Source organism: Acinetobacter sp. CIP 102529 (genome assembly GCF_000368325.1).
Lineage (GTDB): Bacteria > Pseudomonadota > Gammaproteobacteria > Pseudomonadales > Moraxellaceae > Acinetobacter > Acinetobacter parvus.
On the sequence record NZ_KB849355.1, the window covers coordinates 148,504 to 205,676 of the forward strand.

At 41.2% G+C, this 57,173-nt stretch carries 57 protein-coding genes, 7 pseudogenes and 1 riboswitch (2 of these 65 only partly in view); of the genes and pseudogenes, 30 read left to right on the top strand and 34 right to left on the bottom strand.

Translation table 11 applies throughout. The features are described 5' to 3' along the window. A protein-coding gene (locus F972_RS05760; protein ID WP_004769238.1) for an alpha/beta hydrolase family protein crosses the window boundary here: on the bottom strand, positions 1–277 show its 5' end (the start). Its footprint begins 587 nt before the window's first position; 277 of the gene's 864 nt are visible here — the first part of the coding sequence; it begins with the start codon at positions 275–277; its stop codon lies beyond the left edge, outside the window. A gap of 134 nt (positions 278–411) precedes the next feature. Here F972_RS05760 and F972_RS05765 point away from each other — a divergent pair, with 134 nt between their 5' ends. Continuing rightward, on the top strand, positions 412–867 hold the full coding sequence (locus F972_RS05765; RefSeq protein WP_004769239.1) for a hypothetical protein: 456 nt from the start codon (positions 412–414) through the stop codon (positions 865–867). Positions 868–883: 16 nt separating this feature from the next. Here the strand turns inward: F972_RS05765 and F972_RS05770 are convergent, their stop codons facing one another. After that, a complete protein-coding gene (locus tag F972_RS05770; RefSeq protein ID WP_004769240.1) occupies positions 884–1,144 on the bottom strand; it encodes a hypothetical protein in 261 nt (86 codons plus the stop codon). Positions 1,145–1,528: 384 nt separating this feature from the next. Next, positions 1,529–2,830 (bottom strand): branched-chain amino acid transport system II carrier protein, encoded by a 1,302-nt coding sequence (gene brnQ, locus F972_RS05775; protein ID WP_004758218.1) that lies wholly within the window; start codon positions 2,828–2,830, stop codon positions 1,529–1,531. Between the two features lie 352 nt (positions 2,831–3,182). On the opposite strand from brnQ, the gene map reads away from it, so the two are divergent. Further along, positions 3,183–3,980: a type I methionyl aminopeptidase gene (map, locus tag F972_RS05780; protein WP_004680922.1), complete on the top strand. Its 798-nt coding sequence runs from the start codon at positions 3,183–3,185 to the stop codon at positions 3,978–3,980. Between the two features lie 19 nt (positions 3,981–3,999). Here map and F972_RS05785 read toward each other — a convergent pair whose 3' ends face one another. Further along, the gene (locus F972_RS05785) at positions 4,000–4,923 is read right to left on the bottom strand and encodes a LysR family transcriptional regulator (protein ID WP_004680921.1); all 924 of its coding nucleotides are present in this window, start codon (positions 4,921–4,923) and stop codon (positions 4,000–4,002) included. 54 nt (positions 4,924–4,977) lie between these two features. Further along, positions 4,978–5,403 carry a bifunctional (p)ppGpp synthetase/guanosine-3',5'-bis(diphosphate) 3'-pyrophosphohydrolase gene (locus F972_RS05790; RefSeq protein WP_004680920.1) on the bottom strand — a complete coding sequence of 142 codons (426 nt, stop codon included), beginning with the start codon at positions 5,401–5,403 and terminating at the stop codon, positions 4,978–4,980. A gap of 79 nt (positions 5,404–5,482) precedes the next feature. Here F972_RS05790 and F972_RS05795 point away from each other — a divergent pair, with 79 nt between their 5' ends. Beyond that, positions 5,483–5,806, top strand: a complete 324-nt coding sequence (locus F972_RS05795; protein WP_004680919.1) for a hypothetical protein — start codon at positions 5,483–5,485, stop codon at positions 5,804–5,806. Positions 5,807–5,856: 50 nt separating this feature from the next. On the opposite strand, the gene grxD is transcribed toward F972_RS05795, so the two are convergent. Beyond that, positions 5,857–6,198 (bottom strand): Grx4 family monothiol glutaredoxin, encoded by a 342-nt coding sequence (gene grxD, locus F972_RS05800; protein ID WP_004639270.1) that lies wholly within the window; start codon positions 6,196–6,198, stop codon positions 5,857–5,859. A 164-nt stretch (positions 6,199–6,362) separates the two neighbouring features. On the opposite strand from grxD, the gene F972_RS05805 reads away from it, so the two are divergent. Beyond that, entirely contained in the window at positions 6,363–7,577 is a 1,215-nt protein-coding gene (locus tag F972_RS05805; protein ID WP_004680918.1) for an aspartate aminotransferase family protein, read from the top strand. 63 nt (positions 7,578–7,640) lie between these two features. On the opposite strand, the gene F972_RS05810 is transcribed toward F972_RS05805, so the two are convergent. The 3 genes from F972_RS05810 to F972_RS05820 all read right to left on the bottom strand — a co-directional run bounded on the left by F972_RS05810 (position 7,641) and on the right by F972_RS05820 (position 9,119). After that, positions 7,641–8,072, bottom strand: coding sequence for a CBS domain-containing protein (locus F972_RS05810; protein ID WP_004758215.1), 432 nt, complete (start codon positions 8,070–8,072; stop codon positions 7,641–7,643). A gap of 137 nt (positions 8,073–8,209) precedes the next feature. Continuing rightward, positions 8,210–8,587 (bottom strand): DUF2750 domain-containing protein, encoded by a 378-nt coding sequence (locus F972_RS05815; RefSeq protein WP_004677770.1) that lies wholly within the window; start codon positions 8,585–8,587, stop codon positions 8,210–8,212. A gap of 298 nt (positions 8,588–8,885) precedes the next feature. Continuing rightward, entirely contained in the window at positions 8,886–9,119 is a 234-nt protein-coding gene (locus F972_RS05820; RefSeq protein WP_004680917.1) for an SEL1-like repeat protein, read from the bottom strand. A gap of 227 nt (positions 9,120–9,346) precedes the next feature. On the opposite strand from F972_RS05820, the gene F972_RS05825 reads away from it, so the two are divergent. The 3 genes from F972_RS05825 (at position 9,347) to ftsY (ending at position 11,388) form a co-directional block, all read left to right on the top strand. Further along, a complete protein-coding gene (locus tag F972_RS05825; protein WP_004758213.1) occupies positions 9,347–9,709 on the top strand; it encodes a hypothetical protein in 363 nt (120 codons plus the stop codon). A 107-nt stretch (positions 9,710–9,816) separates the two neighbouring features. Then, positions 9,817–10,146, top strand: a complete 330-nt coding sequence (locus tag F972_RS05830) for a hypothetical protein (protein WP_004758211.1) — start codon at positions 9,817–9,819, stop codon at positions 10,144–10,146. A 120-nt stretch (positions 10,147–10,266) separates the two neighbouring features. Further along, positions 10,267–11,388 carry a signal recognition particle-docking protein FtsY gene (ftsY, locus tag F972_RS05835; RefSeq protein WP_004680916.1) on the top strand — a complete coding sequence of 374 codons (1,122 nt, stop codon included), beginning with the start codon at positions 10,267–10,269 and terminating at the stop codon, positions 11,386–11,388. 71 nt (positions 11,389–11,459) lie between these two features. Here ftsY and F972_RS05840 read toward each other — a convergent pair whose 3' ends face one another. Then, positions 11,460–12,053 (bottom strand): hypothetical protein, encoded by a 594-nt coding sequence (locus F972_RS05840; protein ID WP_004758209.1) that lies wholly within the window; start codon positions 12,051–12,053, stop codon positions 11,460–11,462. 7 nt (positions 12,054–12,060) lie between these two features. On the opposite strand from F972_RS05840, the gene F972_RS05845 reads away from it, so the two are divergent. The 3 genes and pseudogenes from F972_RS05845 to F972_RS05855 form a co-directional block, all read left to right on the top strand. Next, on the top strand, positions 12,061–12,408 hold the full coding sequence (locus tag F972_RS05845) for an IS630 transposase-related protein (RefSeq protein ID WP_004676962.1): 348 nt from the start codon (positions 12,061–12,063) through the stop codon (positions 12,406–12,408). 17 nt (positions 12,409–12,425) lie between these two features. Continuing rightward, a pseudogene (locus F972_RS16560) lies at positions 12,426–12,899 on the top strand (IS630 family transposase); the annotation flags it as partial. Positions 12,900–13,028: 129 nt separating this feature from the next. Beyond that, a pseudogene (locus tag F972_RS05855) lies at positions 13,029–13,154 on the top strand (transposase); the annotation flags it as partial. A 137-nt stretch (positions 13,155–13,291) separates the two neighbouring features. On the opposite strand, the pseudogene F972_RS15180 reads toward F972_RS05855, so the two are convergent. The 7 genes and pseudogenes from F972_RS15180 to F972_RS05880 form a co-directional block, all read right to left on the bottom strand. Beyond that, positions 13,292–14,184: pseudogene (locus F972_RS15180) on the bottom strand (IS4 family transposase); the annotation flags it as partial. After that, positions 14,183–14,593: pseudogene (locus F972_RS15185) on the bottom strand (transposase); the annotation flags it as partial. The pseudogenes F972_RS15185 and F972_RS15180, both read right to left, overlap by 2 nt. After that, positions 14,583–15,039 (bottom strand): annotated as a pseudogene (locus F972_RS15190) (helix-turn-helix domain-containing protein). The pseudogenes F972_RS15185 and F972_RS15190, both read right to left, overlap by 11 nt. 183 nt (positions 15,040–15,222) lie before the next feature. Beyond that, entirely contained in the window at positions 15,223–15,768 is a 546-nt protein-coding gene (ruvC, locus tag F972_RS05870; protein ID WP_004677756.1) for a crossover junction endodeoxyribonuclease RuvC, read from the bottom strand. Between the two features lie 100 nt (positions 15,769–15,868). Further along, positions 15,869–16,170 (bottom strand): annotated as a pseudogene (locus F972_RS15790) (IS30 family transposase); the annotation flags it as partial. A 1-nt stretch (position 16,171) separates the two neighbouring features. After that, positions 16,172–16,411, bottom strand: a pseudogene (locus F972_RS15195) (IS4 family transposase); the annotation flags it as partial. Positions 16,412–16,533: 122 nt separating this feature from the next. Further along, positions 16,534–18,060, bottom strand: a complete 1,527-nt coding sequence (locus F972_RS05880; protein WP_004769241.1) for an acetyl-CoA C-acetyltransferase — start codon at positions 18,058–18,060, stop codon at positions 16,534–16,536. A 224-nt stretch (positions 18,061–18,284) separates the two neighbouring features. On the opposite strand from F972_RS05880, the gene F972_RS05885 reads away from it, so the two are divergent. The 3 genes from F972_RS05885 (at position 18,285) to F972_RS05895 (ending at position 21,933) form a co-directional block, all read left to right on the top strand. Beyond that, on the top strand, positions 18,285–19,676 hold the full coding sequence (locus tag F972_RS05885; RefSeq protein WP_004769242.1) for a 3-oxoacyl-ACP reductase: 1,392 nt from the start codon (positions 18,285–18,287) through the stop codon (positions 19,674–19,676). A gap of 66 nt (positions 19,677–19,742) precedes the next feature. Continuing rightward, on the top strand, positions 19,743–20,597 hold the full coding sequence (locus F972_RS05890; protein WP_004769243.1) for a MaoC family dehydratase: 855 nt from the start codon (positions 19,743–19,745) through the stop codon (positions 20,595–20,597). A gap of 82 nt (positions 20,598–20,679) precedes the next feature. Then, complete coding sequence (locus F972_RS05895) at positions 20,680–21,933, top strand: serine hydrolase domain-containing protein (RefSeq protein WP_004769244.1); 1,254 nt, start codon at positions 20,680–20,682, stop codon at positions 21,931–21,933. 43 nt (positions 21,934–21,976) lie between these two features. Here the strand turns inward: F972_RS05895 and F972_RS05900 are convergent, their stop codons facing one another. The 6 genes from F972_RS05900 to F972_RS05925 form a co-directional block, all read right to left on the bottom strand. Beyond that, positions 21,977–23,203 (bottom strand): PDDEXK-like family protein, encoded by a 1,227-nt coding sequence (locus F972_RS05900; RefSeq protein ID WP_004769246.1) that lies wholly within the window; start codon positions 23,201–23,203, stop codon positions 21,977–21,979. A gap of 17 nt (positions 23,204–23,220) precedes the next feature. Continuing rightward, positions 23,221–23,634 carry a formyl transferase gene (locus tag F972_RS05905; RefSeq protein WP_004769248.1) on the bottom strand — a complete coding sequence of 138 codons (414 nt, stop codon included), beginning with the start codon at positions 23,632–23,634 and terminating at the stop codon, positions 23,221–23,223. Next, the gene (locus F972_RS05910; RefSeq protein ID WP_004769250.1) at positions 23,618–23,839 is read right to left on the bottom strand and encodes a DNA translocase FtsK; all 222 of its coding nucleotides are present in this window, start codon (positions 23,837–23,839) and stop codon (positions 23,618–23,620) included. The genes F972_RS05905 and F972_RS05910 overlap by 17 nt, the downstream gene beginning before the upstream one ends. Beyond that, positions 23,829–24,623 (bottom strand): PP2C family protein-serine/threonine phosphatase, encoded by a 795-nt coding sequence (locus F972_RS05915; RefSeq protein ID WP_004769251.1) that lies wholly within the window; start codon positions 24,621–24,623, stop codon positions 23,829–23,831. Before F972_RS05915 ends, F972_RS05910 begins: the two co-directional genes overlap by 11 nt. Positions 24,624–24,854: 231 nt before the next feature. Further along, a complete protein-coding gene (locus F972_RS05920) occupies positions 24,855–25,448 on the bottom strand; it encodes a Maf family protein (protein ID WP_004769253.1) in 594 nt (197 codons plus the stop codon). Beyond that, on the bottom strand, positions 25,448–25,831 hold the full coding sequence (locus F972_RS05925) for a DUF2237 family protein (RefSeq protein WP_004680899.1): 384 nt from the start codon (positions 25,829–25,831) through the stop codon (positions 25,448–25,450). The genes F972_RS05920 and F972_RS05925 overlap by 1 nt, the downstream gene beginning before the upstream one ends. Before the next feature lie 139 nt (positions 25,832–25,970). Between F972_RS05925 and F972_RS05930 the strand changes: the two genes are divergently transcribed. Together F972_RS05930 and F972_RS05935 are read left to right on the top strand one after the other, a co-directional pair. Beyond that, positions 25,971–27,158, top strand: a complete 1,188-nt coding sequence (locus tag F972_RS05930) for a phosphoglycerate kinase (RefSeq protein ID WP_004769254.1) — start codon at positions 25,971–25,973, stop codon at positions 27,156–27,158. 153 nt (positions 27,159–27,311) lie between these two features. After that, a complete protein-coding gene (locus F972_RS05935) occupies positions 27,312–27,551 on the top strand; it encodes a hypothetical protein (protein ID WP_004769256.1) in 240 nt (79 codons plus the stop codon). A gap of 49 nt (positions 27,552–27,600) precedes the next feature. Here the strand turns inward: F972_RS05935 and F972_RS05940 are convergent, their stop codons facing one another. Beyond that, complete coding sequence (locus F972_RS05940) at positions 27,601–27,984, bottom strand: hypothetical protein (protein WP_004759935.1); 384 nt, start codon at positions 27,982–27,984, stop codon at positions 27,601–27,603. 195 nt (positions 27,985–28,179) lie between these two features. Between F972_RS05940 and F972_RS05945 the strand changes: the two genes are divergently transcribed. From F972_RS05945 to gspM, 5 genes are read left to right on the top strand one after another with little or no spacing between them, the layout of a single operon-like run. After that, a complete protein-coding gene (locus F972_RS05945) occupies positions 28,180–28,758 on the top strand; it encodes a nitroreductase family protein (protein WP_004769258.1) in 579 nt (192 codons plus the stop codon). A 42-nt stretch (positions 28,759–28,800) separates the two neighbouring features. Beyond that, positions 28,801–29,874, top strand: a complete 1,074-nt coding sequence (locus F972_RS05950) for an NAD(P)H-dependent glycerol-3-phosphate dehydrogenase (RefSeq protein WP_004758196.1) — start codon at positions 28,801–28,803, stop codon at positions 29,872–29,874. A gap of 57 nt (positions 29,875–29,931) precedes the next feature. Further along, positions 29,932–30,387: a phosphohistidine phosphatase SixA gene (sixA, locus tag F972_RS05955; RefSeq protein ID WP_004680893.1), complete on the top strand. Its 456-nt coding sequence runs from the start codon at positions 29,932–29,934 to the stop codon at positions 30,385–30,387. Positions 30,388–30,427: 40 nt separating this feature from the next. Continuing rightward, positions 30,428–31,567: a type II secretion system protein GspL gene (gene gspL / locus F972_RS05960; RefSeq protein ID WP_004680892.1), complete on the top strand. Its 1,140-nt coding sequence runs from the start codon at positions 30,428–30,430 to the stop codon at positions 31,565–31,567. After that, a complete protein-coding gene (gene gspM / locus F972_RS05965; RefSeq protein WP_004677730.1) occupies positions 31,567–32,046 on the top strand; it encodes a type II secretion system protein GspM in 480 nt (159 codons plus the stop codon). Before gspL ends, gspM begins: the two co-directional genes overlap by 1 nt. A gap of 162 nt (positions 32,047–32,208) precedes the next feature. Here gspM and F972_RS05970 read toward each other — a convergent pair whose 3' ends face one another. Next, a complete protein-coding gene (locus F972_RS05970) occupies positions 32,209–33,639 on the bottom strand; it encodes a pyridoxal phosphate-dependent aminotransferase (RefSeq protein WP_004680891.1) in 1,431 nt (476 codons plus the stop codon). A 247-nt stretch (positions 33,640–33,886) separates the two neighbouring features. Between F972_RS05970 and msrB the strand changes: the two genes are divergently transcribed. Together msrB and F972_RS05980 are read left to right on the top strand one after the other, a co-directional pair. Further along, the gene (msrB, locus tag F972_RS05975; protein WP_004677726.1) at positions 33,887–34,306 is read left to right on the top strand and encodes a peptide-methionine (R)-S-oxide reductase MsrB; all 420 of its coding nucleotides are present in this window, start codon (positions 33,887–33,889) and stop codon (positions 34,304–34,306) included. Further along, entirely contained in the window at positions 34,303–34,791 is a 489-nt protein-coding gene (locus tag F972_RS05980) for a glutathione peroxidase (protein WP_004680890.1), read from the top strand. Before msrB ends, F972_RS05980 begins: the two co-directional genes overlap by 4 nt. Before the next feature lie 54 nt (positions 34,792–34,845). Here F972_RS05980 and F972_RS05985 read toward each other — a convergent pair whose 3' ends face one another. The 6 genes from F972_RS05985 to F972_RS06010 form a co-directional block, all read right to left on the bottom strand. Then, complete coding sequence (locus F972_RS05985; protein ID WP_004769259.1) at positions 34,846–37,977, bottom strand: efflux RND transporter permease subunit; 3,132 nt, start codon at positions 37,975–37,977, stop codon at positions 34,846–34,848. A 1-nt stretch (position 37,978) separates the two neighbouring features. Next, positions 37,979–39,169 carry an efflux RND transporter periplasmic adaptor subunit gene (locus tag F972_RS05990; protein WP_004758190.1) on the bottom strand — a complete coding sequence of 397 codons (1,191 nt, stop codon included), beginning with the start codon at positions 39,167–39,169 and terminating at the stop codon, positions 37,979–37,981. Between the two features lie 266 nt (positions 39,170–39,435). Beyond that, positions 39,436–40,605 carry a succinyldiaminopimelate transaminase gene (dapC, locus tag F972_RS05995; protein ID WP_004758187.1) on the bottom strand — a complete coding sequence of 390 codons (1,170 nt, stop codon included), beginning with the start codon at positions 40,603–40,605 and terminating at the stop codon, positions 39,436–39,438. A 63-nt stretch (positions 40,606–40,668) separates the two neighbouring features. After that, on the bottom strand, positions 40,669–43,332 hold the full coding sequence (gene glnD / locus F972_RS06000; RefSeq protein ID WP_004758185.1) for a [protein-PII] uridylyltransferase: 2,664 nt from the start codon (positions 43,330–43,332) through the stop codon (positions 40,669–40,671). A 24-nt stretch (positions 43,333–43,356) separates the two neighbouring features. After that, on the bottom strand, positions 43,357–44,574 hold the full coding sequence (gene purT / locus F972_RS06005; RefSeq protein ID WP_171062544.1) for a formate-dependent phosphoribosylglycinamide formyltransferase: 1,218 nt from the start codon (positions 44,572–44,574) through the stop codon (positions 43,357–43,359). Between the two features lie 118 nt (positions 44,575–44,692). Then, a complete protein-coding gene (locus F972_RS06010; protein WP_004758182.1) occupies positions 44,693–45,082 on the bottom strand; it encodes a tautomerase family protein in 390 nt (129 codons plus the stop codon). A gap of 95 nt (positions 45,083–45,177) precedes the next feature. On the opposite strand from F972_RS06010, the gene F972_RS06015 reads away from it, so the two are divergent. The 8 genes from F972_RS06015 (at position 45,178) to F972_RS06050 (ending at position 55,221) form a co-directional block, all read left to right on the top strand. Beyond that, positions 45,178–45,642 (top strand): hypothetical protein, encoded by a 465-nt coding sequence (locus F972_RS06015; RefSeq protein WP_034422992.1) that lies wholly within the window; start codon positions 45,178–45,180, stop codon positions 45,640–45,642. A 680-nt stretch (positions 45,643–46,322) separates the two neighbouring features. After that, positions 46,323–47,579 (top strand): serine hydroxymethyltransferase, encoded by a 1,257-nt coding sequence (glyA, locus tag F972_RS06025; protein WP_004758177.1) that lies wholly within the window; start codon positions 46,323–46,325, stop codon positions 47,577–47,579. 554 nt (positions 47,580–48,133) lie between these two features. Next, positions 48,134–48,230, top strand: a riboswitch (guanidine-I (ykkC/yxkD leader). A 47-nt stretch (positions 48,231–48,277) separates the two neighbouring features. Next, positions 48,278–49,015 (top strand): urea amidolyase associated protein UAAP1, encoded by a 738-nt coding sequence (locus F972_RS06030; RefSeq protein WP_004680879.1) that lies wholly within the window; start codon positions 48,278–48,280, stop codon positions 49,013–49,015. A 17-nt stretch (positions 49,016–49,032) separates the two neighbouring features. Beyond that, entirely contained in the window at positions 49,033–49,692 is a 660-nt protein-coding gene (locus F972_RS06035) for an urea amidolyase associated protein UAAP2 (protein ID WP_004680877.1), read from the top strand. Beyond that, entirely contained in the window at positions 49,685–53,290 is a 3,606-nt protein-coding gene (uca, locus tag F972_RS06040) for an urea carboxylase (protein WP_004680876.1), read from the top strand. The genes F972_RS06035 and uca overlap by 8 nt, the downstream gene beginning before the upstream one ends. 234 nt (positions 53,291–53,524) lie before the next feature. Next, the gene (locus F972_RS16420) at positions 53,525–53,647 is read left to right on the top strand and encodes a hypothetical protein (RefSeq protein WP_004680874.1); all 123 of its coding nucleotides are present in this window, start codon (positions 53,525–53,527) and stop codon (positions 53,645–53,647) included. A 7-nt stretch (positions 53,648–53,654) separates the two neighbouring features. Then, on the top strand, positions 53,655–54,092 hold the full coding sequence (locus F972_RS06045) for a CopG family ribbon-helix-helix protein (protein WP_004680873.1): 438 nt from the start codon (positions 53,655–53,657) through the stop codon (positions 54,090–54,092). A gap of 97 nt (positions 54,093–54,189) precedes the next feature. Beyond that, complete coding sequence (locus tag F972_RS06050; RefSeq protein WP_004758173.1) at positions 54,190–55,221, top strand: ABC transporter substrate-binding protein; 1,032 nt, start codon at positions 54,190–54,192, stop codon at positions 55,219–55,221. 355 nt (positions 55,222–55,576) lie between these two features. On the opposite strand, the gene F972_RS06055 is transcribed toward F972_RS06050, so the two are convergent. The 3 genes in view from F972_RS06055 to F972_RS06065 are tightly spaced (at most 11 nt apart) and all read right to left on the bottom strand, a layout consistent with a single transcriptional unit that may run on beyond the window. Further along, positions 55,577–55,906 carry a DMT family transporter gene (locus F972_RS06055; RefSeq protein ID WP_004680869.1) on the bottom strand — a complete coding sequence of 110 codons (330 nt, stop codon included), beginning with the start codon at positions 55,904–55,906 and terminating at the stop codon, positions 55,577–55,579. An 11-nt stretch (positions 55,907–55,917) separates the two neighbouring features. Next, positions 55,918–56,805, bottom strand: coding sequence for a hypothetical protein (locus tag F972_RS06060; RefSeq protein WP_004680868.1), 888 nt, complete (start codon positions 56,803–56,805; stop codon positions 55,918–55,920). After that, on the bottom strand, positions 56,805–57,173 hold the end of the coding sequence (locus F972_RS06065; RefSeq protein WP_004769263.1) for an isopenicillin N synthase family dioxygenase. It continues 633 nt past the right edge of the window; 369 of the gene's 1,002 nt are visible here — the last part of the coding sequence; its start codon lies beyond the right edge, outside the window — the gene reads right to left on this strand; its stop codon occupies positions 56,805–56,807. The genes F972_RS06060 and F972_RS06065 overlap by 1 nt, the downstream gene beginning before the upstream one ends.

Consider the following 57,173-nt stretch of genomic DNA (forward strand, 5'->3'; position numbering starts at 1 on the left):
CTGGAATATCAAGTAGTCCCCAATCATTGATACTGGCTGTTGAATCTTTAAGTGCTCCATGTAGAGATTGACCAATACCACGAAAATCAAAACTTAGGACATCATAGCCTTGCTGACTCAACCACTCTGCAAAAGGGTGGTAAAAGGTTTTAGTAATCCCTGTCGCAGGACAAATGAGAATGGGATATTGCTGTTTATCATTTTGTGCAGGATAAAATTGAGCTGCAAGTTGATAACCATCTTTACAACTGATCCAAAATGATTCAGGGCTATTCATGAGCGAGCTACTCTTGTATTTGCATATTTCTACTTTACACAAGTTCTAAAAAGAAACTCGTTTGAAAAATGACTTAAAAGTCAATTATTATGTAATATAAAACCCTAATAGGAAGCTTATTTACAGGATAGCGGATGTTTGTTTTAACTCAAGCGACTGAACTGTCGATTATATTTAGTGGAATTTTTCTTTGGGTGGGGATGCTAACAGGAGTATGGAAATATTATCAAATTAGAAAAACGGAGCTTGCACGGGCACATTACTATGTAGATATTGCTCATCGAAGCAGTCTGCTTTATGCCGCCGCCAGTTTAATCTTGGCTGCATTGAGCTATTTTACAGTTTTGTCTGATATGTGGACTTTAGCTTGTGTGATTGCAAACCTATTCTTCTTTGCGATGTCCATTCTGACCTATATCATTCATGGATTGTTGAAAGACACCACCAATCAGTTTAAACAGCCTCATCAATTAGGGCAGCGGGCCATTCCAGCCTGGTGCATGACGTTAATGATGTTAAGTTTAATTATTGTTGAACTGGGTGCTACAGCGATTTTATTATGTGGAACAATTGCAAAATTTTTAAGCTGATATAAAAAATGGATGATTACTCATCCATTTTCTCTAAAGAATTCTTTTGTCGATCAATATTTACCTGTCGACACTTTCGATCAATAATCCCCCACGTACAGAAAGCCATAGAGACGACCATTGCATAGGCGAAATATTCAGGTTTTAAGTTACCCATAATAGTGCCTTGGAATAACAACGTTGCCATTAAGGCCAGCGTTGTGATTGCATAGATGCTCGAATCAGTGGTCTTCAGAGTGTTAATGAAGACTTGCTTGTTGAAATGTAATGATAACATCTCCATCCCTCCTTGTGGCGATGACAAAACTTAAGTGTTTTGGTCAGAATTATTCTTTCAGTTGTACTGCTAATTTTTGAGTATTTCAATAGGTAACTGCAATATTTTTTAGATTAATTCATTAAATACATTGATTTTTATAACTTTTAAGTATTTTAAATGTGAATCTATAGTATTTTTCAGTAAAATGATAGATTGTTTTTTTACATTTTGAAATATTTAGGGTTCTAACATAATGAATGATATTGCTATTTTTCTGTAGAATTAATCCATTTTAAAAAATAAAGATTTGTCGTAAACAGAGAATGCACATTGGGTAAAGGAGCATTCTTTGTATAGCTAAAATTATGTTTGGGTAAAACATCGTTTTAACGACAAATCATTTTAATTCTTGCCACCTGATAATCGGTCAATTGCAATTGCAATCATAAGAACGGCACATGATGGAAGTAACCAGGCAAGGTTTTGTTCACTTAATGGCAAGTGATCAATAAATTGTGGTAACTGTTCTGTAAAACCAGCCGCTTTAATTGCCTCTACAATACCGAAAAGGAAAGCGATGGCGGTCACTGAACCTACAATCAGCGATGGCTTGTTCCAGTGTTTCCAGAAAAAGCTGAGCATGATCACCACGATTGCTGGCGGATAAATTGCACTTAATAAAGGAACGGAAAACGCAATTAGTTTGGTTAAACCCAAGTTGGAAATTAACAGTGAAAACCCAATCAGGATAAAAACCAGTAATTTATAGGGTAAACCAGTTAATTCATTAAAATATTCAGCACATGCGCAGGTTAAGCCAATCGCAGTGACCATACATGCCAGAAAAATCAAGCCAGCCAGGAACAATGAACCTAGGTCACCAAAGGCATGCTGCACATAGGCATGCAGAATGACTGCACCATTATCTGCATTTGCCGCGACTTCATGGCTGCCTAAACCAAGTTTAAACAGACTGATATAAACAAGGGTTAAGCCTACACCTGCAATTAGGCTTGCGATAATTGCATATTTGGTTATCAGCTTGGAATCAGTTACTCCACGGGATTGAATGGCCTGAATAATCACAATACCAAATACCAGCGCCCCTAAGGTGTCCATGGTCAAGTAACCACTGACAAAGCCTTCGGAAACTGGACTGTTGACATAATGGTTAATCGGTGGAGAAATATAACCTGTCGGAATGGCAAAAGCTGCGATGCCCAGTATTGCAAGTGCAACAATTTTTAATGGTGCCAGTACGTGTCCGACTGTATCAAGGAGTTTATTTGGATAAAGAGAAACTGCTGCGACAAAGGCAAAATAAATTACACTGTAGATCAGTAGGCTACTGCTTGATGTACCAAAATATGGTGCAAAACCAATTTCATAAGAAACGGTGGCAGTACGTGGTGTCGCAAATAACGGACCTACCGATAGGTAACAGACTATGGTCAGTAATAAGCTGGCAAAACGACCAAGAGGGGAACTAATGACCTCAATTGAGCCCTGCATACGTGACAAGGCCATGATGGTCATTACAGGTAGACCAACTGCGGTGATTAAGAAACCAAATGCAGCCAGCCATACGTGTTCACCAGCCTGCTGGGCAACAATAGGGGGGAAAATAATATTGCCTGCACCAATAAACAGTGCAAAGGTCATAAACCCCAAGGCAATAATATCTCCTGTACGAAGTTGGTTCATAAAGGGAGGTATAAAATAAAAGTGCGGATTTTAGAATAAAAATGCTGTCATTTGAAACCAATTTTATGTGAAAAACGGTTTATTTTTGTCTAAAAAGAAATGATTAAAATCATAGGATTAGCTTTGGTAAACTTAATTGTTTGAAAAGATTTTAAAAGTAAAAAATATCGTTTGTTATACTTTTTTCCTATGATGTTGATCGAAATTAAATGTAAAATAAAAAGTGTCTTTCAGTCGTAAAAAGATTGAAGATTTGAGAGCTAAAGCGTAAAACTACTGAAATATTGAATGCAGTATAAAAATGGCTCTGCATTACGAAATTAATTTGATTTTTACATAAGGAATATCTCGAATGAGAGCTTCTACTGTGACCATTAAAACGGAACAGGATATTGAAAAATTGCGTATCTCAGGGCGTTTGGCAGCACAAGTTCTAGAAATGATTGGTGCCTATATAAAGCCAGGTGTTTCAACTGAATATTTAGATGATATATGTAATGATTACATCGTAAACACTTTGCAGGTTATTCCTGCCAATGTGGGTTATCACGGTTTTACCAAAACAACCTGTATTTCTGTCAATGAAGAAGTATGCCATGCCATCCCCTCTGTCAAAAAGATTTTGCAGGAGGGTGACATTCTCAACATTGATGTGGCTGTGATTAAAGATGGTTATTTTGGCGATACCAGTCGGATGTACTTTGTAGGTGAACCAAGCCCTGAAGCTAAGAAATTAGTTGAAACGACTTATGATGCAATGTTGGCAGGTATTCGTACGGTCAGACCTGGAGCAACATTAGGCGATATTGGCTATGCAATTCAATCTGTTGCTCAAGCTCAGGGTTATAGTATTGTCCGTGAATATTGTGGGCATGGTATTGGACGTGTTTACCACGAACAACCCAATATCCTGCATTATGGCCAGAAAGGTCAGGGCATGGTATTGAAAAAAGGCATGGTCTTTACCATTGAGCCGATGGTAAATGCAGGTAAGGCGCAGGTGAAAGAGTTGAGTGATGGCTGGACAGTTGTAACACGGGATAAATCACTTTCTGCCCAATGGGAACATATGGTTGCCGTGACAGAGGATGGTTTTGAACTGCTCACCCCTTGGCCAGAAGGAACAGGACATTATTCTGCTATTTCATAAATGCAGCAAAGGCCCGATATTAATCGGGTCTTTTTATCGTGGAACATAGGGTAAGTTGTTCAACCAGATAGTCGATGAATACACGAACCGCTGGCAGCAAGCCCCGACGTGATGGATAAACTGCATGGAAGATTCCATGTGGCGCAGTCCATTCTGGTAATACTTTCACCAATTGACCAGATTTAATGAAATCCTGAGCAATGCTATCAGGCAATAGGGCAATTCCACAATTCTGGCTGGCTAATTCTGCCAGCATCAACAAGTTCGAACCCATAATCACAGGGTTGACCTTGATCTTCTTCTGTTGCTGATGATCTGGACCTGACAGTAGAAAATGCTGGTCAAGATGTTCTTCAGCCATGCTGATAATACGATGTTCAGACAGTTGTTCAGGTGTGGTTAAATGCCCGAATTCATTTAAATAGGCCTGGCTGGCAAAAAGTCGTTGTTCAATGGCTTCAAATTGTCTTAAGACCAGATTCGGGTCATCGTCCAGTTTGGTACGTACACGCAATGCCAAATCAATGCCCTCGTTAATGACATCCACACGGCGGTTACTCACCATCATCTGCACACGGACTTCTGGATATTTTTTTAGGAAAGCGGGCAATATTTTTGCCATTTGATTCTGGGCAATATCCACAGGTACACTGACCTTGATAACACCACGTGGCTGACTGCTTAAATGATTCACGACATCATGTGCAGCTTGGGCTGCATTCATCATGACTTGTGCGTGACGATAGACATCCATACCAATGTCTGTTACAGCAAAATGACGTGAACTTCGCTGAATGAGACGTACACCGAGTTGTTCCTCTAGGTTATAAACTCTGCGACTGAGTTTGGATTTAGGAATATCAGTTGCGCGTTCAGCCGCACTAAAACCACCATGCTCAACAACAAGCGCAAAGCAATAAAAATCATCTAAATCCGTTAGCATTACGCTATAAACTCCAGCTTTTGTGAGCAAGTTAAATCAGTATAAACGTGATGGTTAAACATTTTGGATCAAAATATCCCGAACCTGTTTATATTCGTTTAGTCGCTCAAAGTCTTTGCTTGTTGGCGATGAAATCCGAGACAAGTCCATATTGTCATTGATATCTGCCAATTTCACAACACGCGCCAAAGGGTTTTGTACGGTCCGTTGAGCGGCTTGTATTCGTGACTCACCTTTTTGTTTGGTCAGTGCAACGATTGCCTCGATAATGTGTGGTTGGAATCCCAACGCCTGTAAATCTTCGATGCTTGTCTCAGTATCTTCTAAGACATCATGTAGCACAGCAACAATTTTATGCTCAATCGTTGGAACATTTAGCATGACTCTTAACGGATGTAATATATAAGGGGCATTGGCTTTGTCAACTTGACCTGCGTGTTGTTGTGCTGCCAGTGCAATGGCTTGTTCAAGTGTTGCCATAAGCTAAATCCTTCTATTCAAGATAGATTCATACATCATATTCTTTTACACTGAATCAAATTTTTTACGCTGTAATATTATGTCATATCAACTCATCAACATTGTCGATGCAACTCAAAACATTTTATGCCCTTTTTGCCAACATGCCGTTTTGGATTGGCAGCAAGAACAATATATTCAGCCGTGTGAGCATACATTATTCATGGCAATGGATTTAGGTTTTGAGTTTATTGCTGATCGTTTTGAGGCGGTTTTGCCACAATCGGTTGATGAAATTCATGAAGATCCAAACATGAATGTTTTTATGACTGTGACGCAGGCAAACTATCCTGAAATGAAAATCTATAAGGCAGATTTGGGTGTGGAGGGAATGTTCCGCTATGTTGGTTTTAGTGAACAGTAAGTTTAGGCAAATAAAAAAGCCAATCATTTGATTGGCTTTCGTTTTTTAGCTTATGCTTCAGGAGCAGGGCTATACTGTTCAACCAATGGCTTTAACTCACCATTCTGGAACATTTCAAGCATGATGTCGCTACCGCCAATGAGCTCGCCATTGATCCATAACTGTGGGAAAGTAGGCCAGTTGGCAATTTGAGGTAAAGTTGCACGAATATCTTGATTTTCCAAGATATTTACATAGGCAAATGGACGACCAATTTGGCTAAGTGCTTCTACTGCACGCGCAGAAAAACCACATTGCGGGAATTGGGGAGTGCCTTTCATGTAAAGTAAAACAGGGTGTTTCGCAATTTGATCACGAATTAACGCTACTGTATCACGCGCTTGTTCCGTCATAGATAGATCCTCAACTAATCTTGCCAAATTATATACTGAAAAACAGTTTACGAGCTATTGTTAAAGATTTTTCTTATATAAATGTGAGTTTATGCTTTCAATCTACGCAAGTTTTTGCTTATATAACTTTTTTACACTACAACTAATGATAGATTGAGTTTGTTATGACTAATATCACTCTTGCTCCTGTACAGCCTGATCAACCAACACACCTTATGGCAACTTATGGTCGCCAGGCGATCAGCTTTGTACGAGGACGAGGGGCGTATCTATATACGGCGGATGGGACAGAATATTTAGATGCCTTGACTGGGATTGCCGTATGTGGATTGGGTCATGCTCATCCTGTGATAGCGGAAGCGATTGCTGAACAGGCCGCAACCTTGATTCATACCAGTAACTTATTTGAAATTCCTTGGCAAACCGCCGCTGCCCAGAAATTGGCTGAAGTTTCTGGAATGGAAGAGATCTTTTTCTCCAATAGCGGTGCTGAGTCAAATGAAGGCGCAATTAAAATTGCCCGTAAATTTGGTGCGCAACAAGGGATTGTCAATCCAAAAATTTTGGTTGCTGAACAGTCTTTCCATGGTCGTACCTTGGCAACCTTGTCTGCGACAGGCAATAAAAAGGTTCAGGAGGGCTTTGCGCCGTTAGTTCAGGGCTTTATCCGTGTGCCATTTGGGGATGTGGAAGCGATTCAGGAAGCGGCAATCCATCATCCTGATATTGTTGCAATCCTGATTGAACCCATTCAGGGTGAGGGTGGAGTCAATACTGCACCACAAGGCTTTAGCTATCTGGAAGAAGTCCGTGCTTTATGTAACCAGCATAACTGGTTGATGATGCTGGATGAAATCCAGACTGGAAATGGGCGTACAGGTAAATACTTTGCCTATCAACATACTAGTATTGTTCCTGATGTGATGACTACAGCCAAAGGTTTGGGCAATGGTTTCCCAATTGGGGCGGTGATGACCCAGGGTAAAGCGGTCGGTTTACTGGGTGCAGGCAGCCACGGTTCAACCTATGGTGGCACAGTGTTGGGCTCGCGAGTGGTATATACAGTACTGGATACACTTGAAAAAGAAAATGCGGTTGCAAATGCTGCTACTGTCGGTGCCTATATCGTGGATCAACTCAAAGCGCAATTGGCTGGTTACAATGTACAGGTGCGTGGTTTTGGTATGATGATTGGTATTCAACTACCAAAAGACTGTGCTGAACTGGTTGCGATTGCCCGTGATCAATATAAATTGATTATCAATGTCACGGCTGGTTCCGTGGTTCGTTTGTTACCGCCACTCAACATGACTCAAGCTCAGGCAGATGAGTTGTTGCAACGTCTTGTGCCTGCAATCCAGAACTTTCTAAAAGCATAGTTTTAGGTTTTTAAAATAAAAAAACAGGGCAGTGAATTGCCCTGTTTTTTTATTTTTATAGAATTAACCAGAGATATATTGTTGAAGCTGTTCAATCAGGATGCGTTGATCTTCCATTGCTGCTTTAACCAAGTCACCAATTGAGATAAAACCCACCAGCTTTTCTTGATCCAGTACAGGTAAATGACGTAAATGGCGATCAGTCATGAGCTGTAGACATTCCTCTACCGTATGGTTCAAGCCGACTGAAATGACCTTGGATGTCATAATGTCTGAGACTAGAGTGCTTTCTGATGTACGTTCCATCAAGGCGATTTTACGGGTATAGTCACGTTCAGAGAAAATTCCAACCACTTTTTCATCTTCTGCAACCACCAGTGCCCCGACACCTTTGTCTGCCATAATTTTAATTGCTTCAAGTACAGTCGCATTTGGTGAGATTGTAAAAATTGATTGTACTGCTTTATTCTTGATGACTTGAGCAACGATTGTCATTGTTTATCCACCTGTGTTGTATTGTCATTTTCATTTAACTTAACGGTATTTGTTTTAATTGCAAAGTCCTAATTGAGCCACAATGATAACTTTTTCTCATGAATGTTTAAAAAGTCATCACTGTAACAATGGAAACTTTAGGCAGTCGCTACAGATTGATGCTGCATAAAAAAGAAATGCTGCATTTGCTGTGTTGAAAGCTTGAATTTGCGATGTGACGAGTTAAATAAAGCAGGCTCAACTTGTAGGCGGGTTAGGGTTGGCAATAAAGATTCATGAAAATCTTTTGGTGTAATTTTTCGTGGTGTGTAATTTTTCCAATGCGCCTTGGCATAACGATGTGCCTGAACACCGTTCAGCCAGAAAGGAAAGACATGACCGTCGTGATCAGATTTGATTGCCCAGCCTTGATGATATAAACCCCAAAGAACACCGCAATACATTATTGTTTTTAGAATTGAAATCTTAATCATCAACTCACGTGATACTGGTTGAAAGTGGTTAAACCGATACATATTATTAAACTGATCTTATTTAAACTTATGTTTTATTATAAGAAATTTAGATGTCATTTATGTTTAAATAATTCATCTAAATCGTAAGCAAATATTGTATGTATTAAGAAAATGCAAAATAAAGTGATTGATACTTTGATGCGATTAACACTTTGACCTGTGTAAGATAAATGGAATGTGGAGTGAAGAACGGTGATATAGGATAAAAAGATAGGAACGGATTTTGCGCAGGCATTAAAAAACGCCACCTGAGCAGATCAAAGCGATTAAAGCTTTGATGTAGCGCAAGGACGTTTCTTTATGCTTGTAGGGTTGCCATCTTCTGCCAATACTGTGCTTTCAATGAGTCACGTTCGACTCGGAAGCCTTGATAATACAACTCTGCCAAAAATAATGCCGCTTTGCCGTGACCTGCTTTCGCTACTTCTTCAAGCTCTTTCACTGCATCCTGAAAGTTTTTTTGTGATTGAATTGTATTTACCGCATTAGCATATACATGCTCTAGTTCATGGTGTGTAAAGTGTTGAATCATATAATAACTCCTTATTTTAATTATGATTACCGCAAATTCTATTCAAAGAAACTTTACTTTGAATTTAAGCTACTTTAACTTTAAATTGTTAAATTATTATGACAAAATTGATTGAATTGTCAAATATATTGCGTGTCATTTCGTAAATAAAAGCTTACACGATTAAACATTTGTCGCAAATAATTTTAAGTAAAATCAAAGTGAGAATAAGAGAAAAGGAGAACAATATGTCAAATGTAATTGATGGTGTAAGCATTGATGTTCCACCATTAGAGAGCCAGATCATCACTTTGGCTCATCATCATCGTAAATTACTGGATGAAGCCATTTTCCATCAGGAAATTCATCTCGGTGATTATTGCTTGGCCCAGCGCAAGCGTGTCTACGATTTTGCCAGCCATTTAAGCCCTGAACAAAAGGACCGCTTTTTTAAGATTTATGACGGCGAGCTAAAAAATATTGCCGATGATGATGAATTGCACCCAGCCGATGCAGAGAGTGGTGTAGGGATGTTTGCAATTTTTATTACCTTGGTGATCATCGCTTTTATTTTATATTTCGCTTTTGTCCGTACCTTGGTTAATTATTGATAAAGTTTCTGGACGTTCAATAAGTTGTTTCATTGTGACTTATTGAACGTTAGGCTTGTCCTTAATGAACCAGACACATACACTACTTCATAGCTTTGAGGTAAGTTATGTTGTCTTTATTTTCTAAACATCAGGTTTTAAAGTCTCGGTTTGGGACAAAAGTCGATCAATTGTGTAATATTCTGGTCGCGATAATACTTTTTTCAATTTTTATTGTTGTCTATAAAGCTTTACAACGCCCTGTCAATACAATGCAATATCAACAGGTGATTTATTTTTCACAACAAGCCAGCCATCCCAGAACACAGCATATGGCGATAGCTGTTTTAAGACATTCCAGCATTCGCCGCGTAGACTACCTAAAGCTTTTGAATGCCTATCAATTTGAATCAAACCGTATTAAACAATATCCAGCAATGAAACAAGAGGATGAGTAAGTTTTAATCGACTCATTTTTCATTTATAAATGAATGATTTGGCCCAGTCGGGAAAAAGAAAACAATTTGTGCTAGACTGTCAATCTTTTTAAAAAGCTGCTTTATTCTCAAGGAATCGACATGCAACAGCAATCGAATGTGCAAAATAAATTCTTGATAGATGCTGACATCGGTGATGATGATGTCACATTGCCGAGTTTACCTGCTGTCGATATTCCCATTATTGAACCAGTTGTAAAAACCACAGTTGCAACATCTGCACCCACGCCTGTAGAACAACCATCAACGCCAGTCTTTGAGCAGGATGACACAAAATCTGCTGGTTTCTTTGGTCGTATGAAAGATGGCCTGACCAAAACCCGCCGTAGCTTTACTGATGGTATGGTCAATATCCTGATCGGCGGTAAAGAAATTGATGATGAACTGCTGGAAGAGGTCGAAGAGCAGTTACTGGTTGCAGACATTGGTGTTGATGCGACCAAAACCATTATCGCCAATTTGACTGAAAGAACCGCACGTGGTGACCTGATTTATTCACATGCCTTGTATAAAGCACTACAGGAAGAACTGGTTGCCTTACTTGCGCCACGCGTAAAGCCCTTACATATTGACCCGAATAAATCGCCTTATGTGATTTTGATGGTGGGTGTCAACGGTGTGGGTAAAACCACGACCATTGGTAAACTTGCCAAGCGTTTGCAGGGTGAGGGCAAGAAAGTCATGCTCGCCGCAGGTGATACGTTCCGTGCAGCAGCGACTGAGCAATTACAGATCTGGGGTGAGCGTAATGACATTCCTGTAGTGGCTCAAGGACATGGTGCTGACAGTGCTTCAGTAATTTTTGATGCATTTGAAAGTGCGCGTGCCAAAGGCATTGATGTACTGATTGCCGACACCGCAGGGCGTTTACAAAATAAGGCCAACCTCATGGAAGAGCTGAAAAAAGTTAAACGTGTTATGCAGAAGATTGACGCAACTGCACCACATGAGATCATGCTGATTGTAGATGCAGGTACAGGCCAAAATGCCATTAATCAGGTTCAACTCTTTGACGAAGCAGTGGGTTTAACTGGTATTACCATTACCAAGCTGGATGGTACAGCCAAAGGTGGTGTGTTATTCAATATCGCAAGCCGTACTCATGTGCCAATTCGCTATATTGGTGTGGGTGAGAAGATTGATGACTTACGTCCTTTCTCGGCTAAGTCTTTCGTTGCAGCGTTGTTTGAGACGGATAAATAGAGAATGTTTGGTCTTTATCATGCATAAAAAACATCCAGCTCTAAGCTGGATGTTTTTTGATTGGGTATTGATTAGATTTTGCAGCTTTTGCTCTTTTGATAGATTTTGATATTTTCTAAATCAGCTTCGTGTTTTTTGTAAGCTTTGAGCAATGCATCAGAATTCATGGTTTGTAGTTGAGCTTCTGATTGAGTTGTTGAAAGGTTATTGCCCAGCGTACTTAATGTGCTTGCAGAACTGCTGCCTTTTTGCGCCATAATATTTCCAGCAATCGATAATAAACCACCGAGTGCTTTTGCGTTACCTCTACTTGCTGCTTCTTGTTGTGCCTGAGTTTGTAAATTGTCAAACTGTTCAGCTTGAGTTTGCAAGCTCTTGATTTCACGTTGTGCTGTGGCTGAAGATACTGCAAGTGCAGCGCAGTCCATCGCACCCAATTGCGCAACTGAATAAGGTGTTGTATCAACATAGGCTGTTGCTGGTGCAGCTTGTTGTTTTTGTGCTGTTGCCATATTGGCAGCCTGATTTAATGCCGCACCTGTATCACCACTTTGCACTGCTTGAGCAATTTTTAAGGCATTATCTAAAAAACCTGCTTGTGTTGTTAAAGATACAGATAAAAGTGCGACTGTGGCTATAGTCCGTACGTCAAAAAACCAATACAATACCGATATGAGTTATCCAATACATTTTAGAAAGAAAATATTAGCCAAGCTTGAAGAAGGTCAATCTATCCGAGCGGTTGCTCAACACTTCGAAATTGATAAAAATACAATTGTCGAATGGAAAAAGCGAATCGAAATAAAAAGAACTCGACCAAGAAAACCATCTAAAGTTGATGATGATGCCTTACGTGCAGATGTTGAGCAATATCCTGATGATTATCAATATGAACGCGCTGCTCGTTTTGGTTGTGGTACTTCTACAATTGGAGATGCGCTCAAGCGTCTAAATATCACAGTTAAAAAAAGACCTTACGGCACCCGAAAGCAAAAACAGAACTCAGAGAGCAGTATTTAAAAGATTTAAACCGATTAAGGTGTCAACACCCGATCATCTATCTTGATGAAAGTGGATTTAAATCTCATGAACATAGACCTCATGGTTATTCAAAACAGGGAACTCCTTGTTATGGAACATATAATTGGCAATTAAAAAATCAAACCAATGCAATAGGAGCAATCCATGAGGGTAAGTTATTTGCAGTTGGTTTATTTGATTGCAAAGTAAATTCGGATGTATTTCATTTTTGGGTAGATCAGTTTTTATTACCAGAATTACCCTCGAATAGTGTAATTGTCATGGACAATGCAGCTTTCCATAAACGACAAGATATACAAGATCTATTAACCCAACATGGGCATCAAATACTTTGGTTACCACCGTATAGTCCTGACCTTAATCCTATTGAAAAAATGTGGGCATGGGTGAAAGCAAAAAGGAAAAAATGGTTGGTTAACTCAATAGATAAGCTTTTTAGTCGTTTCTTTAACGAGTGTATGGGTAATTAAACGGTTTGACTATAAGCTTAAAGATAAGCGTTTCATTTTCCATTACCCCGTACAGATTAAAACAATTTTTATACATGAGTGTAGTTTAGTCATATAGTCAAATCATTATAAAACCAATACAATGGTGCAATGAGTTATTCAGAACATTTTAGACGTAAAATTTTAGCTAAGCTTGAGGAAGGTTATTCTATTCGAGCGGTAGCTGCACAATTTGAAATTAATAAAAATACCATTGTTGAATGGAAGAAACGTATATAGTCAAATCATTATAAAACCAATACAACTCAGTCGATGAGTTATTTCGAGTTTTTTTCGAATCCTGTATGAATAATAAAGTAGTTTGACTATAATTTCCTAAAATTGTCTAGCCCTGAAATTGGGGGGGAGTAAAATTAGTGCAAATATTTTAATAATATAAATTTGATCTCTGTACACGACAAATTGTACAGAACCCTTATCCTATCAGGCTTGTGCTTTCTTAAAATTGCCAAAATTTCCTTAAACTCTTCTTTTTTCCCAAAACCAATTAAACGCTGAATCGCCATTTGAACATAGTCTAAACCATAGCGAAATAAACTCATTGACAGTCGTTCATGCTTCTTTATTTTTATCGCTTTTTTTTGATCATGTTGCCATTCACCCGTTAAGTAACACCAACAGAAGCTTATAGCTAACACCGCAATCAATTTTTTCACTCGTCCAGGGTCTGTCAAGCGCGTATTTTCAAGATTAAACCCGCGTCCCTTGAAACAATTGAATAAGGTTTCAATTTCCTAGCGTAATGCATAATCCTGAATAGCATTACCATTAAACTGAGGAGAAACGACGAGTAAAAGCTCTCCATTTTCTAACTGTAGTGCACTTATATATAGTTTCACCCGACCAACCAAAATCCGTCGTTTACGACATTCAATTTGACCAACCTGAAGATGGCGAAATAAATCACTAATTTTATGATTCTTTCCTAAATGATTGGTGACAATGAAGTTTTTTTAACACGAATGCAGAAGTTGATGTCTTATTCAATTAACCATATAAACCACTGCTCACCGATAAACTCTCTGTCTGCGAACACATTCACAATACGGTCTTTACCAAAAATGGATATAAAGCGTTGAATCAAGGTAATACGCTCTTTCGTATCTGAATTTCCACGTTTATTAAGCAATGTCCAAACGATAGGTATTGCTATTCCACGATAAACGATCGCGAGCATCAGGATATTAATATTTCGTTTTCCCCATTTCCAATTGGTTCTATCTAAATTCAGTTGCACTTTGTCGAATAAAATACAGATTCGTCGAAAATTTAGTTTTAAGTAGCTCTCTGTAATCAGCCATCTTTTTACTTCTATGAATCGAGGCATTATCAACAATAAGAACCAATGGAAGGTTATACGTCTGTTTTACTTGTTGAGCTATTCCAGTTAAATAGGCATAAAACCAAGTGCTTGTCACTGACTCTTGTAAACAACTTGTCACCAGTTTCCCCGTTGAAAGCAAACACCCCATGACATTAACTCGTTTTAATCTTATTACATCAACCGCAGGAACATCACCTATCTTTGTCCACGCATAGCGGTTATCAGGTTTAGATGAAAACCCTGTTTCATCAACATAACCTAATATAATTTCACCACGTGCCGCTTGCTCTCGTAATTCTTTAATCTGCTGTGTTGCTTGTTCAAATGCAATCGGATCTCTTTTTTTTCAAGCTATGACGGGTACGCTTGAAGACCCTACCTGAATCACGTAAAAACTTACGAATGGTTTCAACAGACACGGACACTTCGTATTCTTCATGTAGTTTGACTCGGATTTGTTCTGCATTGAGTGGACTTGTATTGACCCAATCTAGGATTTTCGCCTGATAGTCTGAGATCAATGTATTGGGCCGACCTGAGCGATGACCTTCTTTAATCGATTCAAACTCATAAAATTCCCAACGTCGGCGTTGTAGCGTTATGGTTTCTGGGATACGTTCTTGTAGAGTGGCAACTTCCGCAACACTTTTACCTTCGGAAAGCCAGAGAATAGTTTGGGCGCGCTGTCTTTCACGCCAATCTTTTGCATGTTTGGCCAGAAAAAATGAGTCGTTCTCGCTGTTCTACACTAAGTGGTACAGAAACAATTCGAGGCATGTGTGAACATCTGTTAACTAAAAAAAACCTTTTCGCACGATTAGTTGTTTTTGTCAACTTATAACATCATTTGGGGAGCAATATATCACTTATAGGTGTTATTCAAATTTTCTGGTCCACCTCTTTTATTTCAATCACTTAAAAAGTTGAAATTGGGGTAATTAATAGCATTTTTCTAGCATTCTAACGTCGTCTACTGCTCGAACGACTTCTTCCTCGCGCCATTCCACCTAAAGCATTCAATACTGCCATTTTGCTCATATTTCCTGAAGCATGAGCATGACAAATGGCGGCAGCAAGCGCATCGGCGGCGTCTGCTTGTGGTTGAATGCTAAGATTGAGTAATTTCATTACCATCATTTGCACTTGTTCTTTTTCAGCAGCCCCATAGCCCACTACAGACTGCTTGATTTGACGTGCTGTATATTCCGCTACATTTAAATCCAAATTCACCAATGCTGCAATCGCAGCGCCACGTGCTTGACCAAGTTTTAAGGCAGAGTCAGGGTTTTGTGCCATAAACACTTGTTCGACAGCAGCTTCAGTTGGACCGTGAAACTTAACAATCCGCTCAACACCCGCAAAAATGCGTTTTAAACGCTCAGGCATTGCTTGTGTTTCGGTACGAATGGTTCCTGCATCAACAAAACGCAATTTGTTACCATCTTTTTCGATAATTCCATAACCTGTTAAACGTGAACCAGGATCAATACCAATAATGAACGACATGAGGCACTAAAGAAATTAACAAACTTCCAATATTGTTACATAATAGTTTTTTTACTGCATAATATTTTTGTAGTATTTTGAATTATATAGGATGGCGAATTCAAACATGAGGTGCGACAGTTTTAAAAGCCTTATGATAATCAACAAACTGAGCAAATTTCCTAATGGTGTGAGCCAATCTAACGCTTTTCTAGGACGAGTATTCAGTGACATGGCAACTTGATTTAAATAATGCTGATCTGCCTGATTTAAATCAATCCCTTTAGGTAAATATTGCCTAATTAAACCATTCATATTTTCGCATGTGCCTTTTTGCCATGGTGAATGTGGGTCACAGAAATATACATCTATGCCTAAATCTTCTTCGAGTATTTTATGTTCTGCCATCTCACCTCCACGGTCAATTGAAAATCAACTGAGATATTTGACTATAATCAAAATACTGACCTGCAAAGAAGCGCTGCATACGTCGATAAAATGATTGTGGTAAGCACTGGATGGGGAAGGCTTTAGATGCAGAAGAAAGATTGCACGTTTGCTTTAAAATGATCGCAAGCATGATGAGCGAAAAGCACTTTAAATGTGACTTGTTCCATTTTAGAGATTTGTTTAGGATAAGATGTAACTCGTTGAGATGTGTCATAGTATTCGTCGTTAGAAAACAATTATTATGACATTATTTCAATGAGTTATCTATTTTTGTCGTGTACAAAGGAAAAAGGGACTAAATCCAAAGACCTAACCCCTTATTGATTAGGTCGGCAATTATTTTTCAATAATAGCTGTTACACCTTGACCGCCAGCAGCACAAATCGAAACTAAGATACGACCTGAACCTTTTTGGTTTAAGATTTTCGCAGCAGTGGCGATGATGCGACCACCAGTTGCAGCGAAAGGGTGACCCGCAGCTAAAGAAGAACCTTTAACGTTGAGTTTGCTACGATCAATTGAACCTAAAGGTGCATCTAAGCCTAAACGCTCTTTACAGAATTTCTCATCTTCCCAAGCTTTCAAAGTAGAAAGTACTTGTGATGCAAACGCTTCGTGGATTTCGTAATAGTCGAAATCTTGAAGTTTAAGACCAGCACGCTCAAGCATACGTGGAACTGCATAAGCAGGAGCCATCAATAAGCCTTCTTTCTTGCCAACAAAATCAACTGCAGCAGTTTCAGTGAACGTCAAGTAAGCAAGAACTTCATGGCCATTTGCTTTAGCCCACTCTTCAGAAGCTAAAAGTACGCATGAAGCACCGTCAGTAAGTGGAGTAGAGTTACCCGCTGTCATTGTTGCAGCTTCGCCTTTGCCAAATACTGGTTTTAATTTTGCTAATTTCTCAGCAGTTGAGTCAGCACGTAAGTTGTTGTCGCGGCTTAAACCTAAGAATGGAGTAATTAAGTCATCGAAGAAACCTTCTTCGTATGCCTTTGCCATTTTCTGGTGAGAAGAAGCGGCTAAGGCATCTTGATCTTCACGAGTAATGCCCCATTCTAACGCTGTAATGGCAGCATGGTCACCCATAGATAAACCAGTGCGTGGTTCACCATTTTTAGGTGCGTCCATCAAATCTTTAACATTGATTTTAGATAAAGCTTTTAAACGATCTTTACCTGTTTTAGCAATGTTCAACTCAAGCAAAGCTTTACGTAAACCATCACCTAAAGCGATCGGTGCATCAGAAGTTGTATCTACACCACCTGCAATACCCACTTCGATTTGACCCAAAGCGATTTTGTTTGCAACAAGGAAAGCTGCCTGTAAACCAGTACCACATGCTTGCTGAATGTCATAAGCTGGAGTTTCTGGTGCAAGCTGAGTGTTTAAAACACACTCACGAGTCATGTTGAAGTCACGGCTGTGTTTTAATACCGCACCTGCAACCACTTCACCTAAACGTTGACCTTGTAGGTTAAAACGCTCAACTAAGCCGTTTAATGTCGCGGTGAACATATCCATGTTTGAGGCAGTGAAATATGCGCCGTTTGAACGTGCGAAAGGAATACGGTTACCGCCAATAATGGCAACACGGCGAACAGTGTTTTGGCTCATGCTTTTATCCTGTTGAACAGAAGGTTTGGTTGTTTTAGCTGGTGCTACTTTTGTAGATGTAGAAGAAGCAGTGCTTTTTGTACTACGACTGGTAGAACGAGGACGAGTCGTTTTAGTTGCCGTACTTGCTGCTTTAGGAGTTGCGTCAGCACTTTTACTTGGAGCAGAAGTTGCTTTTGATGTATTTGACACAGTCTCTTGAGCAGAATTCTCGACTGCTGGATTTTCTTGAGTTGTTTTGCTCATAAGGCTTTTCCAAGCATAATTGCGATATTCTTGCTATAACCATAGCATATTTCCAATACTGCTGTATTGACTAGAATGACGCTTTAGACCACATTCAGGTCAAGACATCCAAACATGAAGTCAAGTATGATTTATTGTGAGTCAATCAAACATTGGTTTCATGTTATTTTGCTGACATGGTTTAGATGTTTGTAAAAAATTCATTTGTATGAGAGATAATAATCATGACCGATCAATACCAAGCATTTACACAATCACCTTTGGGTAAATTTGTTGTAAAAAATTTAGGTTTACCATCACCAGTTAGCTTAGATCGTTTTGAAAGTGGCCAACCTGTTGTAAATGGTGCCGTATTGCTTGGCGCAGCACCTTCAAGCACTATTTCCGCTTCTATTGCACAGGTTCTTAGTAATATCCATGCAGATAGCTACGTAGGCAATAACGTTGAATTACAGCAAACTGCTGCAAAAGTAGGTTTAAACCTTCGTCCTTTGAATGCAGATGATAAAGAGTCTAAATTTAAAGCAGTTGTATTTGACGCTTCTGGTATCCAAAATTCAGAACAATTAAAAGAGTTGTACAACTTCTTTAATCCAATCGCGCGTCAAATCTCAACTTCTGGCCGTGTGATTGTGATTGGTACAACGCCTGAAACAGCGAAAACTGTAAAACAAGCCATTGCTCAACGTGCGCTTGAAGGTTTTGTGAAGTCTGTTGGTAAAGAATTCAAAAAGGGTATCACTGCTCAAGTGGTTTATGTAGATCAAGGCGCTGAAGCAAACTTGGAATCTACTTTACGTTTCTTAATTTCACCACGCTCTGCTTATGTATCTGGTCAAGTGATCCGTATTTCTAAAGCAGAAATAGTGAAATTAGATTGGGCTAAGCCACTTGCGGGTAAAACTGCACTCGTAACGGGTGCAAGCCGTGGTATTGGTGAAGCAATTGCACAAGTATTGGCACGTGATGGCGCACATGTGATTTGCTTAGATGTTCCTCAACAACAAGCTGATCTTGAGCGTGTTGCGGGTTCAATTGGCGGTTCAGTATTGGCAATCGATATTACTGCTGCTGACGCTGGCGAGAAAATTAAAACTGCTGCGGCTAAACAAGGCGGTTTGGATGTCATCGTTCACAATGCAGGTATTACTCGTGACAAAACTTTGGCAAACATGAAGCCAGAGCTTTGGGATCTAGTCATCAACATTAACTTGTCTGCAATTGAACGTGTTAACGATTACTTACTTTCTAATGATGGTTTAAATGCAAATGGTCGTATCGTTTGTGTATCATCGATCAGCGGTATCGCGGGTAACTTGGGTCAAACCAACTATGCAGTGTCTAAAGCAGGCGTAATTGGTTTGGTTAAATTTACTGCACCAACATTGAAGAATGGTATTACGATCAACGCGGTTGCACCAGGCTTCATTGAAACTCAAATGACTGCTGCGATTCCATTTGCGATTCGTGAAGCAGGTCGCCGTATGAACTCAATGAACCAAGGTGGTTTACCTGTAGATGTTGCTGAAGCAATTGCTTGGTATGCTTCTACCGGTTCAACAGGTGTGACAGGCAACGTTGTTCGCGTATGCGGTCAAAGCTTGTTGGGCGCTTAAGCGTCAAAAGTTTTGAAGAGGGGTGCTTGTGCATCCCTTTTTTATAAAAATGTAGAAAGGTTCATTATGAATACACGCCATTTTAGTCAATTACCAAAGCCTTACTTAGCTTATCCAAAAGTTATTCAAGGTTTAATTTTTAAAAAGCCAAAAGGCGAAAAAGTATTACCACAAGTGGAATATGTGGTAGATACGCTTAATATTGATGCAAAACATTTAGAAAGCTATAACGAAATTTGTGGTTTTAAAAATGATGGTTTTGTACCAGCAATTTATCTAGCAGTACTGTCGCAAAGTCTGCAAATGCACATGATGACAAGTGAAGCATTTCCATTTGCGATTTTAGGATTGGTACATATTCGTAACCAAATCAAACAAATTCGTAAAATCGGTGTGAATGAGCAAATTACGTTGTCATGTAAATTTGGCGAACTTCAGCCACATGATAAAGGCTTACAATTCGATTTCATTACAACTGCCAAAGTGGGTGGTGAAGTGGTGATGGAAAGTTTAACGACTTATTTATCACGTCAAAAAACTGAGAAAAAAGCTTCTGAAAAATCGAAAGAATCTAAAGAGCCTGCATATCAGCCAAAAGCTGAATGGAATATTTCTGAGAATATTGGTCGCCGCTATGCATTGATTTCAGGTGATTTTAACTTGATTCATATTCATGCAGTCACAGCTAAAGCATTTGGTTTTAAACAAGCGATTGCTCATGGCATGTGGAGTAAGGCAAAAGCTTTGGCGAGTATTGAGTTACCCGCTGCTTATGAAGCAGATGTTTGGTTTAAATTGCCGATGTATTTACCATCAACTGTTGAGTTTTTAACAGCTGCCGAATCAAAACAAACTGACTTCTTGATTCGTAACGTTAAATCTAAAAAGCCACATGTTGCGGGAACAGTGAAAGCACTTTAATACTGAATAGTATTGTTGAGTCAGCCCTTTTGTTCGCAAGAGGGTTGTTCTAAAAAATATAAATGTCATAAGGATATGTGCATTGATTAAAGAGATTTTATTTGCCGATACGCATAACTATCATGGCAAGGTTGATCATCGTTTTATTGACTTAGCAACCCAATTCAGTCGTTTGCAAGATGCGAGAAGCCATCAAGGTGGCGCTGCATTGGTGGTATATTTCCAAGGTCAGAAAGTTGTTGATATTTTTACTGGTAAAAAATCTCAAGAACAAGATTGGCAATCTGATACTTTGGCAATGTGTTATTCGACAGGCAAAGGAATTTTAGCAACGCTTGCACATATTTTAGTAAGTGAAGGCTTACTGGATTATGATCAGCCTATTGCACATTATTGGCCTGAGTTTTCCCAAAATGGTAAAGCCAATATTACATTACGTCATGTTTTATCGCATCAAAGTGGTTTATTTGATATTCGCAATACGATTGAGACAGCAACAGAAATGTTGGATTGGTCGCATATGTTAGAGCTAATGGCGGCGGCTGCTCCACGTTTTGCAGCAGGACAAAGTTTTGCTTATCAACCGCTGACTTATGGTTGGCTCATAGGTGGGGTCATTGAAAAAGCGGCGAAACAGCCTTTAAGTTGGTTAATGCAACGTTATTTGGTGCAACCGCTTGGGTTAGATGGCGCATATTTTGGCGTGCCTGCTTCTGAGCTGGATCGGGTTGCTCGTTTGCTGGAAAAACCTAAAAAATCATCTGCACCAAAGCCACAAGTTAAAAAAACTGATCAACCACGTAAAGTATCATTATCAGAAAAATTACTAGAACTTTCTGGGCAAAGTCCTCAAGATTTTCAGGATGCCATGATTCCGAAAGGCATGCGTAACTTTAGCTTTTATAGTGATGCAGGCCTACAAGCCGTGATTCCTGCCGCCAATGGGGTGTTTACGGCGGATAGTCTTGCCAGAGTTTATGCAATGCTTGCCAATCAAGGCCTGTGGAATGGACAGCAATTGATTCGTCCAGAAGTGTTTAAGCAGTTAAGTACAGTACAATCGAAAGCCCGTGATCGTGTGATGCCAATTCCAATGCACTGGCGTTTGGGTTATCACCGTATTTTAACGATGGGTAAGCGTTCACCACATGGCTTTGGCCATATGGGTTTTAATGGTTCAGGTGCGTGGTGTGATCCTGACCGTGAATTGAGTTTTGCTTATATCCATAATTTTAACGTGACCTCCGCAACAGGGGATTATCGTCTGTGGGGTTTGAGCCAAGAAACCTTGCGTTGTGCTGATGAAATATTGACGGGTAGAAAAGGCTGGTTTTAACAAAATTCCCCCATTCAATAAAACGGTGAATGGGGGAAATTTTTTAACTAAGATTGAATTCATCTAATAAATTTTTCTGATTCAGTGCTTGGTAAATAAGTTCTGCATATTGCGTGATACGTTGACATAATTCGCCTGATTCAATCATTGACCAAACATGGGTATGTGTCTGCCAATCCCATATATCTTTTTGATCAATATATGTCGCCCACCATTCACTTTGTTTAACTTTTTCATGAGGGAATAGTTCTGATATGGTTGAATGAATTTGATGGAATAGTTCAGGGGCAGCTAGATTTTCCTCTCGTTTAGCAATTCCTATAAAAAATCCCCGATAGTTATAATGATTAAATTCTATTCTAAAACATAGCTTATGTTTTTGTGTGTAAAAAATATTTAATCCAGTCCAGTGATCACGAGAAATATGGTCAGTAATATACCAGCCTTTCTGGTGGACAGCACTCTGTAGTTGTTGTTCAAGTTTATGAATCAAAGAGTCTTGTAATTGATCTTTGACTCCTAATAACTCAAATGTAGCTTGAATATGCTGAGGATCTTGCAAGATTATGTTTAAAATATGATTTTGTTCTGAAATATCATTCATTGATAAAAATTCCTTTTCAATATAATGTTTAAACTCTTTTATAAAATAAATCACTTTGTCATTTTGACATTCAGTTAAAGCTTGTTTTAGCCAGCTAATTAAGTCAGGGAAAGTAATATGGCTGAAATTTTTCTGGTCTAACCATGATTTTAAGATTTCAGGTTTGACACTATGTTCTGCTGGTTCATTACCATACCCAGATAAATAGACAAGATGCCAATTTTGAGGAAAAAGAAAGCTCATTTCATTAGCATAATCTTGTAATTGTTGATCACCATCCGCAGCAAATGGTTTATTTTCAATACAGATACCATAGCTTTGCTGAGCGATTTTAATATGGATATAAATATCCATTCTTCGACCATTTCTGATAGTCTTCTCTGTTTGTACAGTGATGTCTGCATGATCTAAATTAATATTTCTCCAATCATCAGGTAAATCCAATTGATGAAGAAATAGGGATAGAAATAGATGCCCCTGTGCATGATCACCACTTGGGTTTAATAAATCAGCAATGATTCTACTTAGCATCATTTCATCTGTATAAATATAATTAAATATTGAAAAATTTGGGGCAAGCTGTTTTTTATATTTTTGTCGTGCTAGTTCAAGCGCTTTTAATTCATAGGAAACTTGATTAAGTAGTTTAGATATATTGAGATTCATTTAATTTCCTTTACTTATTAATCATCATTTAAGTTCTGGGCATGATTTTCTAAAGCCTCACTCAATGGGCAGTAATACCAAGTAACGCCTTCTATTTTCATACTGCCATCAGAATTTTCTAGGTGGTTATATAACAGTTGATATTTTGGGTTAGCTTCATCAAAGGGTACATCAAGGTAAATCTCACCCAGATAAGGCATTGACATAATTCCACTTCGAGATGACCAGCCAAAACATTCGGAAAAATCAATTTCATGTTTTTCTAACCATTCAATCAATTGTTGACGAACAATACAGGTTTCATAGTGAAATTTAAGTGAAAGATCTTCATTGTGGAAAATGTCGTTATAGTTCTTATGAAAAAGCAAATATAAAACATCACGTTGTTTCTCAAGCGCAATTTGATCTATATTTTTAAGTATTCTTGGCATCAGAAACTCCTTGCTTGTAAACTAAATGACCATAATGAGGTGTAAAATCTACTGCACAAATTTTATTTTCAATCAAACACTCGAGTAACTTATTCGCCTGTTGATAACCGATTAAAAATTTTCTTTGTAAGCTTGAAACAGAAATGTGTTCGACTTCTTGAGCAAATAGTATTGCCTGTTGTAATAACTCTTTATTATCCTGCATGTTGGTTTTCCTGTGTGAGACGAATCAAAATCATACTAACATTATCAAAAGAATGATTTTGATGGAGGGCAGTTTTCATATTTAATAACCATGTTTTTAATGGAGTTTCAGGCATTAAAGGCTTCCAGTGATTGCATTCCAACACATCATGCACACCATCGCTACAAATCAAGAGAGCATCTCCTACAACCAAATATTCCTCTTTGGGGGGAAATTCGGGAACATTATGTAAAGAGTCAGCACAAAAACAATGATTCAGCATGTAGTAGAAACTGGCATATTGTTCATTTTCTTTAATTTTTGCTTCACCATTTTGCTGCATTTCTGTAAGGAAATTATGGTCTTGGGTCAGGGCATACCAGTATTGATTATGGCTGCTAAATAAATAGACTCGACTGTCCCCCAAATGTTGAATATTGACAAAACCAAATGGGCTAGACGGTGTAACGACTGCCAAAGTGGCACTGGCACTATACGTTTTTGGATTGCTGGCGAAATCAGCACTTAAATCATCTTGTACTTTTTGCAAATGAATCCGATTTTTTGTTTGTGCTTGTGTCAAAACACTTTTTAAAACCGCTTTGGAGGCTTGTTCTGCTTTAGGACTGCTATTTACCCCATCAGATACCGCAGCACACCAAAATTGGTCGTTGTTATAAATATAATGTTTGCTAATCAATCCATCATGCTGAATTACTTTATTTCCAATCAAGATTGCATCTTGTTGAATGGGTGGTTTTGCTCGCCATGTTAAAGCCTGCATTTCATAATAGAGATCAGTCACGGTGAGTCCTGATGAGGAGAAAGTGAGTAAGTTATAGCAATCGAAATATGAAGTGGTCAATCATATTTTTAGTTTTAAGTGTTTAATTTATAAAATAAATATTTTGTTACGATAGTATAATCAAATAAGAGAAAATTGCACCGTGAACGGACTCTTAAAAGCGTAAAGTTGGTTTTTTCTTTAGAAGTATAAAAATATTAAATTTGGCAACCAAAGAGCTAATAATAGAGATCAAGGAACATTTATCCCAAATTGACGTAAGATCTTACACAATTGAATCATCGGTAAGCCCATCAACGTAGTTTGATCATTACCCACCATTTTCTCAAATAAGCTAATCCCTAAGCTTTCACACTTAAAACTACCTGCGCAATGTAAAGGTTGATCAATCTCGATATAACGCTCAATTTCAGCGAGCGTCAGTTGGCGAAATTTCACTTGATAATGCTCAACCAGAGTTCTTTCAAACCCTGATCGCAAATGCTGAACACTGAGAGCGGTGCTAAAAAACACGATTTTCCCTGAGCTAGCTTGTAATTGTTGAATCGCATTTTCCACGCTTAATGGTTTGCCAATAAAATCAGCGGGCGCGTGTTCACGCCAAGCGACTTGATCAAAACCAATGATAATCGCATTTGGATTCAGTTCAGCAATAACTCGTGCTTTCTCATAAGCTAGACGTTTAGCTAAATCATCGGCATGTAATTCACCCATTGCAGATTCATCAATACCAGGTGAAATACAACGATAGTTCAATCGTAAACGATCCATCAAGTCTTTACGGGTTTGGCTGCTCGATGCCAAAATCAATTCAAACTGATTCATTAGACTGCATATTCAACGAGAATATTCAGTGGCACATAATGCAAAACAGCATTATGGCAAGCATTCAATTTAATTGGTGGGGCATGACCTGCTTCGTAGGCTTCAACCCAACGTGTGACGCAAATACACCAAAAATCACCTGGTTTTAATCCAGGGAAACCTACTTCAGGTAAAGGCGTAATTAAATCATTGCCAACTTTTTGTGAGAAATTTAAGAAATCTGAAGTCATTTGCGCGCACATGGTGTGCTGACCTAAGTCCGTGACCGCCGTATGGCAAAAACCATTACGAAAATAGCCCGTGATCGGGTCAAAGCAACAACTAGATAAAGGTTCACCAAGAACATTTAGACGATTAATTTTTGGATCAGGATGAATAGACATAAGAATACAAAGATTTAATAACGATGATTATGATAATCAAAAGTGAAATTTTAGACAGCTTTTCTGCAAAAAAACTCACCTTTATTTTTAAGAATCATTTAAAATTACGCCGTTTTTAAAATCAATTAGAGAGCCATCCATGAATTTTCAGCGCATGACTGACCTTGATTTAGCAGGTAAACGTGTTCTTATTCGTGAAGACTTAAACGTTCCTGTAAAAAATGGGGAAATTACCAGCGATGCACGTTTACGTGCTGCATTACCAACAATCAAAGCTGCGTTAGATAAAGGCGCTGCGGTAATGGTATTTTCTCATCTTGGTCGTCCTGTAGAGGGTGAGCCAAAGCCAGAACAATCACTTGCACCAGTTGCAGCTTATTTAAGCACTGCTTTAGGTCAGGATGTTAAATTATTTACTGATTATTTAGATGGCGTTGAGGTTGAAGCGGGTCAAGTGGTATTACTTGAAAATGTACGTTTCAATCATGGCGAAAAGAAAAATAAAGAAGAGCTTGCACAAAAATATGCAGCACTTTGTGATGTATTTGTTATGGATGCATTTGGTACTGCTCATCGTGCAGAAGCGTCGACAGAAGGCGTAGCACGTTTTGCAAAAGTTGCTGCTGCTGGTCCGTTATTAGCCGCTGAATTAGATGCGCTAGGTCGAGCAATGCAAACACCTGAAAAACCAATGGTAGCAATTGTTGCAGGTTCTAAAGTATCAACAAAACTTGATGTATTAAATTCACTTTCTACGATTTGTGATCAATTGATTGTGGGTGGTGGTATTGCCAATACATTCCTGGCTGCTGCTGGATTCAATGTCGGTAAATCACTTTACGAAGCTGATTTGGTCGATACTGCAAAACAAATCGCTGCAAAAGTGAGCGTACCATTGCCAACTGATGTTGTGGTTGCTGATGCCAGCCAAATCAATTTTGAAGATTTTCTGGGTTCATTGGCAAGCGCACAAGCTGTTGTGAAAGACGTTGCAGATGTGACTGACACTGACATGATTCTGGATGTTGGCCCTGAAACAGCGAAAGCATTTGCTGGGATCCTAAAAACTTCAAAAACGATTCTTTGGAATGGTCCAGTGGGTGTATTTGAAGTTGATCAATTTGGTGAAGGCACCAAGGCACTTTCATTGGCAATTGCTGAATCAGCTGGTTTCTCGATTGCGGGTGGTGGTGATACGCTTGCTGCAATTGATAAATATGCAGTGGCTGATCAAATTGGTTATATCTCAACAGGTGGTGGTGCATTCCTTGAGTTTGTAGAGGGCAAAACCTTACCAGCAGTTGCAGTTTTGCTTGAGCGTGCGTAATCAGTATTTAATATTTGATTTATAAGCATGTTTGAAAAAGAAGAGTCGATGAAAATCGGCTCTTTTGTTTTTGGTGGATATTGTGGTCATAAAAATGTCACATATCTGAAATATGCTTGTCACAACTTCAACCATTAACTGTGGAAAGCCGTGATGAAATTTAAATTAACCCTTGCCGCTTTAATCATTGCCCCAATCATGTTGACTGCATGTGCAAAGAAAGAAGAAGCGAAAAATGCTGAACCGCAAGAGCAGACAACTTCAGTCACACAAACCAGTCCAGAACAACAGGCTGCGATTGATGCCATTGATAAACCGAATTTAGATGAAAATAATACTGATGTTACCGAAGAGGGCGCAGCTTCAGAAGTGGCTGCGAGTGAAGCTCAATAAGTGACAAAAATAAAAAAAAGCCGATGTTTAAACATCGGCTTTTTTTTATTTATCCATTGGCTTTGCAGTAGAACGTCAAGGTTGTTTGATAGTCATCATCTTTTGCCAGCGAAGCATTCTTACCAGTCAGTGTACCAATGACCCCTGCGGCAGCCTCAACCATTTTTCCTGTTTGCTCATCCACCACACCTTTTAAAACCCCCTGATATGCGGTTTTTTCATCTACCACGATAGGCGAGGTATTGCGAGTACAGGTTTTCTGTGCTGCACTGACTGCATTGTTTTTGGCAATCAGGCTGGTTTTGCCAATTCCTGTAACTTCATATTGGTTGTTTTCTTTTTGAATCGCGAGGGTATTGGTTGGGGTGGATGCACATGCGGTTAATCCAAGTGCCAAACCGCCAAGTAAAGTCATAATAAAGTTTTTTTTCATTGCTTGTTCTCAAGTTACGACAGAATTGTATTATTTGAACATAGAATTTTTGAATGCTTTTGCAGGTTATGTACAGTTTGTGCTGATGCTCTGTTAAATTTCTCAAATTAATGATTAAGCAGGGATTGGACGTGGTGGAAATCATTCAGATTATGCTAATCTAGCGCAATCCTTGTGTTAGTTAGATTTATTTCAATGACGGACTCAAAAATAGAAATCATTCATCATAATATTCATCAACGTCAATCGATTGGACAACTCATTGAACCAGCGCCGAATACACAACAACTTGAAAAGGCGGTGCAGGCCGCACTCACGGCGCCCGATCATCATCGTTTAAAACCAACACGTTTTGTGGTTGTGACGCCTGAACAGCGTGCCGCTTTTGGTGAGCATCTGGCACAGGCTTTGGCCGATTTGGGTGAGACTGAGCCAGCACAATTGGAAAGAGTGAAGCATCATCCATTTCGCGCGCCTTTACTTGTTTTAGCCTTAACCACGATCCAAGATCACCCAAAGGTTCCGCACTTCGAGCAAATTTTAAGTACGGGTGCTGCTGTTCAAAACTTCTTACTCTCATTACAAGCACAAGGTTTTGCGAGTATGTGGCGTTCTGGTGCAGTTGTAGAATCTAATTGGCTTAAGCAACAATTCGGCTTAAAAGAGCAAGATTTGATTTCTGGTATTATTTATATTGGAACAGCCGCCAAAATGATTGCACCTCGTGCAGAAATAGAGAGTCAGGACTTTTTAAAAGTATGGCAGGCTACTTAAATCTTATTTGTGAATGATTAGAAATTTGTTTCAGGATAAAAAATGACAGAGTTGAAGTTTAGCGATTTGGTTGAACCCGTAGCTGTAGACCAGAAAACAGCATTAAGAATTACCGTGCTGGGTGGGGGGAGTTTTGGTACAGCAATGGCGAATCTGGCTGTGCGTAATGGCTGCGACACCATGATCTGGATTCGTGATGTGGCTGTTGCTGAGGAAATCAATCAAACGCATATCAACAAGCGCTATTTGCCTGATTACACACTGGAAACAGGTCTGCGTGCGGTTTCTGATCTGGAGTTGGCGGTACGTGACCGTGACATTATTTTGGTGGCGATTCCAAGTCATTCTTTCCGCGATGTGTTGAAGAAAATCGCGCCGTTTATTAGTGCGCAGGCAGTGGTTTCACTGACCAAAGGCATTGAAGCCAAAACCTTTAGCTTTATGAGTGATATTATCCGTACAGAATTACCTGAAGTGCCTTATGGGGTTCTATCGGGGCCAAATCTGGCAAAAGAAATTATGGCAGGTATGCCATCGGGTACAGTGATTGCCAGTGAATCTGAACTGGTTCGCTATGCAGTGCAACACGCCTTGCATAGTGCATTGTTCCGTGTATTTGGCAGTGATGATGTACATGGTGTGGAACTGGGTGGTGCGTTAAAAAATATCTATGCGGTGGCAATGGGGATGGGCGCTGCCTATAACATTGGTGAAAATACCAAAAGTATGATCTTAACCCGTGCTTTGGCGGAAATGAGCCGTTTTGCAGTGAAACAGGGTGCAAATCCTTTAACTTTTTTAGGGCTTTCTGGTGTGGGTGATTTATTTGCGACCTGTAACAGTCCATTAAGCCGTAACTATCAGATCGGTTTTGCCCTGGGTTCAGGTAAAACACTGGATCAGGCGACTAAAGAACTGGGACAAACCGCCGAGGGTATCAACACCATTGTGCAGGTGCGTACCAAGGCACAGGAACTGGATGTGTATATGCCAATCACCAATGCCTTATATGAAGTGATTTTTGAAAATGCACCGCCAATGACCATTGCCTTATCGTTAATGAAAAATGGCCATCGTAGTGATGTGGAATTTGTTTTACCTCATCATGAAGTTTAATCAGAAAACTGTCATCCAATGTTGTTATGCTTGAATGAAAAAAATTAGAGAATGATTATGCAACTCACTTTAGTTCGTCACGGTGAAGCGTCTCCAGCAGTGAATGGAAATGATATGCAGCGTCCACTCACAATGCGTGGGCATCAACAGGCTGAGCAAACAGGAGATTTTCTCAAAGATGTGATTCAGCCTGAAATTTTTATTGTCAGCCCATTGTTACGTGCTCAGGAAACACTGCAACATATCAAGGCACATTTTCAGGGGATTCCTGTTTTAATCTGCGATAAAATTAAACCCGATGATAACGCCAAAGATGCCATAGAATGGTTATCGAAACTTCCATACGAGTCGATTGCGGTGGTGTGCCACATGAATGTAGTAGCACATATTGCGGAACAATTGACCCATGAAAGTTTTAATCCATTTGCATTGGCCGAAGCACGTATTTATGATCAGGCAGTGATTGCGAATGGTTTATCAACGCAAAAGAACCGTTTTACACCAACAATATAAATTTTATCTATCCTCAACAGGATAAGGATACTGAACACCGATGCTGTATTTATGGATGCCCGAAACCAATGGAACATGGTATTGGTCGGCTGGGGAAAACTGGTTGCAGGCAAACAGTCTTGAACAACTCATTCAGGATTTGCAAGCGCATAGTGGAAAAGAGGCGGTGGTCTATTTTCCAAGCCGCAATGCTCAAATGTTGCAGCAGCCTATGACAAAGGCGCATTACAAGCAATTGGGGCAAGAAGGCATTAAATATCTGTTAGAAGAGTTTGTGACCTTGCCAATTGACCAGATGAAAGTGGTGCATCATTTTCAGCATGATCAACTCAATATTTTAGGTGTTGCGCAATTTACCATTGAAACTTGGCAGCATGCCCTAAGCCTTTTACCGATCCAGATTGTCGCTTTCTTGCCTGATTTTCTGATTCTGCCTGAGCCAGCACAAAATGAAGTGGTACTGGTGAATCTGTATGACCATTTACTGGTGAGGGAAAATGTCTGGTCAGGTAACTCGATTGATGATTTAGGGTTATTTCTGGAATTTCAGTCATCAGAAACGCAATATAAATTTGCCAATCTCAGTGCAATCCAACTGGATGTTTTGGCAACAGCATCTGATAAAGATCAACGTACTGAGTTTAGCTACCAGTTTGAGCAGTTTCCAAGACCGAAGCAACATCCATTTAATGTGTTGCCAAAGGCAAAAAATGCCGATGTACAATGGTCAGGCTACTGGAAAGCCTCGGCAGCCGTTTTATTGGCCGTGATTCTGGTGCAGCTGGGTTATGATGCCTTGCGCTGGTCAAAGTTGAGAAAGCTGGCGGATCAAACTGCTTTACAGGCGATCGATCAGTATAAGCATTGGTTTGGCGAAAATACCCGTGTGACTGAGCAGAACATTAAAAGCCAGTTTGAAAGCCAGTTGCGCATGAGCCAGCTTGGAGATACGCAGGCATTGTCATTGTTGAGTCGGGTAGGGCCAATATTGATGCAGAAACAGATTGTTGCCCAACAAGTCAGTTATGATGCTTCAACATTGGCAATGTCGTTAAAGGCAAAATCAGCAAATGACTTGCAGGCGTTGGCACAGCAGTTGAATCAGCAGGGTTTTCAGGCGGAACTTGGAAATGTACAAGCGGATAGTGTCGGTGCGATTGGGATGGTCAAAGTAAAATAATGAAAGCGTTCACACAATTACAAAATAGTCTTGATCAGAAAGCTGAGGCGCTGAATCAATATTTACAGAGCCTGTCAGTGCGTGAGCGCGTGATGGTGGTTTTTACAACTGTTTTTTTAATCGTTGTGATTGTTGGTTCCGCTTTGTGGAAAATGCATGCTTTGGCAAACCAGCAACAAAAGCGTTTAAATGAGCTTAAGGATTTAATGGTCTGGATGCAGAGTAATGCTGCAACCATGAAACCTGCCAATGACCTTGCCCTTTCCTCGGCGGATAAAATCCAGCGTACAGCACAGCAGCAAGGGTTGGCAGTTTCTTCGCAGCAAAATGGAGAACAGATCCAAATTGTTGCGGAACATCAGAATTATTCTGTACTTGCCAACTTTTTAATGCAGCTATCCCAGATGGGGGTGAGCATTGAAAAAATGGACATGGTTTCCAATGCAGGCCAGATTAAATTAACGGCAACAGTTAAATAAAAGGTGGTGTTTTAAAAACTATGCTGACTATATTTTAACCATAAATTAAATCTCATAAAGCATTAAAAATATAGCGGCAGAATAAAAATTGAAGTTTTACTCTGCCGTCCCTATTAAATATAAAAATCCCCCTTACGTACTAAAGGGGGATTGAATATGGTCTTAACGTATTTTAGCGAGGAAACGGCCTAAACGGTTAATTGCCTCACGTAACTCATTTTCCGCAGGTAAAAATACCACACGGAAATGGTCAGGCGTTGGCCAGTTAAAGCCCGTACCCTGAACCAGTAAAACTTTTTCAGCCTTTAATAAATCCAGCATGAATTTTTCGTCATCTTCAACTGGATAAATTTCTGGGTCAAGTTTAGGGAAGCAGTACATGGCACCATCAGGTTTAACACAACTGACACCAGGAATTTCATTCAACATTTCCCATGCAATATTGCGTTGTTCATATAAACGCCCACCAGGGCGAATCAAATCATTAATGGATTGATAACCACCTAACGCAGTTTGAATGGCATATTGCGCCTGATGGTTGGCACACAGGCGCATGGAAGCCAGCATGTCCAGACCCTCGATATAGTCTGCCGCACGCGCCTTGTCCCCTGTAATCGCCATCCATCCAGCACGATAACCTGCAATACGATATGCCTTTGATAAACCGTTAAAAGATAAACAGAGCTGATCACCAGAAAGAGCAGCAACAGCCACATGTTCAATACCGTCATAAACGATTTTATCGTAGATTTCATCAGCAAATAAAATCAAGTCATGTTTTTTCGCCAATGCGACAATTTGTTCTAACACATGGCGAGGGTAGACCGAACCTGTCGGGTTATTTGGATTAATCACCACAATTCCACGCGTATTGGGCGTGATCTTGCTTTCCATATCGGCAATGTCAGGATACCAGTAGTTCTCTTCATCACATTTATAGTGAACTGCCGTACCCCCTGAAAGGTTGACTGCGGCTGTCCACAATGGGTAGTCAGGCATTGGCACCAGCATTTCATCGCCGTCATCCAGCAACCCTTGCATTGCCATCACGATCAGTTCAGACACACCATTGCCGACATAGACATCATTGACATGCATATCAAAAATGCCTTTCTGCTGGTAATACTGGCAAATTGCCTTACGGGCAGGGAAAATGCCTTTAGAATCAGTGTAGCCAATCGCATTTGGCAGGTTTAAGGCAACGTCGTTAATAATCTCTTGTGGGGCTTCAAAACCAAAAGGTGCGGGGTTGCCGATATTTAGCTTGATGATTTTATGTCCTTGCTCTTCCATTTCATTGGCGGCGCGTAATACTGGTCCACGAATGTCGTAACAAACATGCTCAAGCTTAGAGGATTTCCTGATTTCTCTAGTGGTTTGAGTTGAGTTGGGAATAGCAGTATTTTTAGACATAGCTGGATTCACTTTTGCATATCGGTATAAATAACTTTTAAAGGTTTCAATGGTAACCAGATCAAGATCATGCTGATCTCTCAGTAATTCAACAATTTTTTCATGGGTAAAACCCGATTGTTGATATTGTCTGATGGTTGGCAATAGGTTTTGGAAAACCACACTTTTCTTTTGCGACATTTTTTGTCCTGTACAACAGACAGCGGTGTGGCATCAGCATAGCATCATATTTGCTTACTTGGAAGATGAAGTTATAAATAAAATGCTCACTATAAAATATAATTTGCTTTCTATTTGCTATTTGTGCGGTAAATGTTTAATTTTTTATAAATTTTGCAGCAATAGACTAGAGTTTTTGTTGTGAATGGCGTAAATATAAAAACTGATCACCAAATACTTTTAAAATATAGAACAAAAGGAGCAGGTCATGGGAAAAGTCAATAAAACTGACCGAGAATGGCAAAGAGAACTGTCACCAGAAGAATATCGGATTACCCGCCAAAAAGGCACAGAGCCTGCTTTCACTGGACAATACTGGAACACTAAGCAACATGGAATCTACGTGTGCCGTTGCTGTGGTGCGGAACTATTTTCTTCGGACACCAAATATGACAGTGGGTGTGGCTGGCCGAGCTTTTTTAGACCGCTTGACAGCACTGCAATAGAAGAACACGAAGATTTGTCGCATGGTATGGTCAGAACGGAAATTGTCTGCCATGACTGTGACGCACATTTGGGGCATGTATTTGAGGATGGTCCGCAGCCGACAGGATTGCGCTATTGCGTTAATTCGGCATCACTACAACTTAAAACACAAGAAAAGAACGACGAGGAAACATATCCATGAGTAACATTTATCAGTTTGAAGCTGAATTGTTAGAGGGAGATATAAAGGCGCTCGCCGACTATAAAGGTAAGGTCATGCTGATTGTAAACACTGCAAGCAAGTGTGCTTTTACCCCACAGTTTGCAGGACTTGAAAAACTATATGAAAAATATAAACCACAGGGTCTGGAAATTTTGGGGTTTCCATGTAACCAGTTTGGTGGGCAGGATCCAGGAACAAATAAAGAAATAGGGGCGTTCTGCCAACGTAACTATGGGGTTAATTTTCCAATGTTTGCCAAAGTTGATGTAAAAGGACCTGAAGCACATGCCATTTTTCGTTTTTTAACCCGAGAGGCGAAAGGCATTTTGGGAAGCCAGAACATTAAATGGAATTTCACCAAATTTCTCGTGGGACGTAATGGTGAGGTTTTAGGACGTTACGCGCCGACTACCAAGCCCGAGGCTTTCGAAGCAGATATTGAGAAAGCATTAGCAAGCAAATAAGAGACAATAAAAAAAATGGGCGGTTTATTAACCGCCCATTTTTTATGGATGTTTTTATTCAACGGTTTTAGATTTCCTCAACCCATGAAGCTTACGATTAATATCATCAATAAAGGTGTAAACCACAGGAATCACTAATAATGACAAGAAAGTGCTGGTGATCAATCCACCAATCACTGAAAGTGCCATTGGTGCGCGGAAGCTTGGATCAGTTCCAATACCTAATGCAATCGGTAACATCCCAGCACCCATTGCCAATGTGGTCATGATAATAGGGCGGGCACGTTTATGGCAGGCATCAAGCAAGGCATTGAAACGCGAATAGTCTCGCTCTTTACGCGCAATAATGGCGTAATCCACCAAGAGAATTGAGTTTTTACTTGCGATTCCCATGAGCATGATTAAACCGATTAAGCTTGGCATTGAAAAGCTACTTTTTGCCAAAAGTAACAGCACGAAAGCGCCACCCAAAGACAGCGGTAATGCAACCAAGATGGTGATCGGTTGTAAAAAGTCCTTAAATAAAAGCACCAACACCACATAAATACACAGTACACCCGTCAGCATGGCCAAGCCAAAGCTTGAGAATAATTCCTGCATCACTTCAGCATCACCGATATTGGTACGTTTTACTGTCGGTGGTAGATTCTTCATGGTTGGTAATTGATCAACTTTCGCTGCAATATCACCCAAAGGCTGGTTGTTGAGTTCAATATTAAAGTTGATATTACGAAGACGGTTGAAGCGGTCAATCTGTGATGGTCCACTTTCAATATTCACATCGGCAATCGTCCCCAGCATGACAGGACCATGACTACCCTTGATCATGAGGCGTTTAATCAGTTCCTGATCCTGACGGGCGGCAAGAGGCAATTTAATCACCACAGGCACCTGACGCTGTGAAAGGTTGAGTTTTGCCAGATTTTGGTCAAAGTCACCTGCAGTTGCGATACGTAAAGTCTCGGCAATATCGTAAGTGGTCACACCCAAATCTGCGGCTTTGGCAAAATCAGGGCGAATCACCAGTTCAGGACGAATCAGTGCCGCACTTGAAGTAATACTGCCAATATTCGGAATGGTGCGTAATTCACGTTCCAGTGCGCGGGCTGTTGACATCAAGGCTTCAGGGTCATCGCCTGAAAGTGCCAGTTGATATTGGCTGTTATTGCCCGCCAGACCGACCTGAATTCTGGCACCTGGCAAGGGTGCTAAACGTTGACGAATCTGGTCTTCAATGTCTTGCAGACTGGCACTGCGTTCAGTACGTTCAGTGGTTTGAATAGTCAGAGTCGCTTTACGAGGTTCACTAGATGCACCACCAGCAAAGGGGTCACTTCCTGCAGCGCCTCCACCAATGGTGGTATAGATGCTTTTAATTTCAGGATGATCCTTAATTAGGCTTCGTGCATATTCTGCCGTTTTTAAGGTATCGGCAAATTGTGAACCTGGGGTCAATTCCAGACGTACCTGCGTTTGTCCAGTGTCTGGTGGTGGTACAAATCCAGTTGGTAATAGTGGAATCAGCATAACTGAACCAATAAAAAAGGCGATTGCCCCAAACAGCGTGATCCAGCGATGGTTTAAACACCACGTCACCAGACGCATATAGCTACGCATGACTTTGCCATCTTTGGCACGGTCTTTCGCTAAAGCCGCTGTACCTTGATCATTGGCAGGTTGGTCAGTATCTTCATGAGGTTCAACTTTGCCGACCCAGGGTTTAAGGATATAGGCAGACATCATTGGGGTAAGCAAACGTGCTACGAGCAAGGAGGCAAAAATGGCCAATGCTGCTGTCCAGCCAAACTGCACAAAGAATTTACCTGCAATACCACTCATAAAGGCGGTCGGTAAAAATACTGCAATCAGGGTAAATGTGGTGGCAATCACGGCAAGCCCAATTTCATCGGCAGCTTCCATTGCCGCTTCATAGGGTGTTTTACCCATCCTGAGATGTCGAATGATATTCTCAATCTCAACAATTGCATCATCGACCAGAATCCCGACCACCAGCGACATTGCTAAAAGAGTAACAGTATTGAGGGTGAAACCAAAAAAGTACATCCCAATCAGGGCTGGTAAAATTGACAGGGGCAGGGCAGTTGCGGCAATGATGGTCGCACGCCAGTCACGTAGGAATAGCCACACCACTAAAATAGCTAAAATGGCACCCTCGTAAAGCAGTGACATCGAACCTTTATAGTTGTCAGCAACGGGCTTAACAAAGTTAAATGCTTCGGTGATTTTAATGTCTGGATGTGCAGCCTTGAGTTTATCCAATGCTTCGACCACACCCTTTTCAACATCAACCTCACTGGCACCCTTACTACGGGTAATTTCAAAGCCAATCACAGGCTGTCCATTCAGCAATGCAGCAGAACGGCGTTCGGCAATACCATCATGAATGGTCGCAACCTGATCAAGACGTATATGGCGGCCATCACTGAGTGCAATATCTATTGCCCCAATTTCTTCGGCTGTTTTTACCGTTGCAATGGTGCGAATGGACTGTTCACTGCCGCCAATCTTGGTTTGACCGCCAGATGCATCTTGCTGGATCAAACGCAATTGTCGGGTAATATCCGTTGCAGTTGCATTCAGTGCCAGTAATTTTTCAGGGTCAAGTTCAACCTCAACCTGACGGGTAACACCACCCACACGAGCGACTGCACCCACACCCTTAACCTGTAGCATGGCGCGGGCAATATCATAGTCCACAAACCATGACAGAGCCTCCTCATCCATTTTCGGCGACTGGATGGTATAAGTTAGAATGGGTGAGCCTGAAAGGTTGATTTTACTGACAATTGGGTCACGTAAATCGGCAGGCAAGTCTGAACGCACCTGGGAAACCGCGTTACGAACGTCATCTACCGCCTCTTGCAGTGGTTTTTCCAGTTGGAACTCGGCTGTAACCGTGACAACGCCATCCTGAATATTGGTATATTGATTTCTTAAACCTTGCAGGGTGGCAATCGAGTTTTCAATTTTACGAGCAACTTCAGTTTCCAGTTGTGGTGGCGCAGCACCTGGCAGGGCTGCGGTCACAGTCACCATTGGCAATTCAATATCTGGAAATTGCTGGATTTTCATCCATTTAAAACACATTAAACCCGTCAATCCCAGCATAATAAATAATAAAATGGCTGGAATAGGATTACGGATTGACCAGGCAGAGAAATTCATTTTAATTCCCCTGTGTGGTCACAAGTTGTTTAGTCAATGGCGTATCAGGAATGTCTTTTGCGACAGTCACTAAATCACCATCGGTGAGGAAACCTGTACCAGACGCAACCAGTTTTACATTTGCAGGCAAGTCCAGAATCTCAACACGATCAGCCAAACGTCGCCCAACAGTCACTTTTTGCTGTGCTACACGATTGTTTTTCCCCACAATAAATACATAGGCAAAGCCATCGCGTAGCAACAAGGCAGTTTGTGGAATAGTGAGTGCTGGTTTTTCACCTAAATCAAATTCACCTTTTACAAACATGCCCATCCGAAACGCCTGAGTGGCTGGCAAGTCAACATAAACCAAGCCATAACGGGTTTGTGGATCAATCACAGGGGCAATTATCCGAACCTTGCCTGTAATGGCAGGCTGGGCAGGGTCAGGCGAAAAAATACGCGCATTCATCCCTTGCTTGAGTTTATACAAATCCGAAGTGGTAACTTCCGCACGCCATTCCAGACGGTGATCCCGAATCAGGCGGAACAGTTCCTGTCCAGTCTGAGCCAAAGAACCGACAGTTGCGGTACGGGCTGAAATCACCCCATTGTCAGGTGAGATCACCTGAGTTTGTGCCAAACGTAGTTGATTGCTTTCAATCTGTGCTCTGGAGGCATCCAGTCTTGCTTGGGCAGTGGCCTGGGAAGTTTGGTATTGGGTTAATTCCTGGGCCGAGATTGCACCTGTATTTCTGAGCTGCTGAATTCGTTTATTGTTAGTCACGGCGTCAGCCAATACAGCCTGTGCTTCGGCATAGCTGGCTTTGGCTGCTGCCAAATCGGCACGGATGGTATCGCTGTTAATCTCTGCCAAAACCTGTCCACGTTTAACCTCATCACCGACATTGACATTGACGCGAGTAAGACGCTGACCAGACAATTCGCTACCAATCACCACTTCTTGCCATGCTGCGATGTTGCCATTTGCGGTGAATGTCTGTTTCCAGTTTTGCTTTTCAGGTTGAACGACCGTCACCGTTAAGGCAGCTTTTTGTTCGGTTGTTTCTGCATTGTCTGGTTTTTCTGTCGCAGCGGTTTTGTTTGAGCTGCCTGACTTCCACAGCAGGAATGCGACAAGCAACAATACAATCACGATTGCCAAAATGAACCAAACTTTTTTCTTTGTTTTCTGGGGAGTTTGAGAAGTCATCTTTCCATAGTCAATTTAAATTGATGGTTAAGTATAGACGAAGATTTCAAGCCATAGTTATAACATAAAGATGAATATTGGTTTTGAATCCGTATCTTATCTTTGATATGGGAAATGCAAAATTCTAATGCTGGCTCAAGGCGTTTGATTTATAAACTATGGAGTATATACTGCGATTCAGTATGGTAATATCAAGACTATTCTTAGAAAAACTGGGTCGGATGATAAAATTCCCCAAAATATCAAATGAACTTTGGGGATTTTATTTATAAAATCGCTTTCAACCGCTTCACGACTTCTTCGCACTGTGCTAAATCAGCGACAAGCGCCATCCGCACATGGTTTTCACCTGGATTACCCTGTTCAGTATCACGGGATAGATAACGACCTGGCAATACCTTGATATGCGTTTTTTCCATCAACATTTTGGCAAAAGCTTCATCATTATCGACTTTAAGCCAGTAATAAAAACCTGCATCTGGTTTTTGTAATGGCAGTAAATGACCCAATTCAGACTGGAATAAATCAAATTTGGTACGGTATTGCTGGCGATTTTCTTCGACATGCGTTTCATCATTCCACGCTGCAATCGAAGCCAGTTGATGCTGTACAGGCATTGCCGCGCCGTGGTAGGTGCGATATTGCAAGTAAGGCTTTAACAATGCCGCATCACCAGCAACAAAACCTGAGCGCATTCCTGGCAAGTTTGAACGTTTGGACAATGAGTGGAACACGATACAGTTTTTATAGTCATCACGTCCCAATTCAGCACAAACTTCCAATAGCCCAATCGGTGCCTGATCAAACCACAGTTCTGAATAACATTCATCAGATGCAATCACAAAACCATATTGGTCAGAAAGCGCAATCAGCTTTTTAAACTGTTCTTTTGACAGTACTGTACCTGTTGGATTACCTGGGGTACACACGAATAATAACGCCGTTTTTTCCCAAACTTCGGCAGGCACGGCATCAAAATCGCCGAGATAGCCATTTTCTTCAGTGCAGTTGATAAAATAAGGTTTTGCACCTGCCAACAGCGCAGCACCTTCATAAATCTGGTAAAACGGGTTCGGCATCACGATATAAGGCGCATCTTCACGTTTAATCAATGCCTGAACAAAGGAGAAGATTCCTTCCCGTGTTCCAGAAACAGGCAAAATATGATCTTCCGCACTGATTTGGTTCAGTTTGAAACGATTGCTCAGCCATTGTGCAATACTTTGGCGCAGCTCAGGCAAGCCTTTACTGTTGGGGTAGGTTGATAAATGCCCAAAATTATCAATAATCGCTTGTTTAACGAACTCAGGTGCGGGGTGTTTAGGTTCACCAATTGACAGTGGAATCAACGGTAAATCGGCAGGTTGTAGCCCTTTAAAAAGCTGGTTTAACTTTTCAAAAGGATAAGGATGCAATAAAGATAAACTTGAGTTCATTGAAACAATTACCAAACTGTAGGGGCGTATTGCATACGCCCAATGTATTGATGAAAATTGGAATTACGATGGGTTAAGAACCTGATTTGACACTTCATCCAAAGCGGATTTTAGTGTTTCCGCAAAGGCCTTGACTTCTTCATCTGTAAGCAATACGCCATTTTTCTTGGTGACAAAGAAAATATCCTCGGCACGTTCACCCAATGTTGCAATTTTAGCAGAGTGAATGTCCAGACCTTGCAGCATAAACAGGGCACCAATTCGTGCCAGTAAGCCAGGTTGATCCAGTGTCGAGATTTCAACCATGTGTTGCTGTAAGGCTGGATTTAGCACAATATCAACCGTATTCTGCACATCAAAGTGACGGAGGTGGCGCGGAATACGGCGTTGCATAATACCTGGATATTGGTCTGAATGACTGAGAGCATCAACCAGAGCCGCTTTAACCTTACGTTCCCGATCAGGATCGGTGAGCAATGTGCCAAAACGGTCCAGCACCAAGTAAGTATCCAGACTAAATGCAGTGCTTGCGGTGATAATTCTGGCATCCTGAACATCAAGGTTCATACGGTCCAGCACCGCCACAGTGGTTGCGAACAGGTTAGGCTGGTCACGGGTATAAATAAAGATTTGAACCGCATCATCTGCGGCATTACGATGTGCGCGTAATAAAACCAAGGGCTCTGGATTATCGCCGTGCTGTAGAATCGCCTGAGTGTGCCATGCAATCTCGTTGGCAGACTCCTTGACAAAATATTCATCCCCCAGCTCTTGCCAGACTTTTTCTACTTCGGCGAGCGAGAAGTCATTGACCAGTAATTCACTGGCTGCAAACTTGGTGTCCTCAATCAGCATCTGGTAATCCACAGGGCGACCTAAACCTGAGCGAATCACGTCACGGGCATAGGTATAGAGCTGGCGCATCAGAGAAGCGCGCCATGTGTTCCAGAGTTTTGGATTGGTTGCGTTAATATCTGCAACGGTCAGTGTATACAGATAATCCAGATGCTCCATGTCACCAACTTTTTCAGCAAATTCCTTTACTTCGTCAGGATCGGAAATATCTTTTTTCTGGGCTGTGAGTGACATCAGGAGATGGTTGTTAATCAGCCAGGCCACCAGTTTGCATTCGCGCTCGGTAAAACCATGTGTGCGGCAGAACTTAATTGCATCAATTGCCCCAAGTTCGCTATGGTCACCGCCACGACCTTTGGCGATGTCATGGAAAATTGCCGCCATATACACAATGTCATGTCGTGCAATACGCTGGAACACTGAGCTGACCACAGGGAAATCCTTGGCAAATTCAGGCGCTTTAAAACGGCTGAGATTACGCAGCAATAACAGGGTATGTGCATCAACCGTATAAATATGGAACAGGTCGTATTGCATCAATCCCATAATCTGCCCGAAAGCAGGAATATAGTTGCCCAAAACGCCGTAACGTTTCATCGCCACCATCGTATTGTAGAGATGCGGTGAGCGAATGATTGACATAAACAACGCCTGATGTTCTGGGTTGTCGCGGAAACGCTGGTCAATCCGCTTGGCTGCAAGGACCAGCAGACGCAAGGTGCGGGCGCGAATACCTGTAATCTCAGGACGGTTTGCCAATAGATAGAATAATTCTAAAATCGCGCTCGGTTCTTCAGAGAAAACCTTATGGTGTTGTACGGCAAGTTTGCCATCCACAATTTTAAAGCGGTCATTAATTTCTACAATCTGGCGTTCATAGTCAGGCAAACGTGGGGTAATCACCGACTCATTGAAATAGGCAAGCAGCATTTCACTCAGGGTAGAAACCTGTTGGGCAGTGCGGTAATACCGTTTCATGAACTGTTCAACGGCAAAATTGACGTGTTGACCCTCTTCACGGACATAGCCAAACTTTGCTGCAATATCACGTTGATATTCAAACAATAAACGGTTTTCATCACGTTTTGCCAAGCGATGTAAATGGGTGCGGATTTCCCATAGAAAACTTTCCGCTTCTTCAAGTACAGCAAGCTCAAATTCAGTGATAAAACCTAAATGTACAAGGTCATAGATACGGTTGACACGGAAGTGGCGTTTTGCAATCCAGCCAATCTGGTTGATGTCACGAATACCGCCTGGCGCATTTTTAATGTCGGGTTCCAGATTGCTTTCAGTGTTGTTATGTTGGGCATAGCGCTTGGCTTGCTCAGCCATTTTCGCATCATAGAACGTTTTATCAGTCCAGGTTTGCGCCACAATACGGCGAGGCCACTTGGCAAGCTGTTCATTACCTGTGATTAGACGCGCTTCAATCAGGGTGGTGGCAACCGTCAGGTCATTACTGGCTTGTTCAACGCAGTTTTGAATGGTACGGACACTGGTACCAGGCTTGAAGTTACCCACATCCCAAAGTGAGGAGATAAAGGCAGAAATCAGTTTCCCTTGTTCTTCGCTGATTTCATCCTCTGACAAAATCATGATGTCAGTATCAGAATAGGGAAGCATCTCATGGCGACCATAACCGCCTACAGCAAACAAACCCAACTCGGTCTGGTCTAAACCCGCATGATTCCAAAGAAAAATGAGTGCTTCATCAATGGAGTCTGATCGGGCACTAATCACATCACGAATCGGTTGCCCATTTTCATAACTCTCCTGTAATTGTTTTTCTACATCTGTACGCCATTGGTTAATGGCCTGAATATCATGAAGGCTGGTGACGTAGTTTAACAATGGAGATGTATTGATCATGAAAATGGGTCTACTCAATATAGGTTAAGCGTTGGTTTGTACACTCACTTGGTCTGCTGCCTGTTGTGCCAGCTCACGCGCAAGGTCTGTGGTTTCAGCACGTGCGGTTGCAACACCCATACGGCGGCGTTTAAAGCCCTCTGGTTTACCAAACAAGCGCAAGTCAGTGTTCGGGTTTGCCAAAGCAAGATTTAAGCCAGAGAAGCTCAGGTTGTTCGCATCCACACCTGCATAGATCACGGCACTTGCCGCAGTACTATGACGAGCGGTATTCACAGGCAAACCTAAAATCGCACGGGCATGCAGCTCAAATTCACTCTGGAACTGTGATGCCAGGGTCACAAGACCGGTGTCATGCGGGCGAGGTGAGACCTCACTGAACCAGACCTTATCGCCTTTAATAAATAACTCTACACCAAAAACACCACAGCCACCCAAAGCGGTTGTGACTTTATTTGCAATACGTTTTGCTTCCTGCAAGGCTGCGACTGTCATTGGTTGTGGCTGCCAGCTTTCAACATAGTCACCCGCATCCTGACGGTGTCCAATTGGATCGCAGTAATGGGTTTCGATTTCACCTGTTGCTGGATTTTTAGCACGTACGGTTAATAGGGTAATTTCAAAATCAAAATCAATTTGTGATTCAATGATCACTGTACCCTGATTGACACGACCACCTTGCATGGCATATTCCCAAGCTGCATCAACCTCATCAAAGTTCTTAACACGGGACTGACCCTTGCCAGAAGAGGACATGACAGGTTTAACAAAGTTTGGATAACCAATATCGTCACATGCTGCACGGAAGCTTTCCAATGTGCTGGCAAAGCGATAGGCGGAAGTGGGCAAGCCCAGTTCTTCCGCAGCCAAACGGCGAATGCCCTCACGGTTCATGGTGAGGTTGACGGCTTTTGCTGATGGAATCACCGTTGCAGTTTTGCGTTGCTCGATTTCAAGCAAAACCTCGGTCGCAATTGCCTCAATTTCAGGAACAATTAAATTCGGTTTAATTTTTTCAATCAGTTGTTTTAATTCAGTTGGATCTGCCATATTCAGAGTATAGGAATAATGGGCAACTTGCATGGCAGGTGCATGGTCATAACGATCCGCAGCATGAACTTCGACACCCAGGCGTTGTAAAGAAATCACCACTTCCTTACCAAGCTCTCCAGAACCTAACAGTAAAACCTTAAATGCAGAAGATTGAAGTGGAGTTCCAAGAGTAACGCTCATGCGAATAATCCTATCCTGATAAATTTGTGTTTAAGCATAGCAGAACTTGCCGCTGAATTAAGCTTAAATTGACACAAAAAATGGTTTTTGTTAGACAAAAATCCTGCCTTGTATTGTTTTTGCTTATTCAGATATTGACCTGATAGTTCAGCCCCAATTCATCCGCATTTTTACCCCGTATTCCCCAGTTGCATTTCGGTGTTTCAAAAATCGTGATTTCAATATCCTGAGCTGAAATGCCACATTGTTGTTGAATATTGGCAAAGATTGCCTGCACAAAACGCTTTTTAGTTTCTATGCTTCGTCCCTCAAACATGGAAATTTCGATAATAATGTAGCTGTCACTACGGTCATCTGGATAGATAAAATCATCTTGTTCCAGGGCAATAAAACGCTGAAACTTCTTTTCCGCAGGATAGCTCAGGCTTTCAACCAAAGCCTGATGGATGGCCTGGGACAGCTGATCCCTAAATTGATCTATTGTTTTGCGATGCGCATAGACTTTTATTTGTGACATGAGTGGTTTTTATCCATGATAAATAAGTAACAACGATTGAGAATTATTCCCAGATTGACTAGCATAATGCCGAAATGTTCCATTGGCGACTTGATATGTCTAATCCAAAAACTCGTGTGGCAGTAATTGTACTGTGTAGCACCTTTTTATTGACTGCATGCGGGCAGGGAGACAATCCACCCGAAAAAAAAGTTGAAATCAAACCTGCGCCAAAATTAAACAATGATGCAACCACTTATGCAAATGCGGCGTGGACATTGATTAATGAAATTGACTCAATTGTCTATAATAAACAAGTCTCTGAAATTGAGGAAAAAGTCAGAAAGCCTTTACGCCAGCTCAGCACGGATTGGCGGATCAATGTCAAAATGACCGACTCTGTGACAGAGGGTAAATATGCGCTGTGCCGCAAGGCGTTGACCAGTCTGGACACATGGGCGCGAGATGTAAAAGAGAGTTCATCTGGTCCTACTCAGAAGCAGGCAAACTATGAGCGTGACAAAGCCCAATGTAAGGATGCAATTGATAATCCTGCACTGGGAAATACCTCTCCAAAATAAAATAAGCGGGAAGAAAAATCCCGCTTTGATGGTTAAAGTCATCAATCAATTAGATCTAGGAGGGTTTTGTTGCTTTATTGGCTTCCGACTTGATTGAATGTGTCACGGCATTGACCGCTTTATTTGTATTTGATGAGGCCTGCATGGTTTCATGTTTTAGTGTTTGCTTAGTCTGGGCGGTTTCTTTTTTAACTTTTACAGGCTTTGTTGCATAAATATTTTGCAAGATACTGATTTTTAAGAGGTTTGTTAAAATTTTAATAAAAATAAATATAATAAAATCATAGTTTTGGGTATTTGTGCAACAAAGCTGCATTTCATCGGGAAGCTGCGTCTGATCTCTATCATTATTTAAATGAAAACCTACGTGATCATAAAAAATATCGTTACTCCTTTTTTCTGCTACATATTCCCACTATTTTTAAACAGAAAAATGCAAGGGCACATGTGACTAAACAATTGTTGAAATTGCTTACTCCTGAATGATCTAAAATCACTTTTTCCATTTTATCCAGATTTTGAACATTTATAGAGGGTTGGCTTGTTTGTCGCATATTCAACGTGAATAAAATTCACGAAGAATTAAATAAATATCAATCTGTGCAATCGCAAACTTCGTGCTACAATACGCACCAATCTTTAGCACGGCTTAAAAGCCCTAATTTATAGGACCCCCGCTAATGTTTGCCAATATCTCTATTGCTGAATTTGATCCGGAAATCGCTCAGGCAATTGCTTCTGAAGGCGAACGCCAAGAAGCGCACATTGAGTTAATTGCATCTGAAAACTATTGCTCTCCAGCAGTGATGGAAGCACAAGGATCAAAACTGACCAACAAATATGCAGAAGGCTATCCTGGCAAACGCTACTATGGCGGTTGTGAATATGTTGATGTCGTAGAACAGCTTGCCATTGACCGTGCCAAAGCATTGTTTGGTGCAGATTATGCAAACGTTCAGCCACATGCGGGTTCTCAAGCCAACTCTGCTGTTTACCTGGCGCTACTTAACCCAGGCGATACCGTTTTGGGTATGAGCCTGGCGCACGGTGGTCACTTGACTCACGGTGCGAAAGTCAGCTTCTCTGGTAAAACCTATAATGCAATCCAGTATGGTTTAAACCCAGAAACTGGCGAAATTGATTATGAAGAAGTTGAGCGTTTAGCTTTAGAACATAAACCACGCATGATCGTTGCAGGTTTCTCTGCTTATAGCCGTGTGGTGGATTGGCAACGTTTCCGTGATATCGCAGACCAAGTAGGTGCTTACCTGTTTGTTGATATGGCCCATGTTGCTGGTTTGGTTGCTGCGGGTGTTTATCCTAACCCAGTTCAAATTGCAGACGTTACGACCACTACGACACACAAAACACTGCGTGGCCCACGTTCTGGTTTAATCCTTGCCAAAGCAAACGAAGAAATCGAGAAAAAACTTCAATCTGCTGTTTTTCCTGGTAATCAGGGTGGTCCTTTGATGCATGCGATTGCAGCGAAAGCAATTTGCTTTAAAGAAGCCATGTCTGATGATTTCAAGTCTTACCAGCAACAAGTTGTGAAGAATGCTCAGGCAATGGCAGACGTGTTTATCTCTCGTGGTTATGATGTGGTTTCAGGCGGTACAGACAACCATCTATTCTTATTGTCTTTGATCAAGCAAGAGGATGTAACAGGTAAAGATGCTGATGCATGGTTAGGTGCTGCGCATATTACGGTTAATAAAAATGCCGTGCCAAATGATCCACGTTCTCCATTCGTGACTTCTGGTATCCGTATTGGTACGCCAGCTGTTACCACTCGTGGTTTTGGTGAAGCAGAAGTTCGTGATCTTGCGGCTTGGATCGCTGACATTATCGACAGTAAAGGTAATGAACAAGTCATTGCGGATGTAAAAGCTAAAGTTGAAGCGGTTTGTGCTAAATTCCCAGTTTATGCTGAATAATTTGCTTTGCTAAATAAAATTCTAAAAACACCTCAAACTTCGGTTTGGGGTGTTTTTTTATGCCTGAAAATTGATGAACTCATCAAATCCAATGAAGCATTTTATGGCAGTTTGCCTTAAAAAAGTGCTATTCAAACTATTGTTCTATTTTCTTGCCTTATTTTGTTGCTATTTAAGTAACCTGAACACGATTTAAATATTTTTCTAATATATTAAAAGATATCTTGATGGAATCTTGCAGAGTTCTCATCTAATTTCAGCATAAACTTTCAGCTGGACTTACTTTTGTTTCGGCATGAGGAGCGAAGCTCCGCAAGGGCAACCATCTTGCGCAGCTATCGCTGCTCACCGCAAAACTCGTTGACTACTATCAGCTAACTTAATGAATCGCAAAAACAACATTCTATTAATTGAGTCCTGTCTCAAACAATTGCGGATGACGTTTCCGCGTATCGTAATTCATTGAGAATTTTATATCGAACTTATATTAAGTAATACTTTTCCTAAAAATAGTATTACTAAAATGGCATGTCTTTTGCTTTTAGATAAATAGATCAAAAGTTGTCTAGGGTTCCGATGTGTTTTGCACATGACTGGACCGAGAGAGAACGGTTCGGCAGAACTACACGGAGGGATAAAAGCCCGGGAGGATCGGCATTTTGCCATAACGAGGTCAAATCATCCTAAGGGGTTTTGTTATGCATCCATCTATTTATCATAATAATCAAATACTTTGGCAAGAAAAATTACTCGGTGGCCATCACTGGTCGGGTCGGATTCAGCGTGGGGCAGTGTTGCAATTTGAGCCACTGGGTGCAAATGCCAATGTTTCGCTCTATTGTGTCAATGCCGAAGATAAACTGGAACGCTTCAATATGCCTGACAGTTTAAAGGCACAGCACACTGCATTTTTATCGACGGGACATGTGCTGTATTCTGATTTGGGGCGGGTGATGGCATCGATTGTTCAGGATGGTCATGGCTGGAATGATGTATTTTGTAGCCCAAGTACGCCTGCACAAATTCAACAGCAATTTGGCATTCAAAGCTTTCAGGATGCCCGCAATGATATGTATCAAAGTGGCCTGAATGGCTTGTTGGTTGAGTTTGCCAAGTTTGGTTTAAAACAGGCTGATTTAACCGCTTGTGTGAATCTCTTTTCTAAGGTTATTCCTGATGAGGCAGGCAAATTGTCCTATGTTCAGGAAGATAAAACCCAGCAAAGCATTGAGTTACGTTTCGAAATGGATTGTTTGCTATTTTTATCGGCTGCACCACATGCGCTGGATACCTCTGAAAGCTATCAACCTGCCGATGTTCAACTCCGTTTATTCAAGGCTAATGCCTTAGCTGAATCCGATGTGTGTCGTGATTCCTGTCCTCAAAATCAGCGTGGTTTTGCCAACAATGCCCGCTATTACGCTTTATCTGTTTAATTTTTGAGGAAAAAATCATGACCACATTACAATTTCAAAATACGGTTTTAGATGAAGTGTGTCCAGCAGGCGAAGCATGGATGTGCGAAGTCAAAAAAGGACAACTGTTTCGTATCGTTGATTTAGAGGGCAATCAGGCGGTGGATACCTTGTTTATCAGTGCAGAAAATCCTGATGAACGTTATAGCGCAACCGATACTCTGACCCAAAACCAGCAAATTTATCTGGAGCAAGGGACGACTTTGTATAGTAATTTTGCCCGTCCTATTGCCACCATTGTTGAGGATAATTGCGGACGACACGATACTTTGGGCGGTGCGTGTTCCTGTGAAAGCAATACTGTGCGTTATGCCCATGATAAATATCCAATGCACAGTTGCCGTAATAATTTTATGTATGCGCTTGCCAAGCATCCGCTTGCCCATAAACATCAACTGAATGTGCGCCATTTAGGACCCAATATTAATTTCTTTATGAATGTGCCTGTGACGCCAGCAGGGCATTTAATGTTTGATGATGGGGTTTCCGCAGCAGGAAAATATGTCGAGATTCGGGCGGAAATGGATTTAATTGTATTAATTTCCAATTGTCCGCAACTGAATAATCCATGTAATGCCTATAACCCAACGCCTATTCAACTGATTGTTCTTGAAGCGGAGGAGTTGAGCCATGTTTAATAAAGTTCTGATTGCCAATCGTGGCGCAATTGCCTGTCGTATTATTCGTACCCTGAAAAAATTAGGCATTCAATCGGTTGCAGTGTATTCCGAAGCGGATCGGGATTCCTTGCATGTCACACTGGCCGATGAAGCGGTGTTTATTGGCGATTCTGCGGCACAGCAAAGCTATTTAAATATTGATAAAATTCTTGAGGTTGCCAAGCAAACAGGCGCACAGGCGATTCACCCTGGTTATGGTTTCCTCTCAGAAAATGCCACTTTTTGTGATTTATGCGAGCAACAGGGCATTGTGTTTATTGGCCCAACTTCGCAACAAATGCGGGATTTTGGCTTAAAGCATACTGCCCGTGAATTGGCGATTGAAAACAACGTGCCATTATTGCCAGGGAGTCAACTGCTTAAGGATGAAGCGGAAGCAATTGCTGAAGCCAGCCGTATTGGTTATCCCGTGATGCTGAAAAGTACCGCAGGTGGTGGCGGTATCGGCATGCGTCTAGTCTGGAATGAAACCGAATTGCAGGAAGCCTATCAAACGGTTTCTTACTTGGCACAAGCCAACTTTAAAGATGCAGGCTTATATTTAGAAAAATTTGTACAAAATGCCCGCCATATCGAGGTACAGATTTTTGGCGATGGTCAGGGCAAGGTTCTTGCTTTGGGCGAACGTGATTGCTCGGTGCAACGCCGTAACCAGAAAGTGATTGAGGAAACGCCTGCGCCACATCTTAATGCTGAACAACGAGAATATATTCAAAAAGTTGCCATTCAATTGATGCAATCGGTGCAATACCGTTCTGCGGGCACGGTTGAATTTGTGATGGACACCGATACCCAGCAATTTTATTTCCTTGAGGTCAATACCCGTCTGCAAGTTGAGCATGGCGTGACTGAGCAAGTGTTTGGGTTGGATCTGGTTGAATGGATGGTCACGCTTGCCAGTGGTGACTGGGTTGCACCAACTGAACTTTCTGAGCCAAAAGGACATTCGATTCAGGTGCGTTTATATGCTGAAGATCCAATTAAAAATTTCCAGCCGAGCGCAGGATTGCTCACCAGTGTTCAGTTTGATGCAGATTCACGAGTGGAAACATGGGTAGAAACAGGATCGAACGTTTCCTCATTTTATGATCCGATGATTGCCAAGATTATCGTCACGGCGGTTGATCGGGAGCAGGCAATTCAAGCCATGCAAAATAGCCTAAGCAATACGGAAATTGCAGGCATCGAAACCAATCTGGAATATTTACAGAATATTGTGGGTTGTGATGTGTTTCATGCAGGTACACAGACCACACGTTTTCTGAATAGCTTTGAATGGAAAACTGAAAAAGTTGAAGTATTGCAGGCAGGCATTCAAACGGCGGTACAGGATGTCACAGGGCGCTTGGGCTATTGGGATGTCGGTGTGCCGCCATCAGGCGCAATGGATGCCTTAAGCCTGAATGTTGCCAACCAATTGTTGGGCAATCCATTCAATACCGCAGCTCTGGAATGTACCTTGCAAGGGCCAACACTGAAATTTCATTGTGATAGTCAAATTGCCTTAACAGGCGGTCACATGCAGGTAACACTGGATGGTGTCGATGTGCCAATGTGGACAACCATTAATATCCGTAAGGGACAAGTGCTGAAATGCGGGCGCATTATCACAGGATGTCGCAGCTATATCGGCATTAAAAATGGTCTAAAATTACCTGACTATTTGGGCAGTCAAGCCACCTTTACTTTGGGACAGTTTGGTGGATATGCAGGACGTAATCTGTTGATTGGTGATATGTTGCCGATTTCTGCTTATCACTCTACAGAAACCACCACATTAGAACCCGCACAAATTCCTGATTTTACCCAGACATGGCAAATTGCAGTGATGTATGGCCCACATGGCGCGCCTGATTTCTTTACTGCTCAGGATATTTCCATGTTCTTTGCACAGGAATGGGAAATTCATTTTAACTCCAGCCGTACAGGGATTCGTCTGGTGGGGCCAAAACCTGAATGGGCACGAATTGACGGTGGCGAAGCTGGCTTACATCCATCCAATATCCATGATAATGCCTATGCCATTGGTGCGATTGATTTTACAGGCGACATGCCGATTATTCTGGGGCCAGATGGCCCAAGTCTCGGTGGTTTTGTTTGTCCTGCGGTGGTGATCCATTCGGAATTATGGAAACTCGGTCAACTGAAAGCAGGCGACAAGGTTCAATTTATTCCTGTCAGTTATCAGCAGGCACAGCAACTAGAACAACGTTATCAGGCTGCGTTGCAGAGTAAAAATACCGCTCAGGTTAATTTCTCAGCAGCAATTCACGCTGAACCCATCACCCTGAAAAATGCGGTGTTGGCAACCTTGCAACAAGGTGCAGATAAGCCAAACGTGACTTATCGCCCAGCAGGTAACCAATATCTATTGGTAGAATATGGCGATCTGGTACTGGACTTAAATCTGCGTTTCCGTATTCATGCCTTGATGCAATGGGTCAAATCGCAGAATATTCAGGGCATTATTGACTTAACTCCGGGTATACGTTCGCTCCAGATTCATTTTGATTCCTCAGTTTTGGATCAACTGGATTTATTGCGCTTATTACAGGTGGCAGAAGCTGAATTGCCTGATATTGAAAATATGCAGGTGCCATCCCGAACCGTGTATTTACCCCTTGCTTGGGAAGATTCGCAAACGCAATTGGCAACCGAAAAATATATCCAATTGGTACGACCTGATGCACCATGGTGTCCTGACAATATTGAATTTATCCGTCGTATCAATGGCTTGTCATCCAAGCAGGCGGTGAAAGATATTGTTTATAGCACCTCTTATCTGGTGATGGGTTTGGGTGATGTGTATTTGGGTGCGCCTGTTGCCACACCGTTAGACCCAAGACATCGTTTGGTCACCACCAAATATAATCCAGCACGGACATGGACACCTGAAAATGCCGTGGGTATTGGTGGCGCCTATATGTGTGTCTATGGCATGGAGGGGCCAGGGGGGTATCAGTTTGTTGGACGCACAACCCAAGTATGGAGTCGTTATCGCCAAAACCCGAATTTTGAGCAGCATAAGCCGTGGTTACTTCGATTCTTTGACCAGATCAAGTTTTATGAGGTGTCTGAATCTGAATTGATGGCAATGCGTGAAGACTTTAAGGCAGGTCGCTTGCAATTGAAAATTGAAGAGGGTGTGCTCAATCTCAAAGAATACAATGCTTTTCTTCAGGAGAATCAGGACAGTATTCAGGCATTTAAACAGGTTCAGCAAAGCAATTTTGAAGCAGAACGGCAAAGATGGCATGAAGCAGGCTTGGCGGAGTACGTTTCTGAAGCTCTGGATATAATTGTTGATGATTCAGAAATTAACATACCGAATGGGGGTATGGTGGTGGAGTCGCACATGCCAGGTTCAGTCTGGAAAATTGAGTGTGCTGTGGGTGATGTCATTGAAGAGGGGCAAACTTTGGCTGTGATTGAAGCCATGAAAATTGAAATCCCAATTGTTGCGCCAGCAAAAATGCAGGTCGATCAGATCCTGATTGATAAAGCGCAAACGGTTAAAACAGGACAGGTATTGTTTACTTTAGCTCCTGTTGCATAAACTCGCTGTAATGATGCAGAAAAGCTCCATCTTGAAACATGGAGCTTTTTTATGTTCAAAATTTCTCATTCTATAAGAAGATTTTTGCTGTCATTTACTATCGCGCAGGGTGACATGGATGCCGCCTCCACAATAGTAGATATGGTTAAAAGACTCTTATTAATTTTATTAAAAACTGGCACAGATACTGCATTAAATATTACGAATTAAAAAATTAGTAATACTGAGGTTGCCATGAAAAAACATCCAGTCATGAACCAGTACTTAAAAACGCTCCAGTTATTTTTAGTCAATCTGATGACGGTAAGAGCAGGTCTATATATCAAGCAAAAACCCAGCAATCTCAAGAAACAGTAGGTTTAGCATGAACAGTAAACCCAAGCTTTCACGGATCAGCATCACTGTTCCTGAAAATACGGTGGAAGCCTTAGACCAGAAGATCGTGGAAGAACACTATGAAAGCCGTTCACAGGCGATTGTGGACATGATCAACCATCACTTAATTGATCAGCATAGCTCAGATAATTCAGTGATGGTCGGGACACTGACGCTGTTATACCAGCGTCGTACGGCAAATATCCGTATACAGATTGGTGATCTGCAACATCAATATCTGGAACAGGTGATTAGCTCGCTGAGTGTACAGCTTGATGCTGAAAAGATTCTGGAAGTGATGTTGCTTCAAGGCAAAAGCAATGATCTAAAACAGATCAGCCAGCAATTTATTGCACTGAAAGGTGTCATCAAGGGGCATCTGGAACTGATGGATGCCGTGATGCCACCGCTCCAGCAGAATGATTAGGGAGAAATACACACAGCAAGATGAAATACGAAATTTTAACGTTCAGGTTCTAAATCATCATCCATATATTGATTGCATTCTATTCGGGGGTTCTGTAATGAAACATGCAATGACATCCTTATCTCTTTCTGTTCTATTGAGTTTTGCTGTAGCGGGTTGTGATAATTCAGCTAAAGTACCGACTGCCAGCCAGAAAGAAGATACAAAAAATACCGCAACAGGTACACCGATCACCATTGGCTATAGCGACTGGCCTGGTTTCGTGGCTTGGCAAGTGGCGATTGAGAAAGGCTGGCTCAAAGAGGCAGGACTCAATGTTGAATTTAAATGGTTTGACTATTCGGCTTCACTGAATGCCTTTGCTGCCAATCAACTGGATGCGGTACTGACCACCAATGGTGACAACCTTGTCACAGCATCAGGTGGAACCAAAGGCATGATGATCATGGTCACTGATTATTCCGCAGGCAATGACGTGATTATTGCTAAGTCAGGTATCAACTCAGTGACGGATTTAAAACGTAAATCGGTGGCAACCGAAAAAGGGTTGGTGGATCATTTACTTCTTTCGACTGCTTTAACCGATGCCAAAATCCCATTAACCGATATTAAACTGGTCAATTCTGTCACCAATGAATTACCACAGGTATTTGCCAGCCCAGAAGTATCTGCTATCGCCGTGTGGCAACCTGTGGCAAATCAGGCCTTAAAATCTGTAGCAGGTTCAAAAATTATCTATAGTTCCAAAGATAAGCCAGGTCTGATATATGATGGGGTATCTGTTAATATGAGCCACTTATCCGCCCATAAAGAGGAATGGAAAAAGCTGATTCAGGTCTGGGATAAAACGGTTAAATATATTAATGATCCTGCTACACATGCCGATGCGGTCAAGATTATGTCCAATCGAGTCGGGGTCGATCCTACCCAGTATGAACAATTTGTGGGTGGCACTCATTTACTTGATTTGGCAGGCAATAAAAAAGCCTTTGTAAAAAATGATAGTTTTGATTCGGTCTATGGGTCCTCTTATCATGTAAATCAGTTTAATGTAAACAATGGCATCTATAAAACCGCCGTTGATGTGGATGGTCTGATTTATCCTGATTTGGTGAATGAATTGAAATAACTAACTTGAGTTCGATTTAAATATTTATCTAACTTGTTGCTAAAAAATTATCTTGGCGGAGTCTTGCCGAGTTCTCATCCAATTTCAGTATATGTCTTCGACGACCTACTTTTGTTTCGGCAAAAGTAGGCAAAACCATTGTCATGCGCAAAACTCGTTGACTACCACCAATTAGTTTAATAAATCGCAGAAACAGCACTTTACTAATAAAGTCCTGTCTCAAACAGTTGCGGATGACGTTTCCGAGTATCATATTTTATTCAGAATTTTATATCGAACTCATGTTAACTAGATTGCAGATATAAAAAATGCTTCAAGAATGAAGCATTTTTTATGCAAAAATTTATATAAAAATTTAAAGATGAGTACTTTTTGAAAAGACATTGATCACGATAATGCCTGCAATCATCATACTTAAACCAATAAATGCCGCCAGATCCAGAGACTGCTTGAAGAAAAACCAGCCAATACTGGAAATAAGAATAATCCCAGCACCCGACCAGATTGCATAGGCAATACCGACTGGAATAAATTTTAGGGTTAAGGATAAGAAATACAAGGAAATCGCATAGCCCACCGCTGTGATGAGTGAGGGCAGAGGAACGCTAAATCCATTTGAGGCTTTGAGTGCAGAAGTGGCGATCACTTCCGCAATAATTGCAATCACCAAATATAAATAGGGCAAATCAGGCTCCTTTATTCAACCACTTGAGCATTTTTAAGCAAATGATCCTGTTCCTGCTGTAACCAGTTATGGCTTGCGTCAGAGGTAATCGATTGACGAACAAACTGGAACTCAGGCTGGTACAGGTCAAGCTGAAAATAACAGAGATAATCTTCCCCATGAATCTGGCGAATTTGCGTAATAATGCCCTGATCATTCAATTCAAAACCAGTCAGTTGTATAGATTCACCGACACGGTTGGCTTGCGTACTATATTCAATTTTCGGATTATTGAATGCCACAGAAACCTCATAGCTTTCAATTTCTGCTTCATTTATGACATCTTGTGCCAGTGCCTGATCAAGTCTGGAAAAGTCTGAAAGTTTGTCTTGAATCTGTGGCAGTCGGGATTGTGCATAGGCAATATGTGCGCCTGCCACAATCAATCCGCCATCCATTGCAAATACTTCACCATTATCCAGATGTTGTACCTGATACAAGCGTAAACCGAGCAATGGCCCTGTATGCGACAATTGTCGCCAATCTTCTACATAGGCATTGGAGGGTGAAAACTCCAATAGACAATTACCTACCGCATGTAATGTGGCAGGTTCTGGCCACTGAATGCGTGGTTGGTAGCTTTGCTGAACATCCCATGACAGTAACTGCTGTGCATGATCCCAAACCGTATCGCCAATCCAGCCTTGTCTTTCAGTGATGGGAGTAGAGCGTGCATCTGACAGGCGTAGATCAAGCGTAAATGTTCGGGACTGAAACCAGTAAACAATGGTGTTTTCATCGGTCAGTCCATTATAAAAACTGATACTTTTACGCCTAAAACTACCGAGTAAATAATGGGGTAAACTGACTTGCTGTAGATCAGTTGGACTTAACTGCTGCAATAATTCATTTAAATCCATTATTTTTCTCCAGATTCAGCCAGACCAAAAGAATCCAGAGGCATGGCATTTTCCAGCACCAACTTACCCCGATCAATGCGTTGTTTTAAATACTGGAAAATCTGCGCAGTCTGGTTAAATAAATGTTCACCGCCTTTTAATGGCTTATATTTAGGTGCTTCATTTTTAATCACAGGCTGGATCATATAATCATAATCGCAGGAGAAAAATAAAGGGAATGAATACCGTTCTTCCTTGACCCGTTTGACCCGATGTTTGGTGGCGATATAATGCCCATTGGATAAAATTTCCATCATGTCACCGATATTCATGATCATGGTATTTTTAACCAGTGGAATATCGGTCCATTCACCTTGTTTGTTGAGTAC

Excerpts from the sequence above, each read along its gene's own strand:
- F972_RS05765 (WP_004769239.1), top strand. The coding sequence starts at position 412 with ATGTTTGTTTTAACTCAAGCGACTGAACTGTCGATTATATTTAGTGGA.
- F972_RS05770 (WP_004769240.1), bottom strand. The coding sequence starts at position 1,144 with ATGTTATCATTACATTTCAACAAGCAAGTCTTCATTAACACTCTGAAG.
- brnQ (WP_004758218.1), bottom strand. The coding sequence starts at position 2,830 with ATGAACCAACTTCGTACAGGAGATATTATTGCCTTGGGGTTTATGACC.
- map (WP_004680922.1), top strand. The coding sequence starts at position 3,183 with ATGAGAGCTTCTACTGTGACCATTAAAACGGAACAGGATATTGAAAAA.
- F972_RS05785 (WP_004680921.1), bottom strand. The coding sequence starts at position 4,923 with ATGCTAACGGATTTAGATGATTTTTATTGCTTTGCGCTTGTTGTTGAG.
- F972_RS05790 (WP_004680920.1), bottom strand. The coding sequence starts at position 5,403 with ATGGCAACACTTGAACAAGCCATTGCACTGGCAGCACAACAACACGCA.
- F972_RS05795 (WP_004680919.1), top strand. The coding sequence starts at position 5,483 with ATGTCATATCAACTCATCAACATTGTCGATGCAACTCAAAACATTTTA.
- grxD (WP_004639270.1), bottom strand. The coding sequence starts at position 6,198 with ATGACGGAACAAGCGCGTGATACAGTAGCGTTAATTCGTGATCAAATT.
- F972_RS05805 (WP_004680918.1), top strand. The coding sequence starts at position 6,363 with ATGACTAATATCACTCTTGCTCCTGTACAGCCTGATCAACCAACACAC.
- F972_RS05810 (WP_004758215.1), bottom strand. The coding sequence starts at position 8,072 with ATGACAATCGTTGCTCAAGTCATCAAGAATAAAGCAGTACAATCAATT.
- F972_RS05815 (WP_004677770.1), bottom strand. The coding sequence starts at position 8,587 with ATGTATCGGTTTAACCACTTTCAACCAGTATCACGTGAGTTGATGATT.
- F972_RS05820 (WP_004680917.1), bottom strand. The coding sequence starts at position 9,119 with ATGATTCAACACTTTACACACCATGAACTAGAGCATGTATATGCTAAT.
- F972_RS05825 (WP_004758213.1), top strand. The coding sequence starts at position 9,347 with ATGTCAAATGTAATTGATGGTGTAAGCATTGATGTTCCACCATTAGAG.
- F972_RS05830 (WP_004758211.1), top strand. The coding sequence starts at position 9,817 with ATGTTGTCTTTATTTTCTAAACATCAGGTTTTAAAGTCTCGGTTTGGG.
- ftsY (WP_004680916.1), top strand. The coding sequence starts at position 10,267 with ATGCAACAGCAATCGAATGTGCAAAATAAATTCTTGATAGATGCTGAC.
- F972_RS05845 (WP_004676962.1), top strand. The coding sequence starts at position 12,061 with ATGAGTTATCCAATACATTTTAGAAAGAAAATATTAGCCAAGCTTGAA.
- ruvC (WP_004677756.1), bottom strand. The coding sequence starts at position 15,768 with ATGTCGTTCATTATTGGTATTGATCCTGGTTCACGTTTAACAGGTTAT.
- F972_RS05880 (WP_004769241.1), bottom strand. The coding sequence starts at position 18,060 with ATGAGCAAAACAACTCAAGAAAATCCAGCAGTCGAGAATTCTGCTCAA.
- F972_RS05885 (WP_004769242.1), top strand. The coding sequence starts at position 18,285 with ATGACCGATCAATACCAAGCATTTACACAATCACCTTTGGGTAAATTT.
- F972_RS05890 (WP_004769243.1), top strand. The coding sequence starts at position 19,743 with ATGAATACACGCCATTTTAGTCAATTACCAAAGCCTTACTTAGCTTAT.
- F972_RS05900 (WP_004769246.1), bottom strand. The coding sequence starts at position 23,203 with ATGAATCTCAATATATCTAAACTACTTAATCAAGTTTCCTATGAATTA.
- F972_RS05905 (WP_004769248.1), bottom strand. The coding sequence starts at position 23,634 with ATGCCAAGAATACTTAAAAATATAGATCAAATTGCGCTTGAGAAACAA.
- F972_RS05910 (WP_004769250.1), bottom strand. The coding sequence starts at position 23,839 with ATGCAGGATAATAAAGAGTTATTACAACAGGCAATACTATTTGCTCAA.
- F972_RS05920 (WP_004769253.1), bottom strand. The coding sequence starts at position 25,448 with ATGAATCAGTTTGAATTGATTTTGGCATCGAGCAGCCAAACCCGTAAA.
- F972_RS05925 (WP_004680899.1), bottom strand. The coding sequence starts at position 25,831 with ATGTCTATTCATCCTGATCCAAAAATTAATCGTCTAAATGTTCTTGGT.
- F972_RS05930 (WP_004769254.1), top strand. The coding sequence starts at position 25,971 with ATGAATTTTCAGCGCATGACTGACCTTGATTTAGCAGGTAAACGTGTT.
- F972_RS05935 (WP_004769256.1), top strand. The coding sequence starts at position 27,312 with ATGAAATTTAAATTAACCCTTGCCGCTTTAATCATTGCCCCAATCATG.
- F972_RS05940 (WP_004759935.1), bottom strand. The coding sequence starts at position 27,984 with ATGAAAAAAAACTTTATTATGACTTTACTTGGCGGTTTGGCACTTGGA.
- F972_RS05945 (WP_004769258.1), top strand. The coding sequence starts at position 28,180 with ATGACGGACTCAAAAATAGAAATCATTCATCATAATATTCATCAACGT.
- F972_RS05950 (WP_004758196.1), top strand. The coding sequence starts at position 28,801 with ATGACAGAGTTGAAGTTTAGCGATTTGGTTGAACCCGTAGCTGTAGAC.
- sixA (WP_004680893.1), top strand. The coding sequence starts at position 29,932 with ATGCAACTCACTTTAGTTCGTCACGGTGAAGCGTCTCCAGCAGTGAAT.
- gspL (WP_004680892.1), top strand. The coding sequence starts at position 30,428 with ATGCTGTATTTATGGATGCCCGAAACCAATGGAACATGGTATTGGTCG.
- gspM (WP_004677730.1), top strand. The coding sequence starts at position 31,567 with ATGAAAGCGTTCACACAATTACAAAATAGTCTTGATCAGAAAGCTGAG.
- F972_RS05970 (WP_004680891.1), bottom strand. The coding sequence starts at position 33,639 with ATGTCGCAAAAGAAAAGTGTGGTTTTCCAAAACCTATTGCCAACCATC.
- msrB (WP_004677726.1), top strand. The coding sequence starts at position 33,887 with ATGGGAAAAGTCAATAAAACTGACCGAGAATGGCAAAGAGAACTGTCA.
- F972_RS05980 (WP_004680890.1), top strand. The coding sequence starts at position 34,303 with ATGAGTAACATTTATCAGTTTGAAGCTGAATTGTTAGAGGGAGATATA.
- F972_RS05985 (WP_004769259.1), bottom strand. The coding sequence starts at position 37,977 with ATGAATTTCTCTGCCTGGTCAATCCGTAATCCTATTCCAGCCATTTTA.
- F972_RS05990 (WP_004758190.1), bottom strand. The coding sequence starts at position 39,169 with ATGACTTCTCAAACTCCCCAGAAAACAAAGAAAAAAGTTTGGTTCATT.
- dapC (WP_004758187.1), bottom strand. The coding sequence starts at position 40,605 with ATGAACTCAAGTTTATCTTTATTGCATCCTTATCCTTTTGAAAAGTTA.
- glnD (WP_004758185.1), bottom strand. The coding sequence starts at position 43,332 with ATGATCAATACATCTCCATTGTTAAACTACGTCACCAGCCTTCATGAT.
- F972_RS06010 (WP_004758182.1), bottom strand. The coding sequence starts at position 45,082 with ATGTCACAAATAAAAGTCTATGCGCATCGCAAAACAATAGATCAATTT.
- F972_RS06015 (WP_034422992.1), top strand. The coding sequence starts at position 45,178 with ATGTCTAATCCAAAAACTCGTGTGGCAGTAATTGTACTGTGTAGCACC.
- glyA (WP_004758177.1), top strand. The coding sequence starts at position 46,323 with ATGTTTGCCAATATCTCTATTGCTGAATTTGATCCGGAAATCGCTCAG.
- F972_RS06030 (WP_004680879.1), top strand. The coding sequence starts at position 48,278 with ATGCATCCATCTATTTATCATAATAATCAAATACTTTGGCAAGAAAAA.
- F972_RS06035 (WP_004680877.1), top strand. The coding sequence starts at position 49,033 with ATGACCACATTACAATTTCAAAATACGGTTTTAGATGAAGTGTGTCCA.
- uca (WP_004680876.1), top strand. The coding sequence starts at position 49,685 with ATGTTTAATAAAGTTCTGATTGCCAATCGTGGCGCAATTGCCTGTCGT.
- F972_RS16420 (WP_004680874.1), top strand. The coding sequence starts at position 53,525 with ATGAAAAAACATCCAGTCATGAACCAGTACTTAAAAACGCTCCAGTTA.
- F972_RS06045 (WP_004680873.1), top strand. The coding sequence starts at position 53,655 with ATGAACAGTAAACCCAAGCTTTCACGGATCAGCATCACTGTTCCTGAA.
- F972_RS06050 (WP_004758173.1), top strand. The coding sequence starts at position 54,190 with ATGAAACATGCAATGACATCCTTATCTCTTTCTGTTCTATTGAGTTTT.
- F972_RS06060 (WP_004680868.1), bottom strand. The coding sequence starts at position 56,805 with ATGGATTTAAATGAATTATTGCAGCAGTTAAGTCCAACTGATCTACAG.